51 protein-coding genes, 1 riboswitch and 1 other annotated feature (1 of these 53 running past the window's edge) are annotated in these 57,671 nt (G+C 61.8%); of the genes, 23 read left to right on the top strand and 28 right to left on the bottom strand.

Going from position 1 to position 57,671, the window contains the following annotated elements:
* The 7 genes from I6E42_RS07415 to ribD form a co-directional block, all read right to left on the bottom strand.
* Positions 1-41: the beginning of an ABC transporter permease gene (locus tag I6E42_RS07415; protein WP_235371282.1), read on the bottom strand. The gene continues 916 nt to the left of window position 1, outside the view; only the first 41 of its 957 coding nucleotides appear in the window; its start codon is at positions 39-41; its stop codon lies beyond the left edge, outside the window.
* Between the two features lie 76 nt (positions 42-117).
* A complete protein-coding gene (locus tag I6E42_RS07410; protein ID WP_235371281.1) occupies positions 118-1,155 on the bottom strand; it encodes an ABC transporter substrate-binding protein in 1,038 nt (345 codons plus the stop codon).
* Positions 1,156-1,192: 37 nt separating this feature from the next.
* Positions 1,193-2,113: an L-lactate dehydrogenase gene (locus I6E42_RS07405; RefSeq protein WP_235371280.1), complete on the bottom strand. Its 921-nt coding sequence runs from the start codon at positions 2,111-2,113 to the stop codon at positions 1,193-1,195.
* Between the two features lie 342 nt (positions 2,114-2,455).
* On the bottom strand, positions 2,456-2,923 hold the full coding sequence (ribH, locus tag I6E42_RS07400) for a 6,7-dimethyl-8-ribityllumazine synthase (RefSeq protein WP_235371279.1): 468 nt from the start codon (positions 2,921-2,923) through the stop codon (positions 2,456-2,458).
* A gap of 31 nt (positions 2,924-2,954) precedes the next feature.
* Positions 2,955-4,157 (bottom strand): bifunctional 3,4-dihydroxy-2-butanone-4-phosphate synthase/GTP cyclohydrolase II, encoded by a 1,203-nt coding sequence (locus I6E42_RS07395; protein ID WP_235371278.1) that lies wholly within the window; start codon positions 4,155-4,157, stop codon positions 2,955-2,957.
* Between the two features lie 22 nt (positions 4,158-4,179).
* Positions 4,180-4,827 carry a riboflavin synthase gene (ribE, locus tag I6E42_RS07390; RefSeq protein WP_235371277.1) on the bottom strand — a complete coding sequence of 216 codons (648 nt, stop codon included), beginning with the start codon at positions 4,825-4,827 and terminating at the stop codon, positions 4,180-4,182.
* A complete protein-coding gene (ribD, locus tag I6E42_RS07385; RefSeq protein ID WP_235371276.1) occupies positions 4,808-5,914 on the bottom strand; it encodes a bifunctional diaminohydroxyphosphoribosylaminopyrimidine deaminase/5-amino-6-(5-phosphoribosylamino)uracil reductase RibD in 1,107 nt (368 codons plus the stop codon). Before ribD ends, ribE begins: the two co-directional genes overlap by 20 nt.
* A 179-nt stretch (positions 5,915-6,093) precedes the next feature.
* Positions 6,094-6,208: riboswitch (FMN riboswitch) on the bottom strand.
* A gap of 503 nt (positions 6,209-6,711) precedes the next feature.
* On the opposite strand from ribD, the gene I6E42_RS07380 reads away from it, so the two are divergent.
* The 5 genes from I6E42_RS07380 (at position 6,712) to I6E42_RS07360 (ending at position 11,678) form a co-directional block, all read left to right on the top strand.
* Entirely contained in the window at positions 6,712-7,920 is a 1,209-nt protein-coding gene (locus I6E42_RS07380) for an ABC transporter substrate-binding protein (RefSeq protein ID WP_235371275.1), read from the top strand.
* 198 nt (positions 7,921-8,118) lie between these two features.
* Positions 8,119-9,024 (top strand): branched-chain amino acid ABC transporter permease, encoded by a 906-nt coding sequence (locus I6E42_RS07375; RefSeq protein WP_235371274.1) that lies wholly within the window; start codon positions 8,119-8,121, stop codon positions 9,022-9,024.
* A 10-nt stretch (positions 9,025-9,034) separates the two neighbouring features.
* Positions 9,035-10,111, top strand: coding sequence for a branched-chain amino acid ABC transporter permease (locus tag I6E42_RS07370; RefSeq protein WP_235371273.1), 1,077 nt, complete (start codon positions 9,035-9,037; stop codon positions 10,109-10,111).
* A gap of 26 nt (positions 10,112-10,137) precedes the next feature.
* Positions 10,138-10,971 carry an ABC transporter ATP-binding protein gene (locus tag I6E42_RS07365; protein WP_412761293.1) on the top strand — a complete coding sequence of 278 codons (834 nt, stop codon included), beginning with the start codon at positions 10,138-10,140 and terminating at the stop codon, positions 10,969-10,971.
* 5 nt (positions 10,972-10,976) lie between these two features.
* Complete coding sequence (locus I6E42_RS07360) at positions 10,977-11,678, top strand: ABC transporter ATP-binding protein (RefSeq protein ID WP_412761292.1); 702 nt, start codon at positions 10,977-10,979, stop codon at positions 11,676-11,678.
* A gap of 64 nt (positions 11,679-11,742) precedes the next feature.
* On the opposite strand, the gene I6E42_RS07355 is transcribed toward I6E42_RS07360, so the two are convergent.
* Entirely contained in the window at positions 11,743-13,077 is a 1,335-nt protein-coding gene (locus tag I6E42_RS07355) for an acetyl-CoA hydrolase/transferase family protein (protein ID WP_235371270.1), read from the bottom strand.
* Positions 13,078-13,284: 207 nt separating this feature from the next.
* On the opposite strand from I6E42_RS07355, the gene I6E42_RS07350 reads away from it, so the two are divergent.
* Positions 13,285-13,737, top strand: coding sequence for a NanQ anomerase/TabA/YiaL family protein (locus tag I6E42_RS07350; protein ID WP_235371269.1), 453 nt, complete (start codon positions 13,285-13,287; stop codon positions 13,735-13,737).
* A 337-nt stretch (positions 13,738-14,074) separates the two neighbouring features.
* On the opposite strand, the gene I6E42_RS12845 is transcribed toward I6E42_RS07350, so the two are convergent.
* Both I6E42_RS12845 and I6E42_RS07335 read right to left on the bottom strand, forming a co-directional pair.
* Positions 14,075-15,433, bottom strand: a complete 1,359-nt coding sequence (locus tag I6E42_RS12845) for a sensor histidine kinase (RefSeq protein ID WP_328284089.1) — start codon at positions 15,431-15,433, stop codon at positions 14,075-14,077.
* Complete coding sequence (locus tag I6E42_RS07335) at positions 15,423-16,148, bottom strand: response regulator transcription factor (RefSeq protein WP_235371268.1); 726 nt, start codon at positions 16,146-16,148, stop codon at positions 15,423-15,425. The genes I6E42_RS12845 and I6E42_RS07335 overlap by 11 nt, the downstream gene beginning before the upstream one ends.
* Before the next feature lie 217 nt (positions 16,149-16,365).
* On the opposite strand from I6E42_RS07335, the gene I6E42_RS07330 reads away from it, so the two are divergent.
* From I6E42_RS07330 to ilvC, 7 genes are all read left to right on the top strand, one after another.
* Entirely contained in the window at positions 16,366-18,564 is a 2,199-nt protein-coding gene (locus tag I6E42_RS07330) for an efflux RND transporter permease subunit (protein ID WP_235371267.1), read from the top strand.
* A gap of 15 nt (positions 18,565-18,579) precedes the next feature.
* The gene (locus I6E42_RS07325; protein WP_235371266.1) at positions 18,580-20,958 is read left to right on the top strand and encodes a coiled-coil domain-containing protein; all 2,379 of its coding nucleotides are present in this window, start codon (positions 18,580-18,582) and stop codon (positions 20,956-20,958) included.
* A 165-nt stretch (positions 20,959-21,123) separates the two neighbouring features.
* Positions 21,124-21,358 (top strand) — a binding site (T-box leader).
* Between the two features lie 90 nt (positions 21,359-21,448).
* Entirely contained in the window at positions 21,449-23,077 is a 1,629-nt protein-coding gene (ilvB, locus tag I6E42_RS07320; protein ID WP_235371265.1) for a biosynthetic-type acetolactate synthase large subunit, read from the top strand.
* Positions 23,078-23,096: 19 nt separating this feature from the next.
* Positions 23,097-23,582 carry an acetolactate synthase small subunit gene (ilvN, locus tag I6E42_RS07315; RefSeq protein WP_235371264.1) on the top strand — a complete coding sequence of 162 codons (486 nt, stop codon included), beginning with the start codon at positions 23,097-23,099 and terminating at the stop codon, positions 23,580-23,582.
* A gap of 205 nt (positions 23,583-23,787) precedes the next feature.
* Entirely contained in the window at positions 23,788-25,491 is a 1,704-nt protein-coding gene (gene ilvB / locus I6E42_RS07310; protein WP_235371263.1) for a biosynthetic-type acetolactate synthase large subunit, read from the top strand.
* A 13-nt stretch (positions 25,492-25,504) separates the two neighbouring features.
* Positions 25,505-26,071, top strand: coding sequence for an acetolactate synthase small subunit (gene ilvN, locus I6E42_RS07305; protein ID WP_235371262.1), 567 nt, complete (start codon positions 25,505-25,507; stop codon positions 26,069-26,071).
* On the top strand, positions 26,052-27,071 hold the full coding sequence (ilvC, locus tag I6E42_RS07300; protein ID WP_235371261.1) for a ketol-acid reductoisomerase: 1,020 nt from the start codon (positions 26,052-26,054) through the stop codon (positions 27,069-27,071). Before ilvN (I6E42_RS07305) ends, ilvC begins: the two co-directional genes overlap by 20 nt.
* Positions 27,072-27,357: 286 nt before the next feature.
* On the opposite strand, the gene I6E42_RS07295 is transcribed toward ilvC, so the two are convergent.
* Positions 27,358-27,933: a hypothetical protein gene (locus I6E42_RS07295; protein ID WP_235258940.1), complete on the bottom strand. Its 576-nt coding sequence runs from the start codon at positions 27,931-27,933 to the stop codon at positions 27,358-27,360.
* Between the two features lie 82 nt (positions 27,934-28,015).
* Positions 28,016-28,762: a DUF2089 domain-containing protein gene (locus I6E42_RS07290; RefSeq protein ID WP_235371260.1), complete on the bottom strand. Its 747-nt coding sequence runs from the start codon at positions 28,760-28,762 to the stop codon at positions 28,016-28,018.
* A 359-nt stretch (positions 28,763-29,121) separates the two neighbouring features.
* On the opposite strand from I6E42_RS07290, the gene I6E42_RS07285 reads away from it, so the two are divergent.
* Positions 29,122-29,598 carry a hypothetical protein gene (locus I6E42_RS07285; protein WP_235371259.1) on the top strand — a complete coding sequence of 159 codons (477 nt, stop codon included), beginning with the start codon at positions 29,122-29,124 and terminating at the stop codon, positions 29,596-29,598.
* Between the two features lie 85 nt (positions 29,599-29,683).
* On the opposite strand, the gene I6E42_RS07280 is transcribed toward I6E42_RS07285, so the two are convergent.
* On the bottom strand, positions 29,684-30,361 hold the full coding sequence (locus I6E42_RS07280; protein WP_235371258.1) for a FadR/GntR family transcriptional regulator: 678 nt from the start codon (positions 30,359-30,361) through the stop codon (positions 29,684-29,686).
* 180 nt (positions 30,362-30,541) lie between these two features.
* Between I6E42_RS07280 and ilvD the strand changes: the two genes are divergently transcribed.
* Positions 30,542-32,203: a dihydroxy-acid dehydratase gene (gene ilvD, locus I6E42_RS07275; protein ID WP_235371257.1), complete on the top strand. Its 1,662-nt coding sequence runs from the start codon at positions 30,542-30,544 to the stop codon at positions 32,201-32,203.
* A gap of 90 nt (positions 32,204-32,293) precedes the next feature.
* On the opposite strand, the gene I6E42_RS07270 is transcribed toward ilvD, so the two are convergent.
* A complete protein-coding gene (locus I6E42_RS07270) occupies positions 32,294-33,295 on the bottom strand; it encodes an SH3 domain-containing protein (protein WP_235371256.1) in 1,002 nt (333 codons plus the stop codon).
* Positions 33,296-33,557: 262 nt separating this feature from the next.
* Between I6E42_RS07270 and I6E42_RS07265 the strand changes: the two genes are divergently transcribed.
* The 3 genes from I6E42_RS07265 (at position 33,558) to mtaB (ending at position 36,816) form a co-directional block, all read left to right on the top strand.
* Positions 33,558-35,012 carry an AAA family ATPase gene (locus I6E42_RS07265; protein WP_235371255.1) on the top strand — a complete coding sequence of 485 codons (1,455 nt, stop codon included), beginning with the start codon at positions 33,558-33,560 and terminating at the stop codon, positions 35,010-35,012.
* Between the two features lie 18 nt (positions 35,013-35,030).
* Positions 35,031-35,393, top strand: a complete 363-nt coding sequence (locus I6E42_RS07260) for a cupin domain-containing protein (protein ID WP_235371254.1) — start codon at positions 35,031-35,033, stop codon at positions 35,391-35,393.
* 133 nt (positions 35,394-35,526) lie between these two features.
* Positions 35,527-36,816 carry a tRNA (N(6)-L-threonylcarbamoyladenosine(37)-C(2))-methylthiotransferase MtaB gene (gene mtaB / locus I6E42_RS07255; RefSeq protein ID WP_235371253.1) on the top strand — a complete coding sequence of 430 codons (1,290 nt, stop codon included), beginning with the start codon at positions 35,527-35,529 and terminating at the stop codon, positions 36,814-36,816.
* Between the two features lie 151 nt (positions 36,817-36,967).
* Here the strand turns inward: mtaB and I6E42_RS07250 are convergent, their stop codons facing one another.
* The 3 genes from I6E42_RS07250 to I6E42_RS07240 form a co-directional block, all read right to left on the bottom strand.
* The gene (locus I6E42_RS07250; protein WP_235371252.1) at positions 36,968-37,528 is read right to left on the bottom strand and encodes a prolyl-tRNA synthetase associated domain-containing protein; all 561 of its coding nucleotides are present in this window, start codon (positions 37,526-37,528) and stop codon (positions 36,968-36,970) included.
* Between the two features lie 257 nt (positions 37,529-37,785).
* A complete protein-coding gene (locus tag I6E42_RS07245; protein ID WP_235371251.1) occupies positions 37,786-39,705 on the bottom strand; it encodes an NAD(+) synthase in 1,920 nt (639 codons plus the stop codon).
* 130 nt (positions 39,706-39,835) lie between these two features.
* On the bottom strand, positions 39,836-40,822 hold the full coding sequence (locus I6E42_RS07240; RefSeq protein WP_235371250.1) for a helix-turn-helix transcriptional regulator: 987 nt from the start codon (positions 40,820-40,822) through the stop codon (positions 39,836-39,838).
* Positions 40,823-41,046: 224 nt separating this feature from the next.
* Here I6E42_RS07240 and I6E42_RS07235 point away from each other — a divergent pair, with 224 nt between their 5' ends.
* The 3 genes from I6E42_RS07235 to I6E42_RS07225 all read left to right on the top strand — a co-directional run bounded on the left by I6E42_RS07235 (position 41,047) and on the right by I6E42_RS07225 (position 42,918).
* The gene (locus I6E42_RS07235) at positions 41,047-41,505 is read left to right on the top strand and encodes a LytTR family DNA-binding domain-containing protein (RefSeq protein ID WP_235371249.1); all 459 of its coding nucleotides are present in this window, start codon (positions 41,047-41,049) and stop codon (positions 41,503-41,505) included.
* The gene (locus I6E42_RS07230) at positions 41,502-42,365 is read left to right on the top strand and encodes a DUF3021 domain-containing protein (RefSeq protein ID WP_235371248.1); all 864 of its coding nucleotides are present in this window, start codon (positions 41,502-41,504) and stop codon (positions 42,363-42,365) included. Before I6E42_RS07235 ends, I6E42_RS07230 begins: the two co-directional genes overlap by 4 nt.
* Positions 42,366-42,450: 85 nt before the next feature.
* On the top strand, positions 42,451-42,918 hold the full coding sequence (locus tag I6E42_RS07225; protein WP_235371247.1) for a hypothetical protein: 468 nt from the start codon (positions 42,451-42,453) through the stop codon (positions 42,916-42,918).
* A gap of 506 nt (positions 42,919-43,424) precedes the next feature.
* Here I6E42_RS07225 and I6E42_RS07220 read toward each other — a convergent pair.
* From I6E42_RS07220 to yfbR, 6 genes are all read right to left on the bottom strand, one after another.
* Positions 43,425-45,530, bottom strand: coding sequence for an ABC transporter ATP-binding protein (locus I6E42_RS07220; protein WP_235371246.1), 2,106 nt, complete (start codon positions 45,528-45,530; stop codon positions 43,425-43,427).
* A gap of 50 nt (positions 45,531-45,580) precedes the next feature.
* On the bottom strand, positions 45,581-47,320 hold the full coding sequence (locus I6E42_RS07215; protein WP_235371245.1) for an ABC transporter ATP-binding protein: 1,740 nt from the start codon (positions 47,318-47,320) through the stop codon (positions 45,581-45,583).
* Positions 47,321-47,323: 3 nt separating this feature from the next.
* A complete protein-coding gene (locus I6E42_RS07210) occupies positions 47,324-47,800 on the bottom strand; it encodes a MarR family winged helix-turn-helix transcriptional regulator (RefSeq protein ID WP_235371244.1) in 477 nt (158 codons plus the stop codon).
* Between the two features lie 185 nt (positions 47,801-47,985).
* On the bottom strand, positions 47,986-49,344 hold the full coding sequence (locus tag I6E42_RS07205; protein ID WP_235371243.1) for a PFL family protein: 1,359 nt from the start codon (positions 49,342-49,344) through the stop codon (positions 47,986-47,988).
* Positions 49,345-49,360: 16 nt separating this feature from the next.
* Positions 49,361-49,630, bottom strand: coding sequence for an ACT domain-containing protein (locus tag I6E42_RS07200; protein ID WP_235371242.1), 270 nt, complete (start codon positions 49,628-49,630; stop codon positions 49,361-49,363).
* Positions 49,631-49,720: 90 nt separating this feature from the next.
* Positions 49,721-50,296: a 5'-deoxynucleotidase gene (gene yfbR, locus I6E42_RS07195; protein ID WP_235371241.1), complete on the bottom strand. Its 576-nt coding sequence runs from the start codon at positions 50,294-50,296 to the stop codon at positions 49,721-49,723.
* 251 nt (positions 50,297-50,547) lie between these two features.
* On the opposite strand from yfbR, the gene I6E42_RS07190 reads away from it, so the two are divergent.
* Complete coding sequence (locus I6E42_RS07190) at positions 50,548-51,165, top strand: TetR/AcrR family transcriptional regulator (protein WP_235371240.1); 618 nt, start codon at positions 50,548-50,550, stop codon at positions 51,163-51,165.
* 235 nt (positions 51,166-51,400) lie between these two features.
* Entirely contained in the window at positions 51,401-52,930 is a 1,530-nt protein-coding gene (locus I6E42_RS07185) for a sodium/proline symporter (RefSeq protein ID WP_235371239.1), read from the top strand.
* A 130-nt stretch (positions 52,931-53,060) separates the two neighbouring features.
* On the opposite strand, the gene I6E42_RS07180 is transcribed toward I6E42_RS07185, so the two are convergent.
* The 5 genes from I6E42_RS07180 to I6E42_RS07160 form a co-directional block, all read right to left on the bottom strand.
* On the bottom strand, positions 53,061-53,960 hold the full coding sequence (locus tag I6E42_RS07180; RefSeq protein WP_235371238.1) for a dihydrodipicolinate synthase family protein: 900 nt from the start codon (positions 53,958-53,960) through the stop codon (positions 53,061-53,063).
* On the bottom strand, positions 53,954-54,787 hold the full coding sequence (locus I6E42_RS07175) for an SDR family oxidoreductase (protein WP_235371237.1): 834 nt from the start codon (positions 54,785-54,787) through the stop codon (positions 53,954-53,956). The genes I6E42_RS07180 and I6E42_RS07175 overlap by 7 nt, the downstream gene beginning before the upstream one ends.
* Before the next feature lie 37 nt (positions 54,788-54,824).
* Positions 54,825-56,093, bottom strand: a complete 1,269-nt coding sequence (locus I6E42_RS07170; protein ID WP_235371236.1) for a TRAP transporter large permease — start codon at positions 56,091-56,093, stop codon at positions 54,825-54,827.
* A gap of 16 nt (positions 56,094-56,109) precedes the next feature.
* Positions 56,110-56,613 carry a TRAP transporter small permease gene (locus I6E42_RS07165; RefSeq protein ID WP_235371235.1) on the bottom strand — a complete coding sequence of 168 codons (504 nt, stop codon included), beginning with the start codon at positions 56,611-56,613 and terminating at the stop codon, positions 56,110-56,112.
* Between the two features lie 75 nt (positions 56,614-56,688).
* Positions 56,689-57,671 (bottom strand): TRAP transporter substrate-binding protein (locus tag I6E42_RS07160; protein ID WP_235371234.1); only part of this gene is annotated, 983 nt, incomplete at its 5' end.

Genomic DNA, 57,671 nt, shown 5'->3' with positions numbered 1-57,671 from the left:
CCCTGGCTCAGGGCGGAGATGAGCATACTCAAATAGACCATGGGCGCCTCCTTGATAAAAAGCGGTGGGTCCGGCGGGAATTTCCCGCCGGACCTCTATATTTATAATGTATCCTGCTCAGGCGCCGAAGTGGCTGGTGCCGTCTTCCTCCACCAGGACCTCATAGCCCTCGTAGGCGCTGTCGGGGAAGTCGGCGCCGAAGCGGCCGGCGGCCTGGAGGTTGACGAACTTGGCGTAGTCGCTGAGGGTCTCATAGGGCAGGTCGGCGGGGGCAGCGCCGTCCATCACCTTCAGCACCAGGTCGGCCACCTGCTCGCCCAGCTGGACATAGTTGACGCCGATGGTGGCGAAGCCGCCGTCCGCCACCATGGAGTCGGCGCCGCAGTAGACGGGGATGCCGTCGGCGTAGGCCACGTCGGTGTAGGTGGCCATGGCGGAGGCGATGGAGTTGTCGTTGCCGGTATACAGGGCGTCCACGCCCCGGGAAATCAGGGTCTCGGCGGCGGTCTGGAGCTCGGACAGGTTGGCGATGGAGACCTCCTCGTAGGCGATGCCCTCCTGGTCACAGTAGGTCTTGGCGGCGTTGATGGTGGAGACGGAATTGGCCTCGCTGGAGGTGTAGAGGAAGCCGATCTTCTGGCAGTCGGGCTGGAAGTTGAAAATCAGCTTGACGATCTCGGCGGCGGGGATGTTGTTGGACACGCCGGTGATGTACTGGCAGTCATCCCCGGTGAGGCCGGCAGCGGTGGGGTCGGAGACGGCGGCGAAGACGATGGGGGTGCTGTCCCCGTCAAAGACGGTCTTGGCAGACTGGGCGGTGGAGGTGGCGATGGGGACCACCAGGTCCACTCCCTCAGCCTTGCAGTTGCTCAGGATGGTGGACAGGGCGGTGGAGTCGCCGTTGGCGTTCTCGGTGGTGATCTCGATGCTCTTGCCCGAAGCCTCCAGCTTGGAGACGATGGTGTCCCGGATCTGGTCCAGGGAGGTGTGGCTCATGGGTTGGACAATGGCAACCTTGTAGGTCTCCTGAGCGGAGGCGGCGGAACCGGAGGAAGCCGCCCCGGAGGGGGCGGAATTGCTGCTGGAGGAGCCGCAGCCGGCCAGGATGCCGGCGATAACCAGGGCGGAAGCCATAACAGAAATCAATTTTTTCATTTTATATTACTCCTTTTTATCATCAAATCATGGGCGGTCACAGTGCCGCCGCCCGCTCAATGTGGGTTCGGATGACCTGACAGGAGGCGTCCAGCATCCGCTGTTCCTCCCCGCTCAGGTCCAGTTGAATGATCTTCTCAATGCCGCTTTTCCCGATGCGGCAGGGCACGCCGCAGTGGACGCCCCGCTGGCCGTATTCCCCATCCAGCAGAACGGAGACGGGGAGGACCCGCTTCTCGTCCCGGAGGATGCACCCGGCCAGCTCAGCCAGGGCCCGGCCGATGCCGAACTCCGTGGAGCCCTTGCCTTCGATAATGTCCATCCCCGCCCGGCGGGTCTGTTCCAGGACCTTCTCCTTGTCCAGGCCCAGCTTTTCGAAGGGGACGCCTCCCACGGTGATGGCGGAGAAGGGGACCATGGAGGAGTCGCCGTGCTCTCCCATGGAGAAGGCGCACACACTCCGCCGGTCTGCCCCTGTCTCCTGACCGATGACCCGGACCAGGCGGGCGGTGTCCAGGAGAGTCCCGGTCCCGAAGCACCGCCATCGCTCCAGCTCCAGGCTCTTGCGCAGGTAGTCGGCCACGATGTCGGCGGGATTGGTGATGGTCACCACCGGACAGGCGAGCTTCAGGGGCTTCAGCTCCGCGGCCAGGCCCTTCAGCAGCTCCACCGACCGGTCCAGCAGGTCCAGCCGGGTCTGGCCGGGGAGGCGGGGCTCCCCGATGGCCACCACGGTCAGGCCGGCGTCTTTACATTCTCCGTATCCTCCGGACCGGACCGTGACGTTCCGGTCCATGAAGCTGACGCTGTCGGCCACGTCCAGGGCCTGAGCGGAGGCCTTCTCCGCCGCCTTGTCCACCAGCACGATCTCTCCGCACACACCGGAGGCGGCCAGGGCGTAAGCACAGTGGCTGCCCACATGGCCCGCGCCGATGATCACAACTTTTCCCTGCTCCATATCGGTATCCTCCCGTTTGGAAAATAAAAAACGCCCTTGACCGAATTTCACTTCGGTCAAGGGCGAAACTAAGACAATTTCGCGGTGCCACCTTGATTCAGCCCCATGACAGGGCCCTCCAGCGGGATACCAACATATCCCCGACGGGTAACGTCCGTCCCAACGTCGGCCCATTTAGAGCCGCCCTCCGCAGACCATATTCCTCAGAGTCCTGTGGGGAGCTTCCACCGCCCTCCCCTCGCTGCGACGGGACTGACCTGACTTTTTCCTGCGTCATCAGTTTAGATGGCTGAATTATAAAATCAGTTTTTTGCTTTGTCAAGAATTTTTTGCGGAAAATTTTTACGCCTCCAGGGCCCGGATCAGATTCACCATCTCGATGGCCCCCTGGGCGCACTCGGAGCCCTTGTTGCCCGCCTTGGAGCCGGCCCGCTCGATGGCCTGCTCAATGGTGTCGGTGGTCAGTACGCCGAACATGACGGGGATGTCGCTGTTCAAGGACACGTTGGCCACCCCCTTGGACACCTCGCTGCACACATAGTCATAGTGGGAAGTGCTGCCCCGGATGACGGCGCCCAGGGCGATGACGGCGTCGTACTTGCCGCTCTTGGCCATTTTGGACGCGATCAGCGGGATCTCAAACGCGCCGGGGACCCAGGCCAGGTCGATGTCCTCCGGCCGGACGCCGCGGCGCAGCAGGGCGTCCTCGCAGCCCCCCACCAGCTTGGAGACGATGAAGTCGTTGAACCGGGCCGCCACCACGCCCACCTTGATGTTTTCCGCTACCAGTTTGCCTTCCAGTGTTCTCATGATCTGTTTCCTCCGTTCAGTTTGATGGTTTTCAATAGCTCAGAATATGCCCCATGCGCCGCTGCTTGGTCCGCAGGTAGAAGAGGTCGTCCTGATTGGCCTCCACCTGGATGGGCACCCGCTCCACGATCTCCAGGCCGAAGTCGGAGAGCTGGTAGACCTTGTCCGGGTTGTTGGTCAGCAGCCGCATGGTCTTGATCCCCAGGTCCCGGATGATCTGGGCGCCGGTCCAGTACTCCCGCAGGTCGGGGGCGAAGCCCAGCTTCACGTTGGCGTCCACCGTGTCGAAGCCCTGCTCCTGGAGGGCGTAGGCCTTCAGCTTGTTGATGAGGCCGATGCCCCGGCCCTCCTGGCGCATGTAGAGCACCACGCCCCGGCCCTCCCGGTCGATCTGCTGCATGGCGGCGGCCAACTGCTGGCCGCAGTCGCAGCGGCGGGAGCCGAACACATCGCCGGTGAGGCACTCGGAGTGGACCCGGCACAGCACGTCCCGGCCGTCGCCGATGTTGCCCTTCACCAGAGCCACATGGTGCTCACCGGTCAGGTCGTTGGTGTAGCCGTAGATCTGGAACTCCCCAAAACGGGTGGGCAGCTTGGCGCTGGCCTCCCGGACCACGTGCTTGTCATGGCGGCGGCAGTAGTCCTGCAAGGCCTTGATGGTGGTGACCTTCAGGCCCCACTCCTTCGCCTTTTCCAGCAGCTCGGTGGTGCGCATCATGGTGCCGTCCTCCCGCATGATCTCGCAGCACAATCCGCACTGATGGAGGCCCGCCAGGCGGCACAGGTCCACTGTGGCCTCCGTGTGGCCGTTGCGGGTCAGCACGCCGCCCCGCCGGGCCACCAGAGGGAACACATGGCCGGGACGGCGCAGGTCCTCCGGCCGGGTGGCGGGGTCCACGCACTTGCGGCAGGTGTAGCCCCGCTCCTGAGCCGAGATGCCGGTGGTGGTGTCCACATGGTCGATGGACACGGTGAAGGCGGTGCAATGGTTGTCGGTGTTCACCTTCACCATCTGCTCCAGGCCCAGCCGCGCGGCCACCTCCTCGCTCATGGGCGTGCAGATGAGGCCTTTGGCGTGGACGGCCATGAAGTTGACGTTCTCCGTGGTGGCGAACTGGGCGGCGCAGATCATGTCGCCCTCGTTCTCCCGGTCCGGGTCGTCGATGGTGATGATGATGCGGCCTGCCCGCAGCTCCTCCAGGGCCTCCTCCACGGTGCAGTAGGGTTGATCCATAGGTAGTTCCTCCTTTGTGCGCTCAAAATCCGTTTTCCGCCAGAAATTCCAGCGTAATTTTGCTCTGCTGCCTTGTCTCCGACTGGGGCTGCAGCAGCTTTTCCACGTATTTGCCGATGATGTCCGTCTCCAGGTTCACGGTGTCCCCGTTCCGTTTCTCCCCCAGGATGGTGACCGCCACCGTGTGAGGGATGGCAGAAATGGAGAACCAGGTCTCGCCGACGGCCGCCACCGTCAGGCTGACGCCGTCGATGGCGATGGAGCCCTTTTCCACGATATACCGCAGCAGGGAGGGGGCGGCCTCCACCGTGTACCAGATGGCGTTGTCATCTTTTTGGATGGCCGAGATGCGGCCGGCGCCGTCGATATGACCGGAGACAATATGGCCACCGAAGCGGCCGTCCGCCGCCATGGCCCGCTCCAGATTCACATGGCCGCCCGCCGTCAGGGTGCCCAGGGAGGAGCGGTTCAGCGTCTCGTGCATCACATCGGCGGTGAAGCCGCCCTCGTCCCGGCTGGTGGCCGTCAGGCACACGCCGTTCACCGCCACGCTGTCGCCGATCTTCAAATCGGGCAGGATGGTGCTGGCCCCGATGGACAGCACCGAGGAGTGGGCCCCCCGGCGCACGGCGCGAATGGTGCCGATCTCCTCAACGATTCCTGTAAACATCCGTGTCCACATCTCCTTCCAGCAAAAAGTCCTCTCCCACCGGCGTCACGGTGGTGTTTTTCAGACGCACCGCCTGGGCGGGCGTCTCCACGCCGAGGCCCTCCACCGGGGACTTGGCCGTCCCGCCCCCAAAGAGCTTGGGCGCGATGTAAGCCTGGACACGCTGGACGATACCGCTCTCCAGAGCCACCCAGTTCAGAGTGCCGCCGCCCTCCAGCAGAACGCTGTCGATCCCCATTTGGCCCAGCCGCTCCATCAGGGCAGTCAGGTCCACATGGCCGCCCCGCTCCGGCAGCACCAGCCCCCGGCACCCGGCAGCTTCATAGGGCGCCCGCCGGGCGGGATCGGCGCAGCAGGTGGCGATGACCGTGAGGACCTCCTCCGCAGTGCGGACGATCCGACTGTCCAGGGGCGTCCGCAGGCGGGTGTCACAGATGATGCGGACGGGGTCCTTCCCGCCCTCCATCCGGCAGGTCAGCAGCGGGTCGTCCGCCAGCACGGTACCGATGCCCACCATAATGCCCGTGTGGAAGTGCCGGTCCCGGTGGACCTGCCCCCGGGCTTCCTCGCCGGTGATCCACTGGGAGGCCCCGGTGCGGGTGGCGATCTTGCCGTCCAGGGTCATGGCGTATTTCATGGTCACGTAGGGCCGCTTCGTCTGGATGTAGTGGAAAAACACCCGGTTCAGCGCCCGGCACTCCTCCTCCAGGACGCCAGTCTCCACCTCTACGCCGTGACTGCGGAGGATGTCCAGTCCCTTGCCCGCCACCAGCGGGTTGGGGTCCCCGGAGCCCACCACCACCCGGGCAATCCCCGCCTCCAGGATGGCGTCGGTGCAGGGGGGCTGCCGCCCCTGATGGCAGCAGGGCTCCAGCGTCACATACATGGTAGCCCCCTTCGGAGACTCCGTGCAGTTTTTCAGGGCGTGGCGCTCCGCGTGGAGCTCCCCGCACCGGACATGCCAGCCCTGTCCGATAATACGGCCCTCCCGGACCAGGACGGCGCCCACCATGGGGTTGGGGGAGGTCCAGCCCCGGCCCCGCTCCGCCAGCTCCAGCGCCCGGCGCATATAGTACAAATCTGTCATATTCCGCCTCCAAACCAACAAAAAATGCCTTGAACGGATGGTTCAAGGCATCATGATGCGGCAAAGGGGCCCGCGCCCCCGGACCTGTTTCCCCGCTTCCGGCGGAAACAAAAAGCCCTGGAATTATCCAATTCCAGAGCAAATCCATGGGCGCGGAGACTGCAATATCCCCCGCGGCACACGATCTTCTTTCATCCAGACTGTACTGTCGGCCTCGGAATTTCACCGAATCATGCCTTGCGGCTCGTGGGCTTTACCACCGGTGGGGAATTTCACCCCGCCCTGAAGATCCTGGTTCAATTTTCCTGCATTATAATCTCATCCGTCCCACCTGTCAAGTCCCGCACGCCCCGTCTCCGTTGGATCTCATGGTCCTGCTCCCTACGGCCCCAGCGTTTTTTCCTTTTTCTCCGAAAAATTTTCGTTACTTTCAGAAGTCTTCCCGTCATTTTGCACAGGAATCCCTCCATTTTGTTTTTTTCAGGTTTTCCCCTTTTCAATTGTATCATAGTTTATATTCTTTTCCCACCCCTCCTGTTCCCGTTCTCACAAAAAGTCCGTTTTTTCTCTCTTTTCAGCTATTTTAGAACATGTTTTTCGAATTTTAACCTTTTTCTTTCTTTTCTCGTCACTTTTTCTTCTTTCTGTTCCGGCGTCGGCTTGTGTATTTTTACGATTGACATTTGTCTTTTTCCTCCCTATAATGGGCACCAACCCTGAAAAATCCCCGGCGGGTTCTTTCAGGTCCGCGGGCCGCTCCAGACCCGCTTGGCTTTCATTCAAGGAGGTAAATGAATATGAAAAAGTATCTTGCCATGCTCCTGGCCGGCGCCATGTGCGTCAGCCTGCTGGCCGGCTGCGGCGGCAGCAAGTCCGCCAGCTCCGGCACCGCTGCTTCCAACGCCGCCGCTTCCGCCTCTTCCGCCAGCGCTTCCGCCGAGGCCGGCGTCCTGAAGATCGGCGGTATCGGCCCCCTGACCGGCGGCGCCGCCGTGTACGGCATCGCCACCAAGCAGGGCGCTGAGATCGCCGTTCAGGAGATCAACGCCAAGGGCGGCCTCCAGCTGTCCCTGGACTTCCAGGACGACGAAGCCGACGCCGAGAAGGGCGTCAACGCCTACAACAAGCTCAAGGGCGACGGCATCCAGGTGCTCTACGGCTGCACCACCACCGGCTCCTGCGTGGCCGTGGCCGCCGAGTCCTTCAGCGACCGGATCTTCCAGCTGACTCCCTCCGCTTCCTCCGCCGACGTCACTGCCGGCAAGGACAACGTGTTCCAGGTCTGCTTCACCGACCCCAACCAGGGCACCACCGCCGCCAGCTACATCAAGGAGAACGGCCTGGGCACCAAGGTCGCCGTCATCTACAACAACGGTGACGCCTACTCCACCGGCATCTACAACGCCTTCCAGGCTCAGGCCGACGCCATCGGGCTGGACGTGGTGGCTGTGGAGACCTTCCCCGACGACAGCAACACCGACTTCACCGTCCAGCTGAACTCCGCCAAGAACGCCGGCGCCGACCTGGTGTTCATGCCCATCTACTACACCCCCGCTTCTCTGATCCTGAACCAGGCCAAGACCATGAACTACGCTCCCATCTTCTTCGGCTGCGACGGCATGGACGGCATCCTGGATCTGGAGGGCTTTGACAAGTCCCTGGCCGAGGGCCTGATGCTGATGACCCCCTTCAACGCCTGGGGTTCCGACGACCGCACCGTCAACTTCGTCAAGGCCTATCAGGACGCCTACGGCAGCATCCCCAACCAGTTCGCCGCCGACGGCTATGACTGTATGTACGCCATCTATGAGGCCTGCCTCAAGGCCGGCGTCACCACCGACATGAGCGCCGCCGACATCTGCGAAAAGCTGATTGCCACCTTCACCGACAGCAGCTTCAGCGTGGACGGCCTGACCGGCTCCGGCATGAGCTGGTCCACCGCCGGCGAGGTCTCCAAGGCCCCCGTGGTGGTCAAGGTCGAGGGCGGCGTGTACGTGACCCAGTAAGCCCCCCTGAAAAATGTCTGTTCGCGGGGCTGCCGGAGTTTCCCGGCAGCCCCGCGCCATTTCCGTAATCGTTCCGGATGGCGGAAACATCTGCGTGCCCTTCTTGGGGACGCCGGTGTTTCTGCCATTCGGGTTGTCTCTCTCCGCCGGGCGCAGAGGGGCACAACGTTTGATATTTTAGAGAAAGAGGTGAGTGGTTTGAGCCTTTTGAGCAATTTGGTCAACGGCATCAGCCTGGGCAGTGTCTACGCCATCATCGCCCTGGGCTACACCATGGTCTACGGCATCGCGAAAATGCTCAACTTCGCCCACGGCGACGTCATTATGGTGGGCGCCTACATCTGCTTCTTTGCCACCCAGAATTTCGGCCTGCATCCCATTCTGGGCGCCCTGCTGGCCATGGTGGTGTGCACCGTTCTGGGCATCACCATCGAGCGGCTGGCCTATAAGCCCCTGCGCCAGGCCCCCTCTCTGGCCGTCCTCATCACCGCCATCGGCATGAGCTATTTCCTCCAGAACAGCGCCCTGCTGCTGTGGAAGTCCGACCCCAAGGTCTTCCCCACCTTCTTCGCCTTCCAGGACAAGGCCACCGGAGAGATGAAGACGGGCATCACCCTCTTTGACGGCGGACTGACCATCACCTATGTGGCCATGTTCACCGTGCTGATGTGCGTGGTCATCATGGTGGGGCTGACCCTGTTCACCGGCAAGACCAAGATGGGCAAGGCCATGCGGGCCTGCTCCGAGGACAAGGCCGCCGCCCAGCTCATGGGCATCGACGTGAATTTCACCATCTCCATGACCTTCGCCATCGGCTCCGCCCTGGCCGCCATCGCCGGCGTGCTGCTATGCTCCAGCTACCAGACCCTGATGCCCACCACCGGCTCCCTGCCCGGCATCAAGGCCTTCACCGCCGCCGTCTTCGGCGGCATCGGCTCCATCCCCGGGGCCTTCCTAGGCGGCATCCTCCTGGGCGTCATCGAGATCTTCGCCAAGGCCTTCAACACCCAGATCTCCGACGCCGTGGTATTCGCCGTCCTCATCGTAGTGCTGCTGGTCAAGCCCACCGGACTGCTGGGCAAGACCGTCCGTGAGAAAGTGTGAGGTGGCCGGCATGAAACAACTCTCCCCCTCCCGCAAAAAGCTGGTGAACAACGCCGTCACCTACGGCATCGTCATCGCCGCTTACCTGATCATCCAGGTCCTCAACGCCGGGGGCATGGTGTCCCCCTCCATCCAGGGCCAGCTGGTGCCCATCTGCGCCTACATCACCATGGCCATCTCCCTGAACCTGGTGGTGGGCTTCTCCGGCGAGCTGTCCCTGGGCCACGCGGGCTTTATGAGCGTGGGCGCCTTCTCCGGCGTGGTGGTCTCCCTGTCCCTTCAGGAGGCTATCCCCTCCGGTCCCGTCCGTCTGGCCGTGGCCATGGTGGTGGGCGCCGTGCTGGCCGGTTTGGCCGGCTTCATCGTGGGCGTGCCGGTACTCCGCCTCCAGGGCGACTACCTGGCCATCGTCACCCTGGCCTTCGGCGAGATCATCAAAAACATCATCAACATCCTCTACGTGGGCATCGATGAGACCGGCCTGCGCTTCTCCATCACCAACGAGGCGGCGCTGGGTCTGGCCGCGGGCGGCCGCGCCATCCTCAAGGGCCCCATGGGCGTTACCACCAATGTGAAGCTCTCCTCCTTTACCGCCGGCTTCATTCTGGTGCTGATCGCCCTCACCGTGGTGCTGAACCTGGTGAACAGCCGGGCGGGCCGGGCGGTCATGGCCCTCCGGGACAACCGAATCGCCGCCGAGTCCGTAGGCATCCAGGTCACCAAGTACAAGCTGATGGCCTTCGTCACCTCCGCCGTCCTGGCCGGCGCCGCCGGCGCCCTGTACGCCATGAACTACTCCTCTCTGGCCGCCAAGAAGTTCGATTTCAACACCTCCATCCTGGTGCTGGTCTTCGTGGTGCTGGGCGGCCTGGGCAACATCCGGGGCTCCATCGTGGCCGCCGCCTTCCTCACGGTGCTGCCCGAGTTCCTGCGCAAGCTGAATCTGGACCAGTACCGGATGCTGGTGTACGCCATCGTGCTGATCCTGGTCATGCTGGCCACCAACAACGAAACTTCCCGGATCTTCTTCGCCTCTCTGCGGTCGAAGTTCCTGGGCCTGTTTAAGCGGAAAGGAGGCGCCCGCTGATGGCAAAGCAGTTTGAAAAGCCCAAAATGGTACCGGTGCCCAGCCACTCCATCGTCCCCGAGCGGGACCTGGGCAAGCTGCCGGTGCTGGAGTGCCAGCACCTGGGCATCGACTTCGGCGGCCTTACCGCCGTCAACGAGTTCAACATCACCGTGGGCCCCTCCGAGATCGCCGGCCTCATCGGCCCCAACGGCGCGGGCAAGACCACGGTGTTCAACCTGCTGACCAAGGTGTACCAGCCCACCCGGGGCACCATCCTCCTCAACGGCAAGGACACCCACGGCATGTCCACCGCCCAGGTCAACCAGGCGGGCATCGCCCGTACCTTCCAGAACATCCGCCTGTTCAACAACCTGTCTGTGGAGGACAACGTGAAGATCGGCCTCCACAACCAGATCCGCTACCCCATGTGGGACGGCATCCTCCGCCTGCCCAAGTATTGGAAGCAGGAGAAGCTGGCCCATGAGAGCGCCCTGGAACTGCTGTCCATCTTCGGCATGCAGGACCTGGCGGGCCATCAGGCGGGCTCCCTGCCCTACGGCGCCCAGCGCCGGCTGGAGATCGTCCGGGCTCTGGCCACCAATCCCTCCCTGCTGCTCCTGGACGAGCCCGCCGCCGGCATGAATCCCTCTGAGACCGCCGAGCTGATGGAGAACATCGTCAAGATCCGGGACACCTTCCACATCGCTATCATGCTCATCGAGCACGACATGAGCTTGGTCATGGGCATCTGTGAGGGCATCTGCGTTCTGAACTTCGGCCAGATCATCGCCAAGGGCACCGCCGAGGAGATCCAGGCCAATCCCAAGGTCATCGAGGCTTACCTGGGCAGCCAGAAGAAGGGAGGCGCCAAGAAATGAGCACTGTGCTGAAAGTGGAGGACATCAACGTCTACTACGGAGCCATCCACGCCATTAAGAACGTCTCCTTCGAGGTCAACCAGGGCGAGGTAGTCACCCTCATCGGCGCCAACGGCGCCGGCAAGTCCACCATCCTGAAGACGGTGTCCGGACTGCTCTCCTCCCGTACCGGTTCCATCGAGTTTATGGGGGAGAAGCTGGGCAGCATCCCCGCCCACAAAATCGTCACCAAGGGTCTGGCCCTGGTCCCCGAGGGACGCCAGGTCTTTCTGCAGATGACCGTGGAGGAGAACCTGGAGATGGGCGCCTTCACCCGCCCCAAGGCGGAGATCGCGGCCAGCATCGCCGATGTGTACGAGCGCTTCCCCCGGCTGAAGGAGCGCCGCCGCCAGATCGCCGGCACCCTGTCCGGCGGCGAGCAGCAGATGCTGGCCATGGGCCGGGCCCTGATGTCCAAACCCAACCTGCTGATGCTGGATGAGCCCTCCATGGGTCTGGCTCCCATCCTGGTGGAGCAGATCTTCGACATCGTCCAGGAGCTGAACCGCCACGGCACCACCATCCTGCTGGTGGAGCAGAACGCCCAGATGGCCCTCTCCGTGGCCCACCGGGGCTATGTGCTGGAGACGGGCAAGATCGTCACCACCGGCTCCGGCGAGGAGCTGCTGGAGGACGAGGCCGTCAAAAAAGCCTACCTGGGCGGCTGACCCAATTTCTGTCCGACAAAAAAGGTCCCTGCTTGCTGACGCAAGCAGGGACCTTTTTTCTATCTTACCGCTTATTGGACCACCGCCAGATCTTCTGAGCCTCCGCCGCCCGGATCAGCTCATCCCGGAAATCCGGGTGGGCGATGGACACCAGCATCTCCGCCCGCTCCCAGGTGCTGCGCCCCGCCAGGTTCACCGCCCCGTACTCGGTGACGATGAAGTGGGCCTGGCTCCGAGGCGCGGTGACGATGTCGCCCCCGAAGTGGGGCAGGATACGGGACTGCCGCACCCCCTCCTTGTTGACAAAGTAGGAGGTCATGCAGATAAAGGCCTTTCCGCCCCGGGCCATGGCCGCCCCTGTCACATAGTCCAGCTGTCCCCCGGTGCCGCTGATGTGGCGCAGGCCGGCGCTCTCAGCGCAGATCTGGCCGTACAGGTCCACGGCGATACAGTTGTTGATGGACACCATATTGTCCAGCTGGGCGATGGTGGCCGGGGCGTTGACGTACTCCAGGGGGGCGATCATGATGCTGGGATTCTGGTCCACCCAGTCATATAATTTCTGGCTGCCGAAGACGATGCCCGCCATTCCCTTGCCCCGGAAGTGGGCCTTTTTGGCGTTGGTCAGCTTGCCCGCCTGGAACAGCTCATAGTAGGCGTCGGAGCACAGCTCCGTGTGCATTCCCAGGTCCTTCAGGTCCGACTGGGCCAGCCGGGCCCCCACCACGTCGGGCATCCCGCCGATGCCCAGCTGGATGGTGGCCCCGTCCACGATATAGGGCAGGATGTGGTCGGCGATCTGAACGTCCTCGGGGGTGGGCTCGTCAATGGGGAACTGGGGCAGGGGGCCGTGAGGGCCCTCCACCACATAGTCCACCTGGCTGATGTGGATGCACTCGTCGTACATGCCGTAGAGCCGGGGCAGATTCTCATTGACCTCCAGGATCACAATGTCCGCGTCATCCAGGATCCCTTTGGCCACGCCGGTGGCGCAGGACAGGTTGAAGTAGCCGTGCTTGTCCATGGGGGTGACGCACATCATGGCCACATTCACCGACAGGAAATGGCGGTAGTAGGCCACCAAGTTCCGAAAAATCATGGGGATGTAGTTGCACAGTCCCCGGTCGCACAGCTTCCGCTCATAGGCGGAGCAGTGCCAGCTGTTGTAGATAAAGTGCTCCCGCTCCGGGTCGCACTCCACCGCCCGGATGGGACCGAAGAGCAGGTTGCCCCGGATCTTCACATCCCTCAGCTCGTCCTTCCGCTTGGCCAGAGCGGCATCCAGCAGAGTGGGAAACCCCACATTGGTGGTGTAATCCACCCAGTCTCCGCTTTTTACCGCCCGGACCGCCTCCTCCGGCGTGCGCAGCTTGGACCGGTACAGCTTCTGAACGTCCATATTGCCTCCTCTCCCTGTCCCCGCCTTCCGGGCAGACAGAGCATGTGTGTTGTTTTTATTATATCATAGTTTTTTCTCCGCCACCATATTTTGCCCCGGATCTCTTTCTTCTCTTGCGGCAGAGCGCCCGGCGGTAGTATAATAATGCCGACAACATATCTTCCGCGCCATACCCGCGCGTCACACTGCAAAAAGGAGAGATACATCATGATCTATGACAGTCTGAAGCACCTGGAGGCCTACAAGGGCATCCACCCCGGCGTCTACCGCGGCCTGGAGCTGCTGCGGGACACGGATTTTTCCAAGCTGGAGGACGGCCGGCACGAAGTGGCGGGGGACGACCTGTTCTTCCTCCTCCAGAGCTATGACACCAAGGAGGTCAACGACTCCCCCGAGGCCCACAAGAAGTACGCGGACATCCAGTTTTTGATCTCCGGCCAGGAGAAGATCGGCGTGGGTGCGCTGGAGGACATGACCGAATTGGTGGAGGCCCGCCCCGAGGGCGACATCTGGTTCTACCACGGCCCCGTGGATGAGATCACCCTCGCCGGAGACAAGTTCGCCGTCCTGTTCCCAGGAGACGCCCACGCCCCCTGCATCGCCGTGGACGGCGCTCCCGTCCCCTGCCGCAAATGCGTGGTCAAGGTCCGGGTGGGATAATGACACAGTTTACATCAGCTTAACCCAAAAAAGCGGCTGGGATCGTATGATCCCAGCCGCTTCAGGCTGTCGAAAAAGCTTTTTCGACAGCCTGAGCAAATTTGAAAACATTAAAAAATGTTTTCAAATTTGTACTGATTGAAAAGAAAGGGAACCCTGACGGTTCCCTTTCAAACTATCCTTCCCTCCGAATCCTTAAAGGATCAGGGTTTATTGACAAGCTGAAGCGGCCGGGATCGCATGATCCCAGCCGCTTTCTCACTGTCTGTCTGTCCAAATCCATCCGGTGTTTCCAATGTACACCGGCAGAATAGCACTGCCTGCGGACGTTCCGCCCTCAGCTCCGCTCTCCTCCGGCGCAGGGCAGCACCGCCCGGACCAAAAGTCCGCCCTGTGGGCGGTTCTCCGCCGACATGGTGCCCCCGTGGGCCCGGATGATGCTGCGGCAGATGGCCAGACCCAGGCCGGACACCTTCCGTCCCCGGTCCGAGGTATACAGGGGCTCAAAGATCTGCTGGAGCAGCTCCTCCGGGACGCCGGTACCGTTATCTCCGAACTCCAGGACGACTTCCCGCCCCTCCTGGCGGACCAGGACCTCCAGCCGCAGCTTTTCCGCGCCGCTGTGCTGGATGCTGTTACCGATGAGGTTGCCGAAGTACCGCCGCATGTGGGCCCAGTTGCAGATCAGCTCCGCGTTGGGGCAGGTACAGCGCACCGTCAGGGATACCCCGGTATCCTCCAGCTCCTCCCGGTACTCCCGCACCAGGCCGTCGCACAATGCCTGGACCGAGATCAGCTCCATGGGCGCCCCGTCCCGCAGGCCGGCGTCCAGATAGTCGTCAAACTCGTCCACAATGGACTTGATGGCAAGCCCCTTGTCATGGATGTTCTGGAGGTAGCGCTCCTCCTTCTCCGGGGTGAGCTGGGCGGACAGCAGCCGCTCGGAACAGCCCAGCACCGAGGTCAGCGGGGTCTTGATGTCGTGGGAGATGGAGGCGATGAGCCGCCGTTCCGACTGCTCCTTGGCTCGGAGCACTCCCGTCAGGTCGGCAAAGGTGTTCTGCAGTTTGCCCACCTCGTCCATCCGGTCGCTGCGGGGCGGCAGGGTCCCCTTCTCCGAATATTCCCGCATGGTCCGGCGTAATCTCACGATGGGTGAGACGATGAGCAGGTAGAGCAGCACCCCCGCCAGCAGCAACAGGGTCAGATTGAACAGGAGCAGGCCCGCGAAGGCCTTCTTTGCCACCAGCTCGCTCAGGTCCTGACGGCTCAGAGGGGCGCTCTCCACATAGATCGACAACCGCTCCCCCGACCGCAGGGTCAAGTCCGTCCGGCAGGGCACGGTGATCTGGGCGTCTCCCCACTCCCGGGGCATGAAGCGGAACAGGACCTCTCCCGCCTCGTCCCGGACGGCACAGCCCAGCTCCCGCTCCTCCAGATACTCCTCCAGCCCCTCGAAACCGCCCTGGCTCCCCTCCAGAAAGGAGGCCACCTGCCCGGCCTCATCCCGTGTCTCCTCCAGGACCTGGTCATAGCTCTCTCCCACAAAGCGCCCCAGGTAGGACAAAAACCAGGAGATGGACAGCAGCCACCCCAGCACCGCCGCGGCCACCAGAATGAAGATCATCTTCCGGGTCAGCTTGGCGCTGAGCCAGCCCACCCCGGGGAAGCGCAGCTTCCGCCGCTCAGTGTCCACCGGCGCCGCCTCCCGTCCGCTCGCTGAAGCCGCTCTTGGTCACAAAGCGGTAGCCTGAGCCCCATATGGTCTTGATATACTCCCAGTCCGGATCGATCTTGGTCCGCAGTTTTTTGATGTTGATGGCCACGGTGCCTATGTCTCCATAGTCAGTCTCCCACACGCCATGGAAGATCTGTTCTTTGGACAGGGTCTGGCCCGCGTTGTTCATCAGGTAGGCCAGCAGGTCAAACTCCCGGGTGGACAGGTCCACGGGCGCCCCGTCCTTGGTCACAGTCCGCTCCTCCGGGTCCAGACGGATCTGCCCGATCTGGAGGACTGTCTGCCGCTCCTGCTGGGGCCTTTGCCCCCGGGCACGGGCCCGCAGATGGGCCCGGACCCGGGCCACCAGCTCCTCCAGGGCAAAAGGCTTGGTCATATAGTCATCGGCCCCCAGACCCAGTCCCTTGACGATGTCCTTCACGTCGTCCTTGGCGCTGAGAAACAGGATGGGGCAGCTCACCTTGTCCCGGACCCGGCGGCACACCTCCAGCCCGCTGACCCCCCCCAGCATAATATCCAGCAGCACCAGGTCGAACGGTTCCCGCTCCAGCAGCTCCAGGGCCTCCTCCCCCGAGGCGGCCGTCCGGACCTCCATGTCCTGCTCGGCCAGCACGTCGGAGACCAGTTCCAGGATGGAGGCGTCATCGTCCACTGCCAGAATACATTCCTTCATTTCGTTTCCCTCCTTCATCCCAGGAAACTTCTCTTGTTTCGCGGATATTATATCAGAAAAACCGCCGCTGAACCATGAAGAATTATTACAGACGCCAGCCCGGACCAATTATTAAGGATTATTAGGAATGGCCCAAATCCGTTGACTTTGCCCCCGGCTGAACATAAAATGCGGACCGTGAAACAGATTTCTTGACCTTAGGAAGATGGTGGAGCACTTGCTTGAAAAAATCGCGCACAAGCTGACCCGGCGTCCCAAGCTGGTCATTCTGATCGCCGTCCTGATGCTGGTCCCCAGCATCCTGGGCGCCGCCTTTACCCGGATCAACTACGACATTCTGTCCTATCTGCCCCAGGACATGGACTCCGCCAAGGGCGAGGCCCTCTTGGAGGACCCATTCCGGATGGCGGCCACCACTATGCTCATCGTGGAAGACATGCCCCCCGAGTATACCCACCAGCTCCAAAAGCAGGTGGAGCAGGTGCCCGGGGTGAGCAACGTACTCTGGCTGTCCGGCATGGTGGGCATCCAGGTCCCCACCGAAATGATCCCGGAGGACCTTCGGGATATTTTCTTCTCCGGAGACGCCACCATGATGATCGTCCAGTACGACCAGCCCGGCGCCTCGGCGGCCACCATGAAAGCCATCCAGCAGGTGCGTGACCTGTGCAACAAAAACTGCTTTCTGGCCGGATTCTCCGTGTTCATCAAGGACACCAAGGACCTGATCTCCAAGGAGATGCCCCTGTATGTGCTGATGGCCGCCGTCCTGTCCACCGCCGCCATGTGCGTCACCATGTCCTCCTGGCTGCTGCCGGCGGCTCTAATGCTCAGCATCGGTCTGGCCATCCTGTACAACTTCGGCAGCAATATCCTGCTGGGGGAGATCTCCTTTATCACCCAGGCCATTGCGGCGGTGCTCCAGCTGGGCGTCACCATGGACTACTCCATCTTCCTCTATGACCGGTATCTGGAGGAGCTGCCCCGCCATGAGGACCGGCGGGACGCCATGGCCACCGCCATCGTGGCCGCCTTCAAGTCCCTGTCCGGCAGCTCCATGACCACCATCGCCGGCTTTCTCGCCCTGTGCTTCATGCGTCTGACCCTGGGGCGGGACATCGGTCTGGTCATGGCCAAGGGCGTGGTTCTGGGCGTGGCCACCGTCATTCTGGTGCTGCCCTCCATCCTCCTGGTGATGGACGGCCCCATCCTGAAATACCGCCACCCCTGCGTCAGCCCCAACATGAACCGGCTCAACGGCTTTATCATCCGCCACCGCCGCTTTTTCACCGGGCTGTTCCTGGTGCTGTTCGTCCCCGCCGTCTACTCCAACAACCACACCCAGGTCTATTACAAGCTGGATGAGTCCCTGCCTCAGGATATGCCCTCCATCGTGTCCACCGACAAGCTGAAGGACGAGTTCAACATGGCTTCCAGCCATTTTATCGTCATGCGGGACGACCTGAGCCACGCGGACATGAAGGAGCTGGAGGAGGCCATCGACGCCATCCCCGGCATCACCAGCGTGGTGGCCTACGACAAGCTGGTCCCCAGCTCCATCCCCGATTTCTTCATTCCCCAGTCCATCAAAGACCTGTGCAAGCAGGGCGGCTATCAGATGATGATGGTCAATTCCAAATATGTCACCGCCTCGGACGCGGTGGCCGCCCAACTGGACCAGCTGAACGCGCTGGTCAAATCTTACGACCCCAACGCCTATGTCACCGGCGAGGCCGCCATGACCGCCGACCTGATCTCCACCTCCGCCGTGGACTTCCAGGTCACCAACTACCTGTCCATCATCGCCATTTTCATCCTAGTGGCCATCGCCTTCCGCTCCATCTCCATCCCGGTCCTGCTGGTGTCCACCATTGAGCTGGCCATCTTCATCAACCAGGGCATCCCCTATTTCACCGGCACCGAGATCGCCTTTATCACGCCCACGGTCATCGGCTGCATTCAGCTGGGGGCCACCGTGGATTACGCCATTTTGATGACCACCCGGTTCCAGGATGAGCTGCAGAAGGGCAAGGACCGGATGGAGGCGATCCGGACGGCCGCCTCGGCCGCCGACGTGTCCATCCTCACCAGCGCCCTGGTCTTCTTCTGCTCCACCTTAGGGGTGGCCCTGATCTCCACCATGGACCTGATCAGCAGCATCTGCCTGATGCTGTCCCGGGGCGCCGTCATCTCCGCCCTGGTGTGTATGTTCATCCTGCCCTCGGTGCTGGTGGTATTTGAGCCGGTCATCGCCAAAACCACCCTCCACTGGCGGACCCCCAAGGCTCCGAAGCCGCCCAGACAGGGCCGTCCCGGACTGACCCGCAAACAAGAGGAGTCCCTGCCCTCTCCTGAGCCGCTCCCCACCGGGACCACTCCGGCCAACGAAGAGCTTCCCGCCGATCCCGTTCATTAGAAAGGAGTTTTCCATATGGAACGTCTTTTGAAACGCTTTGCCCGGCGGGGCCTGCCCCTGTGCCTGGCCCTGGTCCTGACCGCCGGGCTCACCCTGCCCGCCTTCGCCGAGGGGACCCAGATCCCCACCTCCCACGACGAGACCTTCTACGCCACCCTAGATTATTACGGCGGGGTGCTGGACAGCAGCGTGGTCAAGAGCTACAAGACCTACGGCAACGACACCATCACCGACTACGGCGTCTACGACCAGGTGACCAACCTCACCGACAGCCGGGAGCCCACCCTGGGAAACGGCACCGTCACCTTCCAGCTGGGGGAGGACGCCCCCAACCGCTTCTACTTTGAGGGCAAGACCACCCAGCCCCTGGATGAGTTTCCCTGGTTCCTATCCCTGTCCTACACTCTGAACGGAGTACCCACCCCGGCGGAGGCGCTGGCGGGTCAAAAGGGTCTGGTGGAGATCACCCTGGACGCGGTCCCCAACCCCGCCGCCTCCGAGTACAGCCGGAACAACCTGGTCCTCACCGCCGCTTCCATGTTCAACGGGGACGACATTCTGTCCCTGGAGGCGGAGGGGGCCCAGGTCCAGCTCGTCGGCAACCTGTACTGCGTGCTGTACATGGTAATGCCCGGCGAGGAACAGCATTTCACCATCCGGGTGGGGGCCGAGGACTTCTCCTATGACGGCATGATCTTCCTGGCCGTCCCCGCCACCCTGCAGCAGCTGGACCAGATCGCCGACCTGCGGGACGCCAAGGAGGATGTGGAGGACTCCTACGAGGCCCTCCAGGACAGCATGGATGTGATCCTGGACTCCCTGGAGGGGATGAGCGGTTCCCTCAACGCCACTGCCAACGGCCTGGACCAGCTGAACCGGGCCCGGGGCACCATCTCCAGCGGCAAGGACAAGGTCTATGACAGCCTAGATACCGCCCTGGACGCCGCTGGCCCCCTGACCGAGTCCCTGCAGCCTGTGGCGGGCCACCTGGCCACCGCCCAGCAGGCCATCACCGACACCACCGCCCTGCTCAACCAGATGAACGACAACCTCCAGAGCCTGAGGCCCGAGGTGGAGAACGCCCGGAAGCTCCTGAAGGACCTCAAGTCCGACCTGGACGAGCTTCAGGACCTGATGGACGATCTGGAGGAATACCCCTCCCAGGCCCGCCGCATCGCCGGGAACCTGGAGGACGATTTCTCCAAGCTGGGCAGCAGCCTGAACAATCTGGAAAAGTCCCTGAAATCCATGGGCGGTGAGCTGGCCGGCATGAACAGCCAGCTGTCCGGCGTCCGGGGCGGCAGCGAGGTCACCATCGACCTGGGCGACGGGACGGACCGGACCGTGGGCGAGGTCAAATCCCTGGTGGCCCAGGCCAACGGCGCTTACGCGCAATATGAGGCGGCTCTGGAAGCCAATCCGGAGCTGGAGGGGCTCAGCTTTTATGACTTTCTGGTAGCCGTCGCGGGCCTGTCCGAGGAGGCGGCCCAGCAGACCGTTGCCCTCTGGCAGGCCGCCCAGACGGAGGAGTACCAGAAACAAATCGAGAGCGCCCAGGAGCTGAACAGCCTGCTCTCCCAGCTGGACCTGACGGTGGGACAGCTGAAGACCCTGGTGGGCACCGCCAACAGCAAGGCCGGCCCCATCTTGAAGCAGCTGGAGAGCCTGTGCTCCGCCCTGGGCGGCGCCAACCTCAGCGGCGACCTGGAAAGCCTCTCCCACATGCTGGAGGAGATGCTGGAGGACGTGGATGACCACAGCGGAGCGCTCACCTCCGCCACCCGCACCCTGAAAAGCGCCTGTGAGCTGGCCGAGCGGGTCAGCGTCAACCTGGACGCCGCCCTGGACCAGACCCAGGCCCTCACCGACATCATGAACACCTACGAGCCCGAGGCCCAACAGGCCCTGGAGGACGCCAAGATCTTCTCCGACTCCGCCTCCGCCAGCATCTCCGCCCTGGTGGACACCGCCCGGGAGGCCGAGTCTCTGGCCAGGGAGAGCGGCCAGGACCTGGACGCGGGCACCCAGCAGGCTCTAGCCGGCCTGTCCGCCGCCCTGCGCAAGTCCACCAAGGGGCTGAACCAGACCACTGTCATCCGGAACGCCAAGGACACCATCGACGCCCTGGTCCGGGACCAGTGGGACAGCCACACCGGCGAGGACAACAATCTGCTGCTCATGGATGCCGGAGCCCAGCCCGTCTCCCTCACCGACCAGCGCAACGAGGGCACCTCCAGCGTCCAGTACATCATGCGTAGCCAGGAGATCAAGGTCCAGGAGCCTGAGGAGGAGGAGCTCGCCGCTGTCCAGAAGGACAACGGCACCATCTGGACCCGCATCGCCGACATGTTCCAGGACATCTGGAACACCATCACCGGCTGGTTCCGCCGCTGAAACCGGTCGGTTCCGGGGAGTCCTTGGAGTCCAAGGACTCCCCCTTTTTCACCCGCCGCGCCCTCCCAAAATCGGGGTGCTTTGCCAAAGTAAGCCGGTAAAGAAAAATCCCAAAAAGGGAATTGACAAATTTCTTTGATTGGGATATGATAAATGACAATCATCACAAAAGCGATGAGCGGGCTAGTAGGCATGCCTGGATGCACAGAGAGGGAGCGGTCGGTGCAAGCTCCCGTGAAGGAGCACTTCCGAACATCACCCGCGAGCAGTCCGATTGAACCGGCGCGGCCCAAGTAGGTTGGAACGGTCCCCCCTCCGTTACAGGGGCAACGAGCGCGCGGCGGCGGCAGTCCGCCGTGAATTTAGGTGGTACCACGGAGTATACGGCTTCGTCCTATCTTATTTCAGATAGGACGAGGCCGTTTTTGTTTTCCAGCGGAGGACAGAGAGGTCCGTATCCGCCAACCAACACCAATGGAGGTGAGCTTCCGTGAACGGAGCGCAGGCTTTGATCGAAAGCCTATTACAGGAACAGGTAGACCATATTTTCGGCTACGCCGGGGCCACCATCTGCCCGGCGGTGGACGCATTGATGGAGCACCCGGAGATCGGCTATACCCTGGTGCGGACGGAGCAGAACGCGGGGCACATGGCCTCGGGCTACGCCCGGGTGTCGGGCAAGGTGGGCGTGTGCATGGTCACCTCCGGCCCGGGAGCCACCAACCTGATCACCGGCATCGCCACCGCCTACATGGACTCCATCCCCGTGGTGGCCATCACCGGCCAAGTGCCCAGCAACCTGCTGGGCCGGGATATCTTCCAGGAAGTCGACATCACCGGCGCGGTGGCCCCCTTCTCCAAGCACAGCTACCTGGTGAAGGACGCCAACGAGATCCCCCGGATCGTAAAGGAGGCCTTCCACATCGCCTCCACCGGCCGCCCCGGCCCTGTCCTCATCGACATCCCCATCGACGTCCAGAATCAGGAGGTCAAAAACTTCCGCTACCCCGAGGAGGTCAACATCCGGGGCTACAAGCCCAGCGTCAAGGGCAATGAGCTCCAGATCAAGCGGGTGGCTGAGGCCATCTCCAAGGCCAAGCAGCCCCTGATCTGCGCGGGCGGCGGCGTGTGGCTGGCCAGCGCCCGGGAGGAGCTGCTGGAGTTGGCGGAGCGCTGCGCCATCCCGGTGGTCAAGACCATGATGGGCATCTCTCTCATGCCCACCGACCACCCCCTGAACCTGGGCATGATCGGCGCCCACGGCAACCACTGCGCCAACAAGGCCCTGGCCAAGGCGGACCTGCTCATCATGGTGGGTACCCGGGCCGCCGACCGGGCGGTCATCGACCCCGGTGAGATCCAGCGCCGCATGGCCACCATCCACATCGACGTGGACCCCGCCGAGATCGGTAAAAACATGCAGGCCGCCATCCCCCTGGTGGGGGATGTGAAAGTGATCTTGCAGCAGCTCCTGGACCGGAACATCACGCCTCCCGACTCCGCCGCCTGGCTGGAGCGGCTGCGGGACTACCGGAAGGCGGAGCTGGGCCGGGTCTTCCCCCAGCGGGAGGGCTATGTATTCCCCGGCACCGTCCTGCGGAAGCTGGGGGCCAAGCTGGCCGACGACGCGGCGGTATGCGTGGACGTGGGCCAGAACCAGATCTTCACCTGCAAGTACCTGCCCCAGAAAAACGGCCGCCTGCTCACCAGCGGCGGACTGGGCACCATGGGCTACGCCCTCCCCGCCGCCGTCGGCGTGAAGGTGGCTCAGCCGGACCGCCAGACCGTGGTGGTCTGCGGCGACGGCTCCTTCCAGATGTCCATGAACGAGCTGGCCGCCGTCAAGTGCGCGGGGATGGACCTGAAGATCGTACTGTTCCAAAACCAGGTGCTGGGCCTGGTCAACCAGATCCAGCGCACCGCCCCCTACCACGGCCCCTTCGGCGTGGCCCTGGACGGCTCCCCCGACTTCCCCGCCATCGCCGCCGCCTACGGCATCCCCAGCCTGACCGTCAGCGACGAGGATGAGCTGGACGAGGTGCTGGACCGGTTCCTGGGCAGCGAGGGCTGCTGCCTGCTGATCTGCCGGGTCCACCCCGACGTCAGCACCACAGACTGAGTAGGGAGGAGGCCACAACATGAAACAGACCATTTCCGTCCTGGTGGAAAACCAGGCCGGCGTTTTGAACCGGATCACCGGCCTCTTTTCCCGCCGGGCCTTCAACATCGAGTCCCTGGCCGTGGGCGTCACCGACGACCCCACCATCTCCCGCATCACCATCATCGTGGACAGCGGCAACAGCGTGGTGGAGCAGGTGGAAAAGCAGCTGAACAAGCTCATTGAGGTCATCAAGGTCCGGACCCTGGACGAAAACACCTTCATCGGCCGGGAGCTGATGATATTAAAGGTGAACGCCAACAACAAGACCCGTCAGGACATTATGACCATCTGCGAGATCATGGGGGCCAAGGTGGACGACATCTCCCCCACCTCCCTGACCATGGAGCTGTCCGACACCCCCGACCGGCTGGATACCTTCCAGGCCATGATGCGGCCCTTCTCCATTCTGGAGGTGGCCCGCACCGGGGTCATTGCCGTTCAAAAAGGCGGCGGGAAAATTTAAGCTTTCATCAAACAAGTGCCAAAGGCACTTGTTTGAAAAGGATTGCGGCCTGCCGCAGCGCACTCGCTTCGCTCGCACGTTTGCAGGCTGAGATGAGTTTTTCCGACGCGCATGTCGTCGGAAAACAGATTACAATTTCTTTCGCCGCTGCGGCGGCGAAACTCTGCGATGCCTAACCCCCACTGACAGGAGTTGAATCAGTGCCATGAAAATTCGCGCCACCGCAGCCATCATGGAGTGCCTGCTGGAGCAGGAAGTGGACACCGTATTCGGGTATCCCGGCGGCACCATTCTGAACCTCTATGACGAGCTGTATAATTACAAAGACAAGATCCACCACGTATTGACCGCCCACGAGCAGGGCGCCTCCCACGCCGCCGACGGCTACGCCCGCTCTACCGGCAAGGTAGGGGTGTGCTTCGCCACCAGCGGCCCGGGCGCCACCAACCTGACCACCGGCATCGCCACCGCCTACATGGACTCCTCCCCCGTGGTCTTTATCACCTGCAACGTGACCGAGCCCCTGCTGGGCAAGGACTCCTTCCAGGAGGTGGACATCACCGGCATCGCCATGCCCATCACCAAGGCTACCTATCTGGTCCGGGACGCCCAGACCATCCCCGATGTGATGCGCCAAGCCTTCGCCGTAGCCGCCACCGGCCGGCCCGGCCCGGTGCTCATCGACTTTTTGAAGAATGTCACCGCCCCCAGCGTGGAGATCGACTACGAGTTCGTCCCCTGGACCCAGAACCGATCCTGTTCCAGCATCCGGGCCCTGTCCGACAGCCATGAGCTGAAGGCCCCTGAGCCCGATCTAGAGGACATCGACATTCTGGTGGACATGGTGGCCCAGGCGGAACGCCCCCTGCTCATCTGCGGCGGCGGCGTGGTCCGGGCCCGGGCGGACAAGCAGTTTCGGGAATTTGCCGAAAAGCTGGACGCCCCAGTGGCCATCACCGTCATGGGCGGCGGCGGCTTCCCCGGCGGCCACCCCCTGACCACCGGCATGATCGGCATGCACGGCTCCAAGGCCAGCAACGTGGCCTGCAACGAGTGCGACCTGCTCATTGCCGTAGGCTGCCGGTTCTCCGACCGGGTGGCCCTGGACCCGGCCTCCTTCGCCAGCCAGGCCAAGATCGTCCAGATCGACATTGACCGCTCTGAGATCGACAAGAATGTCCTCACCGACCACCACATCATCGGCAACGCCCGCCGGGTGCTGGAGCTGCTGAACCAGCGTCTGCCCCAATACAGCCATCCAGCCTGGAAGGACCACATTCTCCCCCTGCGGGAGCCCTCCGTGGCGGAGGACAGCGAAACGCTGACCCCCAAGCAGGTGCTGGAGACCATCCGCCGCCTGGCCCCCCAGGACACCATTGTGGCCACCGATGTGGGCCAGCACCAGATGTGGTCCATCCAGCACTTCCACTTTGACTATCCCGGCCAGCTGCTCACCTCCGGCGGCTTCGGCACCATGGGCTTCGGCCTGGGGGCCGCCATCGGCGCCAAGGTGGGCAACCCGGACAAGGTGGTGGTCCACACCACGGGCGACGGCTGCTTCCGCATGAACTGCCATGAGCTGGCCACCGTCCAGCACTACGGCCTGCCCATCATCACCGTCATCTTCAACAACGGCTGTCTGGGCATGGTCCGCCAGTGGCAGAACCTGATCTACCACCAGCGCTACTCCGAGACCACCCTGGACCGGGGCCCCGACTTCGTCAAGCTGGCCGAGGCTTACGGCCTGAAGGGTTTCCGGGTCACCAACCAGGGGGAGATGGAAGCGGCCTTCCGGGCCGCCCTGGAGGCGGGCTGCGGCTGCGTCATCGACTGCCGCCTGGACATGGACGAGATGGTCCGGCCCATGGTGGCCGGCGGCGCCCACATCACCGACTTTTTGCTGAGATAAGGGGGCGGACCGCGTGAAAAAGGAATTTGACACCGAAAAGAAGCTGTACACCCTGGCCATCCTGGTCCAGGACATCCCCGGGGTACTGAGCCAGGTGGCCCGCCTGTTCTCCCGGAAGGGCTACAACATTGAGTCCATCGTCTCCGGTGAGACGGACAAGCCGGGCATCACCCGCATCACCATCGTGCTGCTGGCCGACGAACTGATGATCTCCCAGATCGCCGCCCAGTGCCGGAAGCTCATCCCCGTAAAGGCGGTGAAGCTGCTGGACGAGTCCGCCTCCATCCATCGGGAGTTCGCCCTCATCAAGGTGAAGGCGGAGGACCGGGCCTCCCGGGACGAGGTCATCCAGATGGCCAACCTGTTCCGGGCCAGCATCATCGACGTGGGCAAGGAGTCCCTGACGGTGGCTATCTTCGGGGACAAGAGCAAGACCTCCGCCCTCATCGGGCTGTTGGAGGACTTCGGCATTTTGGAGATCGCGAAAACGGGTACACTCGCCATCGAAAGAGGGCGCGGCACTATATATGATGACAACAAACTCAAGGAGGAATACAACTATGGCAAAAATGTATTATGAGAAAGACTGCGACATCAATTACCTCAACGGCAAGAAGATCGCCATCATCGGCTACGGCTCCCAGGGTCACGCCCACGCGCTGAACCTGAAGGACTCCGGCTGTGACGTGTGCGTGGGCCTGCGCGCCGGCTCCAAGAACTGGGCCAACGTGGAGAAGGCCGGCCTGAAGGTCATGACCGTGGAGGAGGCCGCCCAGTGGGGCGACATCGTCATGATGCTGATCAACGATGAGGTCCAGGCCGAGGTGTACAAGAAGTCCATCGCCCCCTACATGACCGAGGGCAAGGCCCTGGCTTTCGCCCACGGCTTCAACATCCGCTACCAGCAGATCGTCCCCCCCAAGGGCGTGGACGTGTTCATGGCCGCCCCCAAGGGTCCCGGCCACACCGTCCGCTCCACCTACGTGGCCGGCAAGGGCGTGCCCTGCCTGGTGGCCGTGGAGCAGAACGCCACCGGTGACGCCTACAAGATCGCCCTGGCCTACATCGCCGGCATCGGCGGCGCCCGCGCCGGCGTGATGGAGACCACCTTCCACGACGAGACCGAGACCGACCTGTTCGGCGAGCAGGCCGTTCTGTGCGGCGGCGTGGTGGAGCTGATGAAGTGCGGCTTCGAGACCCTGGTGGAAGCCGGCTACGAGCCCGAGAACGCCTACTTCGAGTGCATCCACGAGATGAAGCTCATCATCGACCTGATCAACAAGGGCGGCGTGGCTGCTATGAACTACTCCATCTCCGACACCGCCGAGTACGGCGAGTATGTCTCCGGTCCCCGGGTCCTGCCCTACGAGGAGACCAAGAAGAACATGAAGGCGGTTCTGAACGACATCCAGGACGGCACCTTCGCCGGCAAGTGGATCGCCGAGAACAAGAACGGCCGCACCTTCTTCAACTCCAAGCGGGCCAACCTGGCTAAGCACCAGATGGAGATCGTGGGCGAGGAACTGCGCAAGAACATGATCTGGGGCGGCGACAAGGATCTGGATACTGCCTCCAACTAAAGAACAAATCCAAATCACATCATAAAACGGCCTGCCCCTTTGGGCGGTGTTCGTAAAACAGTTAACTATGCAAAATGCGTGACTTCTGTGGTCACGCATTTTGTCTCATGAGGATAGCCACAAAGCGGCGCAAGGGGTGCAGCCTCTTGTACGGAATGAAGTGACGCAAAGCAGCCCGGATGTTTGAGTGTCCGGGCTGCCAGCCCCGCAAAGCGCACTTCTATACAGGGCTTACCCCTGTATAGAAGTGCGCCCTTTGTTTTAAAGGGATATTTGTGATACTTCTTTAATCAGTTTCAGTTTGTATTTTATCAATTCCTAAAACCTCTTTGCAATATGCGATTTCTTCGTCAGTAAATAATGACGCATATTCGACTTTACAGACAGAATCCTCCATGGATAAATCTAATCGCCCACATAAAAAGAGCGTGGAGAATCCCTCTGATGTATTACCCGTTTTTCGTGCATTTGAAATGAGTCGCTTTGCTGTTTCAACGCCGCCGTAAGTTGCCAGCATTTGATTGAAGCGAGTTGGATTGTATTTGCACTCCTTTTTAGCCCGGAGCATTTTCAGTTTCAATTCTTCTTCAAACTTTTTTGCTAATATTTCCATAAAAGTATTACCACCTGAATTTAAGCTTTTTCTCAAGCACTTTCCCGCAATCTTGGCATATAAATTTCGTTTTTCCATACTTTCCGTTAATGCCGCTTGCTGCGCCAATAACTGTTCCAAGGGGGTGAACAGGCTGCCAACTGTACCGTCAATCACAGCTTTTCTAAGTGAGAATTTCGTTTTGGTTGAAACTGGAACAACATCTGTGCTTTTACACAAAATATTAGGACAGCATATTCTTTTTGCCATTTTCACCCTCCACGCTTTTAGTACTTATTCTTAAATAGCAAGTTATACCAAAATACTATAAACACATAAAGTAAGAAACGAATCATATCAATCTCCTATATTCTGAGGTGAGTATCAATTCGCCTCTGCCATTCTCCGCTATTCCAGCCCACTCCAAAATCGCAGCCATGACAAAAACAGGGTCAAATACAGAATCCCCAACTTTGCGTCCTCGGCTTTTTGCGATTGCACCTACAACGGTGTTTTCTTCGCAACCAGCCTCACCGAGTTTATAATTTCTGCCGTTCCCTTTTCGTGCGCGTCCGCCTTGCTTCAGAAGGAGGTCAACGATGACATTAAATACATCGTATTCATAAGGAGGGCTAATCGGCAATTTGTCACTCGTAAATGTTTTTCCGTCCGCTTCAGCATATATTTCGCAAGGAAGTCCTCTTGCGGTATATACGGTAACATGACCACCATGTTCCTTCAGCTTTGCTTTGATGATTTCCGATGCCCGCCTACTGGAATAGTCAACCTCCAAACTACTTATATCAATTTCCGTTCGTTCCTCTCTATGGGATGCGTCACTCAGGTTCAGCGCAGTCAGCAATTCATCCAGTTTCTTTTTAGCGGTGGGGTATGAGATATTCAAATCAGATTGCACCTCCTTTAGATTTCCTCTGTTTTTCAAAAAAGAGATAAGCAGTGCATTTTGTTCAGAATTCAGTTGGTCAAATGGACTCAGATCAAAATTGCTTTTTAATTCCATCCCACAGCAAGAACATTGCAGCGTAGAGATTATCAGAGCGCCCTTGCAACCGGGGCATTTTGAAATCAGTTTTGCCATACAATCACCTCTACCCATAATATAATATTAGATTTCGCGATTGTCAATATAGAGTTTAATATAATTAAGTTCTAATTTGAATCAGGAATCGTACTAATATCCATTAAGCACAGGCAAAAAAAGCAATGCTCAGTCAGTAAACCAAGCATCGCTCATTTTGTTGTTGCCAACCCCGTCTGACAGATTCCATAAAAAGCTAAGCTGTTCCTTAACTGTCTTACGAACACCGCCCCTTCGGGGCGGGCCGTTTTATTGGGAAACAATCCGGATAAAGCTACAAAACAGCTGAAATAAATGGTATAATGATTAAAAACAGGATGTTACTCCCACACCGCTGCAGTGCGAAAGGGGTCTGAACCATGAAGCATTTTACAAAAAAGCAGAAATGGATGATGATTGGCGGCGCTGTTATGGCGGCTATCTTGGTTTTATGTGCATGGATATTTGGCTGGTTCCGCGGCGACATCAACGTGATGGACTTCTCTGCGGATGAGGTAGACCACGTTGAGCTCTCCTGTACCGACGTTCACGTCGATTTGTATCGTGCCGTTGTAACGGACAAAGACGATATTCAAATGCTCATCGACTCCGTGAACAGATTTCAGCACACGGGGAACGAGATAAAAGACATATTTATGTATGGGATATTTACAGGCGGAAGCGTTTTGTATGAGATCGACATTTATCTCTCGGACGGAGAACTGTTCCCATTTCCGCCTTGCTTCAAACAGAAGGCAAGAACTGTCGGACATAGAAGTATGCTATTGGGTCCATGGTGCAGAGGTAGGAAACCTGTTTCCCAGTACCTGCAGAGGCTCGCTGGAGCCGTTTTATGAGCTGTACGAAAAGTATCGTCCAATGGAATGACAGATCAAAAACAGCCGGGAGGGTCACCCCTCCCGGCTGTTCACATATTTATATTCAGCCTTCCAGCCCCATCTCATCCATGGCGTGGCGCATATGGATGGCCATGGCGTGCTCTGCCCCGGCCTCGTCCCGTTTGACGAAGAACTCCAGCAGCAGGGCGTGGTCCCGGAGGGTGCTCTGGGCCAGGGCCTCCTGGCCCTCCCCGGAGACGATGGCCGTCTCCACCGCCTGGCTGATGAGGGGCAGCAGCCGCATCATGAACTCGTTGTGGGTGCACCGGACGATGGCGGCGTGGAACTCCCGGTCGGCGGCAGTGCGGTCCCGGCCCTCCCGGATGCAGCGCTCCACCGCCGCCCCCTTCTCCAGAATGTCGGCGATCTCCCCGTCGCTGCCCCGTCGGCAGGCCAGCCGGGCGGCCTGGGGTTCAAAGATGGACCGCAGCTCAAACAGGTCCCGGAGCTGCCCCCGCACCCGGTCCAGAGCGGAGAAGCCGAAGTCCTCCACCTGGCCCGCCCGCGCCGAAACAAAGGTGCCCCGTCCCCGGCGCACCTCCAGCACCCCCTGGACCGTCAAGTCCCGGAGGGCTTCCCGCAGGGTGGTGCGGCTCACCCCCAGCTCCCGGGACAGGTCTACCTCATTGGGCAGCTTGTCCCCCGGGGCCAGGCGCTTTTCCACCACGATCTGCTCATACAGCTTTTCCGCCGTCTGACGGGATAAGCTCTTCTTTTCCATGGGTGTTCTCCTTTATGGTTTGCTTCTTGTTGGGGAAACGCGGTCCTACCTGCCGGGGGATCGCAGCCCATATTTTCCCGGAATTTCTCTTGACTTTCTTTCCTCTATCCTATACTATGTAGTCAGACAAATCAAGAGTTGTCTAACAACTCATGCAAAAATTTTCAGGAGGAAAGAACTATGCGTTCCGACGTTGTGAAAAAAGGCATCCCCGCCGCCCCCAACCGCTCCCTGCTGTATGCCCTGGGCTACACCAAGGAGGAGCTGGAGCGCCCCCTCATCGGTGTGGTCTGCTCCTACAATGAGATCGTCCCCGGCCACATGAACCTGGACAAGATCGCCGAGGCCGTCAAGGCGGGCATCCGCGCCGCCGGCGGCACCCCCGTGGAGTTTCCCGCCATCGCCGTCTGCGACGGCATCGCCATGGGGCACGTGGGCATGAAGTACTCCCTGGTCACCCGGGACCTGATCGCCGACTCCACCGAGGCCATGGCCATGGCCCACCAGTTTGACGGCCTGGTGATGATTCCCAACTGCGACAAAAACGTCCCCGGCCTGCTGATGGCCGCCGCCCGGGTCAACATCCCCACCATCTTCGTCTCCGGCGGCCCCATGCTGGCAGGCACTCTGAACAATGGCCGCCGCACCTGCCTGAGCCACATGTTTGAGGCGGTGGGCGCCTACTACGCCGACAAGCTGGACCAGGCCGGTGTGGAGGAGTACGAGAACAACGCCTGCCCCACCTGCGGCTCCTGCTCCGGCATGTACACCGCCAACTCCATGAACTGCCTCACCGAGGCCATCGGCATGGCCCTGGCGGGCAACGGCACCATCCCCGCCGTCTACTCCGCCCGGCTCCGTCTGGCCAAGCACGCGGGCATGAAGGTCATGGAGCTGGTGGAGAAGAACATCCGCCCCCGGGACATCATGACCGCCGCCGCTTTCCACAACGCCGAGACCATCGACATGGCCCTGGGCTGCTCCACCAACACCATGCTCCACCTGCCCGCCATCGCCCACGAGTGCGGCATTGAACTCAGCTTCGACATGGCCAACGAGATCAGCGACAAGACCCCCAACCTGTGTCACCTGGCCCCCGCCGGGGACACCTACATGGAGGACCTGGACCGGGCGGGCGGCGTCTACGCCGTCATGGCCGAGCTGGCCAAGGCCGATCTGCTGGACACCAGCCTGATGACCTGCACCGGCAAGACGGTGGCGGAGAATCTGGCGGGCGTGGTCAACCGCAACCCCGAGATCATCCGGCCCATCGACAACCCCTACACCAAGACCGGCGGCATCGCGGTCCTGAAGGGCAACCTGGCCCCCGACGGCTGCGTAGTCAAGCAGTCCGCCGTAGCCCCCGAGATGATGGTCCATGAGGGTCCCGCCCGGGTGTTCAACTCGGAGGAGGAGGCCATTGAGGCCATCTACGCCGGCAAGATCGTGGCCGGCGACGTGGTGGTCATCCGGTACGAGGGCCCCAAGGGCGGCCCCGGCATGCGCGAGATGCTCAACCCCACCTCCGCCATCGCAGGCATGGGACTGGACAAGGACGTGGCCCTGATCACCGACGGCCGCTTCTCCGGCGCCACCCGGGGCGCCTCCATCGGACATGTCTCCCCCGAGGCCGCCAGCGGCGGCACCATCGGACTGGTGGAGGAGGGCGACCTCATCGCCATCGACATCCCCGCCCACACCATCACCCTGAAGGTGGATGAGGCTACCCTGGCCGCCCGGAAGGCCGCCTGGGTCTGCCCCGAGCCCAAGATCAAGACCGGCTATCTGGCCCGCTACGCCAAGCTGGTCTCCTCCGCCGACAAGGGCGCTGTCCTTTCTTGAAAGAACGGACCAAAGAACTTTCGGAAATGCTGACCCATTTCCCTTGCGAAAAGGGCGTCCCCGATGGGGACGCCCTTTCTTGTCTTGTTTTTAGTTGCCCACGGAGACGTAATCGCTGGACACATAACCGATCTTCCCATTGCCGTAGTCGATCTTGTACCAGCCGCTGCCCGCATCCTCCAGAATGACGATCTTGGAGCCGTTGGCGGCGCTGGCGATCTTCTCATAGCTGGAGCCCGGACCGGAACGGATATTCAGGCCGCTGCCCGCGTTGACAATGGTGCCCGGGGTGTTGGGCGCCACGGCGCCGCCGCTGGGCGCGGTGGTGGTCCCGCCGCCGGAGGGTGCGGTACTGGCGCCTCCGGCGCTGTTGCAGTAGACGGTGCACTGGGCGGTCTTGTCCCCGGCGGTGGCGGTGACGGTGACCTTCACCTTGCTGCCGGTGGTGTTCACATTGGTAGCGGTGCCGTCCTGGTCCACCTTCAGGATGGACTCGTCGCTGCTGCTCCAGGTGACCGTGGCTTCAGCCGGACTGACGGTGGCCAGGAAGGAGAATACTTCGTTGGCCGTCAGGGTAATATCCGACTTGTTCAGGGTCAGAGCGGTCACAATCACCTGGGTCGCCGGCTCGGAGATGTCGCCGCCGGAACTGACGTCGCTCCCCGGCTGGCTGGAGGAGGACCCGGCCGCGGACTGACTGCCGCTCTGGCTGGTGCTCACCGAGGAGGAGGCTGGGGACTTGTCCCCAAAGATCAGGGGACCCACATACTTGAAGACGATGAACAGCGCCGCGATGATGACCACCATGGACACCACCAGGCCGATCACCTGGACGGGGTGGACCGTTCCCCGGCCCGTCCGTCCATCGCTCATCCGGCGGCCGCCGATGCCGGTGCGGCCGGGGCGCTCGTCACAGAAGGGACAGCGCTTGTAGGTAATGGAATAATCCTCGCCGCAGTTCTCACAGCGGATCACATCGTTGCGGCGGGAGGGACTTTGTTTTTCAGGGGCGGCGCGCCGGGAGGCCGGCTGCTTGCTGGCCGCGGCCCGTTTTTCCGGGGCGCGCCGGGAGGGACTTTGCCGTTCTGCCATGTTCATTCCTCCGCTTAACCTTTTTCCCGCCCAAAGCGGGTTTAAATCTATTGTACAAGGAAAAACCCGCCCCGTCAACGGTGAAACGTCGAAATAACAAAATGTTCACATTATTATGTCTACTTCTGTTCTTTATCCCCGCATTTTGTCCGCCGGACCCTGCGGCCCTGCGTTCCACGGGAGGAATTCCTTCCGCCCTTGACCAAGTTCCCCCTTTCCTCTATAATATAAAGTTAGAATTTATCTCGGGAGGGTGACCGCCATGCGAGGCACCATGTCCGCCACAGAGGTCCACAAACAGTACAACGAGGCCGTGACAGCCTTCCGCAAGCTGATCCCGGACCCCGGTCTGCGCATGAGCTTCAGCCGCCAGGTGGACGGCTACATGCGCCAGTATGTCCTGGGGGTATGGCAGGCGGACAATGCCAGTTCCATCACCCCCCGCCACGTGGAATTCTACAATGCCATTTACTCCGCGGGCAACCCGGTGCCCTCCGCTCTGTACTGGGAGGTGGCCACGGGGGTGGCGGGCTTCGACCTGTTCCAGCCCCCCGCCTTTTTCGAGGGCCTGCGGCAGTACGACCGCCGGAAGGGCACCACCCTGGCCCGGCGATTCGCTGACCAGCTGACCCTGATCCTGCTGCTCTTTGCCGCCGTGGACGACGTGGTCAGCGAGAGCGAGGCCGGCTTTGTCAACGCCTGCAACGACACCCTCCTGGCCCTCTGTGACCGGGACGGATTAAAAGCCGACCGCCCTGCCTTGAAGGCGGACGAGTTTATCTCCCGGCGGCCCGACACCCCCCAGGCCCCCGCCCGGCAGAAGGAGCAGGCCGCGGCCAAAGAGGAGAAAAAAGAGGCGGAGGCAGCCCCCGAACCTCCCAAGCTGGAGGAGGTACTGGCGGAACTGGACAGCCTGTGCGGCCTGGACCAGGTAAAAAAGGACGTCAAGAGCCTCATCAACCTGGTGAAGGTCCGGAAGCTGCGCCAGGAGGCAAAGCTCCCCGTCCCGCCCATGTCTCTCCATCTGGTGTTCCTGGGCAATCCGGGCACCGGCAAAACCACCGTGGCCCGGCTGCTGGCAAAAATTTACCACGCCATCGGCGTGCTGTCCAAGGGCCAGCTGGTGGAGGTGGACCGCTCCGGCCTGGTGGCCGGCTTCGTGGGACAGACCGCCATCAAGACCCAGGAGGTGGTCCAAAGGGCCATCGGCGGCGTGCTGTTCATAGACGAGGCCTACGCCCTGGTGAACCAGGAAAACGGCAACGACTTCGGCCACGAGGCCATTGAGGTACTGCTGAAAAACATGGAGGACCACCGGGATGACCTGATCGTCATTGTGGCCGGGTACACCAACCTGATGGAGAAGTTCATCCACTCCAATCCCGGCCTGGAGTCCCGGTTCAACAAGTATTTCTACTTTGAAGACTACAACGCCGGACAGCTGCTGGAGATTTTCCGCTCCATGTGCAAAAAGAACGGCTACACCCTCTCCCAGGAGGCGGAGGAGTGGGCCGGACAGGATTTTCGGGAGCTGTACGAAACCCGGGACGAGAACTTCGGCAACGCCCGGGACGTGCGCAACCTGTTTGAAAAGGCGGTGGCCCGCCAGTCCAACCGGGTGGCCCAGCTGGAGGCTCCCACCAAGGAGCAGCTTATGGAGCTGCTGCCCCAGGATCTGAAAGAACCGGAGGCGGAGGAGTCCGCCCCGGAGAAATGATAACAGGAGGAAATTGTGATGAAAATTTTCTTTGACCAGATGGAAGAAAAGGTCTTTCAGAGCTTCAAGGGCGGCGAGGGTGAATTCCACGTCAAGATGTACACCGACCCCCGCGCCAAGATCATGCGGGGCCGTCTGCTCCCCGGCTCCTCCATCGGCCTGCATACCCACGAGGGCAACAGCGAGATGATCTACATTCTCTCCGGCACGGGCAAGGTGCTCTGCGACGGGGAGTATGAGCCTCTGGCCGCCGGGGACTGCCACTACTGTCCCATGGGCCACGCCCACAGCCTCATCAACGACGGCCAGGGAGACCTGTGCTTCTTCGCCGTGGTGCCGGAGCACGGCGTCACAAACTCCACATCGTTCGTTTCCCCGTAAACGGGAAAACTCACCCGTTCCGTTGCTCCGCCTTTCCAAGCCAAAACCGCTTCGCTGGGCTTTGGCTTGGCGGGCCGCCTCCGGCGGCCTTTTAGACGCGGCGCCGCAATTTCCAATAGAAAAGGAAGCCATTATGAATATCGCCTTTTACACCCTGGGCTGCAAGGTCAACCAGTACGAGACCCAGGCCCTGGAACAGCTTCTCACCCAGCGGGGCCACACCCTGGTCTCCTTTGAGGGGGAGGCCGATGTCTACGTCATCAACACCTGCTCCGTCACAGCGGTGAGCGACAAGAAGTCCCGGCAGGTCATCCGCCGCACCCGGAAGACGGCCCCCGACGCCATCATCGCCGTGTGCGGCTGCTACACCCAGACCCACCCCCAGGACATGGAGGGACTGTCCGTAGACCTGGTGTCCGGCACCGGAGACCGGACAGGCTTTGTGGACCTGCTGGAACGGACCTGGGCCGAGCGCCAACCCGTCACCGCCCTGGACGACGCCATGAAGCGGCGGACCTTTGAGGTGCTGCCCGCCGGGGGGCTGGAGGGCCGGACCCGGGCCATGCTGAAGGTGGAGGACGGCTGCGTCAACTTCTGCACCTACTGTATCATCCCCTACGCCCGGGGTCCCATCCGCTCCCTCCCCCTGGAGGAGGCCAAGGCCCAAGCCGCCCACTTGGCCGCTGAGGGCTATCAGGAGCTGGTGCTCACCGGCATCGAAATCTCCTCCTGGGGCCATGAGCTCCGGGACGGGACCGCCCTCATCGACCTGGTGGAGGGGATCTGCGCCGCCGCCCCGGATTGCCGCGTCCGGCTGGGCTCCCTGGAGCCCAGAACCGTCACCGAAGACTTCTGCCGCCGGGCAGCGCAACTCCCCAACCTGTGCCCCCACTTCCACCTGTCCATGCAGAGCGGCTGCGACACCGTTTTGAAGCGGATGAACCGGAAGTACGACACCGCCCGGTACTATGAGAGCGTGGCCCTGCTGCGGGAATGGTTCGACCGCCCCGGCATCACCACCGACCTGATCGTGGGTTTCCCGGGGGAGACAGAGGAGGAGTTCGGAGAGACCCTGGTCTTTCTCCGGAAGTGCGCCTTCTCCGCCATGCACATCTTCCCCTACTCCAAGCGTCCCGGCACCCCGGCGGCCAAGATGCCCGGCCAGGTGCTGAAATCCGTCAAGGAGGAGCGGGCCCACCGGGCCGCCAACCTGGCCGCCCAAATGGAGCGCGCCTACCTGGAACAGTGGGTGGGAGAGACGGTCCCCGTTCTCTTTGAGGAGGAACGGGAGGGCCTCTGGCGGGGCTACACCACCCGGTACACCGAGGTCACGGCCCCCAGCGACGAAAACCTCCACAACTGCCTGCGCTCTGTCCGGATCAAAAGCGTGGAGGGCGGCAGCCTCCGGGGCGTTCTGGTCTGATCTCCTCCCGCCGGGGGCGCCATCCCTCCCTACGACCACTATGCGGTCCTCCCCGTCGACCCCATGGGCATCCTGCGCAAGGCCCTGATTTCTCCCGCTAGCAGCAAATGCCCCCGGTTTTCCGACGGAAAACCGGGGGCGTTTTTCTGTGTTATCCTTCCTCCGTCCGGGGATCGGGCAGGTCCACGTACACCGGCTCGTGGCCTGTGTCGGACACGAACCGCAGCATGTCTTCCCGCTTCAGCCGCAGGGTGGAGGTGGAGATGCCCGGGTGGCCGCTGATAAACTCGTCGGCCAGCAGGTCCCGGTCGATGACCAGCTGGACTCGGTGTTCCGTGTCGAACAGCAACTCCAGGGCGGACACAGAGCCAGGGATGGTACGCAGGTACTGCTCCATATGGCCCGCGTCGGCAAAGGACAGCCGGGCGCAACCCAGCTGGGCGGACAAAAACTTGGTCTTGAAGGGCTTGCCTCCCGGCATCATCAGCAGGTAGAACTGGGTACCCTGGCGGTTGCAGAGAAACAGGTTCTTGCAGATCTTGCCGCCCAGGACCTGTTCCACTTGTTCGCAGATCTCAATGGTGTCGGCGTGGTCGTGGTCCACCCGGATGTAGGGGATGTCCAGCTCCTCCAGCTTGTCGTAGATGGCAAATTCCTGGGGCAGCCGGTCGTCGGTGGGCCGGGTGGTATAGCGCTGGGGGTCGATATACATGGGGTCAGTCTCCTTTTCACGCGGTTTTCCGGGGCGGCGTCACTCCAGCCCCGTCAGCTCCTCCATCCACAGAGCCGCCACGGCGTCGGAGGGCATACGCCAGTCTTTCCCATAGGACGCAAGCGTCCTATGGGGGGCCCTCTGGATTTAAATGCTCGGCGAAAGTGAATTTCGCCTGCGCAATTCTCCGCTGCGCTCCGAATTTACGCGCCACTCGGCGCGGCGCGCTTTCGCGCGCGAGGCGACTAGGGGGGACCTTACTCCAGCCCCTTCAGTTCCTCCATCCACAGTGACGCCACGGCATCCGACGGCATCCGCCAGTCGCCTCTCGGTGAAAGAGTGACGGAACCCACCTTGGGGCCGTCGGGCAGGCAGGAGCGCTTGAACTGCTGGGCGAAGAAGCGGCGGTAGAAGTTGTGCAGCCATTTCAAAATGGTCTCCCGGCCGTAGGCCTCCTCCAGGGCGTACAGGGCCAGCCGGTACACCTTCCGGGGCGAAAAGCCCCAGCGGACGGCGTAGTACAGGAAGAAGTCGTGGAGCTCGTAGGGCCCCACCAGGTCCTCCGTCTTCTGGGCGATCTCCCCCTCCTTGGGGGGCAGCAGTTCGGGGGAGACGGGGGTGTCCAGAATGTCCCGCAGAACGGCGGACAGCTGGGGGTCCCGCTCCTGATTCTCGTCGGCCACATAGGCCACCAGATGGCGCACCAGGGTCTTGGGGATGCCGGCGTTGACGGCGTACATGGACATGTGGTCCCCGTTATAGGTGGCCCAGCCCAGGGCCAGCTCGGACAGGTCCCCGGTGCCGATGACCATGCCCCCGGACTGGTTGGCAATGTCCATGAGCACCTGGGTGCGCTCCCGGGCCTGGCCGTTCTCAAAGGTGACGGACAGGTCCTCCATGGACTGGCCGATGTCCCGGAAGTGGACCTTCACCGCCTCGCCGATGTCGATGGTCTTGAAGGTGGTGCCGATGCGCTCAGCCAGCAGCTGGGCGTTGGACTTGGTGCGGGAGGTGGTGCCGAAGCAGGGCATGGTGATGGCCACGATATCGGTCATGGGGCGGCCCAGCATCTCCATGGCCCGGGCGGTGATGAGCAGGGCCAGGGTGGAGTCCAGCCCGCCGGACAGGCCCACCACCGCCGTCTTGGCGTGGGTATGGGCCAGCCGCTTTTTCAGCCCCAGGGCGGCCAGGGTCAGGATCTCCTGGCACCGGACAGCCCGGTCCCCGTGGTCGGCGGGGACGAAGGGGTTCTTGGCCACGGGGCGGGTGAGGGCGGTCTCCTCCAGCTCCAGGTCGAAGGAGAGCTGCATCACCTCCTGGGTGGGGCAGCAGCGGAAGGTGGACATGCGCTGGCGCTCATGGGTCAGCTTGTACACGTCGATCTCCGAGACGGTCAGCCCCGTCTCGAAACGGCGCTGGGCCAGGATGGAGCCGTTCTCCGCCACCAGGCTGTGCCCGGCGTAGATCAGGTCGGTGGAGGACTCCCCCCAGCCCGCGTCGGCGTAGACATAGCCGCAGACCAGACGGCCCGAGGTCATGGCCACCAGATCGCGGCGGTAGCTGTCCTTGCACACTGTCTCGTCGCTGGCGGAGGGGTTCAGGACAAGGGTGGCCCCCGCCTGGGCCAGACGGGTGGAGGGGGTGTCGGCCACCCACAGGTCCTCGCAGATCTCCACGCCCACCGTCAGCTCCGGCAGGGAGCGGCAGGTAAAGACCAGATTGGAACTCAGGCTGGCGGTCTGTCCGGCGAAGGGGAAGGACGGCTCCTTCACCCCGGTCCCCGAAGCGAACCAGCGGGCCTCGTAAAACTCGGTGTAGTTGGGAATGTTCTGCTTGGGCACCAGCCCCAGCAGCTCCCCCCGGCACAGGACGGCGGCGCAGTTGTACAGCTTGCCCCGGTACCGCAGGGGCAGGCCCAGCGCGATGAGCATGTCCACCTCACGGGTGGCCTCCAGCACCGCCCGCAGCGCCTCCTCGCCCCCCCGGAGCAGGGCGTCCTGCAAAAACAGGTCACCGCAGGTGTAACCCGTCAGGCACAGCTCGGGCAGGCACAGCACCTTCACCCCCTGGGCCTGGGCCTCCCGGATCAGCTTGATGCACTGTTCCCCGTTATAGGCGCAGTCCGCCACCCGGACCTCCGGCGTACCGGCGGCAATTTTGACAAATCCGTCCCGCATAAAAGGACCTCCCTCTGAGGTTATATTTTGTATCTTATCATACCGTACTTATCCAGAAATTGCAAGGCTGGCAAACCGGCTTTCCCCTGGCCGGCGAAGCCTGCCCCGCTGGTTTTCCCGAAGCCGCGTTTCATTCTCCCCCTCCCAGGGCCCCTTCCAGCTTTCTCCGGTACTCCTCCACGGCGGCCCGGGGGGCGGTGATGGTCAGGCCCCCGTCCAGGCCGAACAGCCAGCCGAAAAACTGGGGGCTGACCACCACGGGCAGAGTGACGGTAAAATGCTCCTCCCCGTCGGGGACCAGGATCACGTCCTGGCCGAAGCGGTCCCACACCACTCCGGCCATGCTCCGCCGCCCCCGGAGGGTGACGGTCATCTCCTGGCCCCGGTACATGCCGAAGTGCTTCTCCCCGTAGGAGGCCAGCTGAAAATCGGGGTACTGGTCCCTCCCCTCCCGGTCCAGGGAGGTGACCACGATCTCCGTCATCTTGTCCACCCGGTAGTGGCGCATCTCCCGGTTGGCGTGGTCGAAGGCCACCAGATAGTAGTTTTCATTGTTCCAGATCAGGCCGTAGGGGGAGACAGTGTACCGCCGCCCCTCCCGGCGGAAGACCTTCTTCCGCTCCAGGTCGTAGTCAAAATACTTGAAGGTGATGGCCCGCTGTCCCGAGACGGCGGTGTGGAGCTTGTCCACGTTATAGTAGATGCTCTCGTTCATCAGCTTGATTCGCCCGCTGACATAGACCTGGCGCTGGAGCTGCCGGGCCTGGTGGACGCTGGCCAGCCCCTCCAGCTTGCGGATCAGGGCGTCGCTCTTTTTCTGGGTGATGAACCGGGAGGACTGGACGGCGTCCATGAGCAGCTTCAGTTCCGGGAGCTGGAAGTCCCGCTCCCCCACGAACCAGCCGGCAGTCTTCCCCTTCCGGCACTGGACGTCCAGGCCGAACTGGCGCAGGGACTCCAGGTCGTCGTAGATGCTTTTTCGCTCCGCTTTGATGCCGTACTTGCCCAGTTCCTGGATGATCTGGGCCACGGTGATGGGATGGTCCTCGTCCGTCTGGCGCAGCAGGATCTGATAGAGGTGGAGCAGCTTGGTCTTCTGGTTGGAGCTTTTTGCCACAAAATCACTCCCTTTCCTGAAAATACCATGAGTGTATCAGGAACGCTGTCCTATAAACCGGACTTTTCTTCAGCATACCACGGCAGGGCGAAAAATACAAGGTCAGGCCGGAGCAAGTTTTTGACCGCCTGTCTCCTCAAAATGACCGTCCGTCCCAAAAGGCTGGACGGGAGCGGAAAGACCGGATATACTGGGAGCAGAACACCGGAGAGGGGGCGCGGCGTGTGAAGGTGGAGTTGAAGATCGAACCGGGACGGCGGGAGCCGGAGATCGTGATCCTGGCCGGAGCGGAGTCGGAGGAACTGGACCGTCTGGTCCGGGAGCTGTCCGGGCTGGCTCTGGACCCGGTCCCTGTGTGGCGGGAAGACCGGGCTCTTCTCCTCCCGCAGGGCGAATTTCTCCGCTTCTTCGCCGAGGGCAAGGGGGTATCCGCCCAGACGGCGGAGGGGGTCTATTCCGTCCGCCTGCGGCTATATGAGTTGGAAGGGCGGCTGGACCCCCGGCGGTTCGTCCGCATCTCCAACTCGGAGATCGTCAATCTGGACAAGGTCACCGCCCTGGACCTGTCCCTCGCCGGGACCATCCGAATGACGTTGAACCACTCGGTGACCGCCTATGTGTCCCGGCGGTATGTGAAAAAGATCAAGGAGACCTTACATTTGGGAAGGAGGGACCGGACATGACCCAGCGGATGAGCGGAAAAAGACGCACCCTGGCAGGCTTTCTCCTGGGCGCGGCACTGGCACCCCTGGCGGTGTGCCTGTTCAGCACCATGATGCTCCCCGCGGAAGCCCAGGCCGTGGGCTCCGCTTGGACCTCCGGCCTCCATCTGGTGACCCCGGCCATGGCGGAGGCCTTCGGCTCCGTGGGGCTGGCGGCCCTGGTCCAGTCTCTGCTGGGGGGACTGTTGGGCGCGGTGGCGGCGGTGTCCACCCTGCCCTTCGCCGACGACGGAAAGACGCTAGCGGCCCGCTCCCTGGCCCATTTTGCCGCCACCGCCGCGCTGTTCTCCGCCCTGCTCTGGGTGTGCCGCTGGGTGAACAGCCCCCGGTACATCCCCCTGTGGGTGGCGCTGCTGGCCATCCTGTACGCTGTCATTTGGCTGGCCCGGTGGACCGGCTGGTACGTGGAGGTGATGCAGCTGCGGGAGCTGCTGGGGCTGGACCCGGGGCCCACGCCCCTGAAATGGCGGGAGACCATGCCCTATCTGCCCTTCGTTCTGCTGGTGTGCGACCTGCTGCCCTTGGCGCTGGGGTGGGTGGACCGGACCTTTGTGGTGGACGTCCCGGTGCTCTCCGGGCTCATCCTCCCCTACTTCCTGCTGCCTGTGGCGGGCTTCTGCTCCGGGGTGTCCCTGGGCAAACGGCAGGGGGTGTGTCCCCTGTATCCCCCGGCCTGCTTTGTATGCTACCTGCCCATGGTGTGGCTGCTGTTTAACCGCTCCGCCCTGTTTCACTGCTTCATGGTGGCTGTCCCTGCCCTAATGGGCAATCTCCTGGGCTGGCTATACCGCCGGGCGGTGCCGAAAAAGGAGACAACATAACCGGCCTGATGTGGGCATCAGGCCCTACCTCCCCATAGTTTTTGTAGGGCCCCGTGCCCTCACGGGCCGGAGGAAGGAGGCGCCAATGAATCAGATCTTCAAAAGCGATCTTCGATTTCTGGGCTGGCTGGCCCTGCTCCAACTGGCAGGCGAATTGATCGGTTTGGGGGTGCTCCTGTTTTTCTGCGATTGGTTCGGCGGCGGCGGGGAACTGCGTGCATATGGCCTTGCCATGCTCCCTCTCTGGGTAGTCTGGGGCTGGCTCACCCCAAGGGCTGCCCGTCCTGGAACAAAAAGAGCTGTGGGCATACTGGTACTGTGGACTGTACTGATGGGAATGCTGACCGTGCTCTTGACCGATTACAAGATGCTGTTCTCCATGCCACAGCAGATGGCCGGTGTGGGGCTGGCCCGGTTGGTCCCCGTCCACTACGGCTCCGCCCTCTACTTCCACACGGTGGAACCCGCCGCCACCGCCGCGGCCCATATGCTGTTGCCCGCCCTCTTCGCCCTGGGAATGTATCTTAGCCAAAGGCGGGCTCAGGAGCCGTAACAAGGGCCCCGTGCCCTCACGGGGCCGAGGAAAGGAGTCTTTATGTCCAGCCGTTCATCCAACGTTTTTCTTTGGTCTCTCGACGCCGCCGCAGTCACAGTGTGCTGTTTCTCAGTCAATTTAGGCGGCGCGTGGTATGGCGGCCCCGCCCACCCGGCCAATCTTTTTATGACCGTCCTCTACATGGTATTCTGGGCCGGTTTCTCCTTTGGATGCCGCACTTCCCCCATTGCGACCCGGGCCGTCTTTTGGCTCAGTCTGATCACGTTTTTCTCCTCCATGGCCTCTCTGACCTATTCACTGTTTCGTTGGAATATTCTTTTTCTCCCCGCCGCCGTGCTCGCCGTCTTTTCCGCTGTCCCCATGTACGGCTGCGCTTATTGTTGCAGTGGACTGGGCTGTACGCCGTCTCCGCTCTGTTGTCTTTCTGCTGGCTGGTATTTGCTGGCACGGCGCTGTTCGGGCGGAAATAAAAAAGACGCCTTCCGGCGTCTTTTTTATTTGGGTCAGGACAGCTGGAACTGGCCCGTATACAGGCGGTAGTACCGGCCCTGCTTCTCCAGCAGCTGGTCGTGGCTGCCCTTCTCCTCGATCTCGCCGTGCTCGATGACCACGATGCAGTTGGAGTTGCGCACCGTGGACAGCCGGTGGGCGATGACGAACACCGTCCGGCCCTCCATGAGCATATCCATACCCTTCTGGATCAGGGCCTCGGTGCGGGTATCAATGGAGGAGGTGGCCTCGTCCAGAATCATCACCGGGGGATCGGCCACGGCGGCCCGGGCGATGGCCAGCAGCTGGCGCTGGCCCTGGGACAGGTTGGCCCCGTCCCCGGTGACCATGGTGTCATAGCCCTGGGGCAGGCGGCGGATGAAGGAGTGGGCGTTGGCGCTCTTGGCGGCGGCAATACACTCCTCATCGGTGGCGTCCAGCCGGCCGTAGCGGATGTTGTCCATGATGGTGCCGGTGAACAGATGGGTGTCCTGGAGCACCGCGCCCAGGGACCGGCGCAGGTCGTCCTTCCGGATGGCCTTCACGTCGATACCGTCGTAAGTGATGAGGCCGCCCTCGATCTCATAAAAGCGGTTGATCAGGTTGGTGATGGTTGTCTTGCCCGCGCCGGTGGAGCCCACAAAGGCGATCTTCTGGCCCGGGTTGGCGTAGACGGACACGTCCTTCAAAATGCGCTTGCCGGGGACATAGGAGAAATCCACATGGTTAAAACGCACCGCTCCCCGCAGTTCGGTGAGGTAGTAATCCTCGCCGGGGACGTTGCGGACAGTGCCCCGAATCAGGTGGAGGGTCATGGTCCCGTCAGGCCCCGGGTATTTCCATGCCCAGCCGTGGCCCGCCAGGCGGGACAGGTCCGTCACCTCGGTGAGGGCGCCGTTGGCGGACACCTCCACCCACAAGCCTGCCTCGGAATCCTGGTGGGGGGGCAGCAGCTTGAGGCCCTCCTTCTCCCGGACCGCCTGGCCCAGCTCGGTAAGCTCCTCCTTCTCCCCCACCAGCACGGGGACCAGGGCCATGCCGCAGCCCCGGGGTGTCTTCCACGCCCAGGTTCGGGACCGCTCCGCCCCGGTGTGGATAGAAAGAGAGCCGTTTTCGTCCTTCTCCGCGGCCACCAGGGTGACGGAGCCCCGGTCCACCTCGGGCTGGGTGTCCATCACCTCAAAAATCCGCTCGGCGCCCGCCAGGGCAGAGAGCAGCGTGGTCATCTGCTGGGAGATCTGGTTCATGGGCTGGCCCACCTGCTTGCAGTAGTTGAGGTAGACCACCAGGCCGCCCAGGTCGAAGCCCTGGAGAATGGCCAGCAGGCCGCCGAAGGCGGCGGTAAGGGCGTAGCTGACATTCATCAGGTTGGCGGTCACAGGCATGATCATGGTGGAATAGAAATTAGCCTTCTGGGCGGCATCCCGGTAGGCCTCGTTGAGCTGTTTAAACTCCGCCTTAGCCTCCTCCTCGTGGGTGAAGGCCTTGACCACCTTCAGGCCCTCGATGATCTCCTGGATCTCGCCGTTGACCTTGCCCAGGGCCACCTGCTGGGCCTGGTAATACTTCCGGCTGCGGCTGCCCAGGTTTTTGAACAGGGACATGGTCAGGATCAGGATGAGGGCGGTGACCAGAAACAGCTTCCAGTTGATGACCAGCATCATGACGATGAGCCCCACAAACATCAGGCTGCTGGAGCACAGGGAGACCACGCTCTGCTCCAGGGCGGTCTGGACGTTGTCGGCGTCGTTGGTGAAACGGCTCATCAGTTCCCCGTGGGGGTGCTTGTCAAAGTAGCTCAGGGGCAGCTGCTGGAGCTTGTCAAACAGGTCCTTCCGCAGGCGGTTGGTGCCCTTCTGGGCCAGGCGGACCATGGTGGCGGACTGGCCGTAGGTGGCCAGACAGCCCAGCAGGTAGATGCCCACCAGCTTGAGGATCGCCGTTCCCAGGCCGGCGAAGTCGGTGCAGCCCGACCAGATGAAGTTGTTGATGATGCCCCGCATCATATAGGAGCCACCGATGTTGGTGCCCACCGACAGCAGCAGGCACAGCAGCACAAGGAACAGGGGCAGCTTGCTGCGGGTGAGGTAGCCCACCAGGCGGCGGATGGTCTTACCCATGTTTTTGGGCTTTTGATAGCCTCCGCGGGGAGGACGGTTTGGTCCTGGCATTATTCACCCACCCCCTCTTGCTGAGATTGATAAATTTCCTGGTAGATCGCATTGGAAGCCAGCAGCTCCTCATGGGTGCCCCGGCCGGCGATATGGTCATCGTCCAGGATCAGGATCTCATCGGCGTACTGCACCGAGGAGATGCGCTGGGCGATGATGATGACGGTGGTGTCCTTCAGGTTTTTGGCGAAGGACTGGCGGATCGCCGCCTCGGTGGCTGAGTCCACGGCGGAAGTGGAGTCATCCAGGATCAGAATGGCGGGCTTGCGCAGCATGGCCCGGGCGATACAAAGCCGCTGCTTCTGGCCGCCGGAGACATTGGTGCCTCCCTGGTCCAGCAGGGTGTCGAAGCCCTCGGGGAAGGACATGATGAAATCATAGGCCTGTGCGTCCTTGGCCGCCTGGATGATCTCCTCCTCGGTGGCGTCCGGCTTGCCCCAGAGCAAATTCTCCCGGATGGTACCGGTGAACAGCACATTGGTCTGGAGCACCATGCCGATGCGGCCCCGCAACTCCTCCAGGGGGTAGTGCCGCACGTCCAAGCCGTCCACCAGGACAGAGCCGCCTGTGACGTCATAGAACCGGGGAATCAGGTTGACCAGAGAGGACTTGCCGGTGCCGGTACCGCCCACAATGGCCACGAACTGTCCCGGTTTCACCGTGAAGCTGATGTGGGACAGCACGTCGTCGCCGGTGCCGGTTGCCACATATTTAAAGGACACATCCCGGAACTCCACCTCGCCCCGGGGCGCGGGCAGCGCCGCCCCGGCAGCCTCCCTCTTGTCCTCCACGGAGGGCTGGGTGGACAGCACCTCGTTGATGCGGCGGGCACAGGCCTGGGCCCGGGACAGCTGGAGCAGGGACATGGCCACCATCATCACGCTCATGAGGATCTGGGCGATATAGGAGAGGAAGGCCTGGAGGCTACCCAGGTCGAACTCCGCTCCCATGACCATCTTGCCGCCCAGATACAGCACCGTCACAATGGCGCCGTTCATGGCCAGCATCATGATGGGCATGATGGCCACGATCCGCATGCCCACGTTCAGGCCGGCCTCCATCAGCTCATCGTTGGCCTTTTTGAATTTACTCCGCTCGTGGTCCTCCCGGACGAAGGCCTTGACCACCCGGATGGCCACCAGATTCTCCTGAAGGGTGTTGTTCAGGCCGTCGATCTTTCTCTGCATGATCTCAAACAGCTTGGTACAGATCTTCATCAGAAGACCGATGGCGGCCACCATCAGCGGAATGATGACCACCAGCACCAGGGCCAGCCGGGCATTGAGCCGGAAGCAGATGACCAGGGCGGTCACCAGCATCACCGGGGCCCGGACCAGCATCCGCAGACCCATGGCCAGCATCATGGTCATGGCGTTGACGTCGTTGGTCATGCGGGTGATGAGGGAGGCGGAGGAAAAGCGGTCGATGTCCGCAAAGGAGAACTCCTGCACCTTGTCGAAAAGGCACTGGCGCAGGTTTCCTCCGAAGCCCTGGCTGGCGAAGGCGGCGTATTTGGCGGACATGACGCCGCAGAACATGGCCGCTACGGCCAGGGCCAGCATCAGCGCCCCCAGTTGGAAAATGTACCTGACATCTCCCGCCGGGATGGCCGTATCCACGATCTCCGCCATGACCAGGGGGAGCAGCAGCTCGCAGATGACCTCCAGGATAATGAGGATGGGCGCCTTGACGGCGTCCTTCTTATAGCCCTGGAGGTGGGTCAGAAATAGTGAAAGCAACGTTCAGCCCTCCTGTTTACAAGAAGAATGGTCTTTTTTGATCAAATTGTCCAGCATCCGCTGGCGGAAGATCAGGAGCTGGTCCTGTTCCTCCTCTGAGAAGCCCTCCAGCATCCGGGTGCTCACCCGCTCAAAGATGCGGTCGCACTCCTTCACCGCCGCAGCGCCCTTCTCCGTCAGGGTCACCAGGTTGCGCCGGGCGTCTCCCGTGCTGGGCTTCCGGCGGATATAGCCCCCTTTTTCCAGGGATTTCAAGGAGTTTGCCACCGCCGCCGGCGAGATATGCAGCAGTTCCGCCAGTTCCCGCTGGGCGCCGCACTGTCCCTCGCCCGCCGCGCCCCGGGAGCTCTGCAGAATGGTCAGCAGCATGGGATGCCCCACTTCCCGCAGGCCCGCGGCGTCCAATTCGGACTGGACGGCCGTCCGGTGGGCCTGGTTGAGCCGCCGGGCCAGCAGCTCCATCTCCTTTGGAGATACCATTCGGATCACACCTCCCCTGTAAAATAATTAACCTATTAATCATTAACGCGCTGACTATTGTAGCACCGGGGACTGGAATGTCAATAGCTTCCCCACGGGATTCAAAATTTGTTTACATTCGGTCCGCCATACAAAAAAGCGCCCCCGGAACCCGTTCCGGAGGCGCTGGAAACGATGAACGTTTTTCAGTTTTTCAGGCTCTGCATGGGCGCGGGGATACGTCCGCCCCGGGCCACAAAGTCGGCGCTGGAGTAGGGGTGGACCGGCTGAACCGGGGCGGAGCCCAGCAGGCCGCCGAACTCCACCATGTCCCCCACCTTGCAGCCGGGAGCGGGGATCAGGCGGACGGCGGTGGTCTTGGAGTTGACCATGCCGATGGCGGCCTCGTCGGCGATGATGGCGGAGATGGTCTCCGCGCTGGTGTCCCCGGGGACGGCGATCATGTCCAGACCCACGGAGCACACGCAGGTCATGGCCTCCAGCTTATCCAGGGTCAGGGCCCCGGCGGAGGCGGCGGCGATCATGCCCTCGTCCTCACTGACGGGGATAAAGGCGCCGGACAGGCCGCCCACAGAGGAGGAGGCCATGACGCCGCCCTTCTTCACCGCGTCGTTGAGCAGAGCCAGAGCGGCGGTGGTGCCGTGGGTGCCGCAGACCTCCAGGCCCATCTCCTCCAGAATCCGGGCCACGCTGTCGCCCACCGCCGGGGTGGGGGCCAGGGACAGGTCCACGATGCCGAAGGGGGTGTCCAGGCGGCGGGAGGCCTCCTGGGCCACCAGCTGGCCCATGCGGGTGATGCGGAAGGCGGTCTTCTTCACCGTCTCAGCCACCACGTCAAAGGGCTGGCCCTTCACGGCCTGGAGGGCGTGGTACACCACGCCGGGGCCGGAGACACCCACGTTGATGACCTTCTCCGGCTCGCCCACGCCATGGAAGGCCCCCGCCATGAAGGGGTTGTCCTCCACGGCGTTGCAGAACACCACCAGCTTGGCGCAGCCGAAGCCGCCCTTGTCGGCGGTGCGGCCGGCCAGATCCTTGATGGTCCGGCCCATGAGAGCCACCGCGTCCATGTCGATACCCGCCTTGGTGGAGCCCACGTTGACGCTGGCGCAGACGATGTCGGTGGTGGACAGAGCCTCGGGGATGGAGTTGATGAGGATACGGTCGGCCTTGGTCATCCCCTTCTGGACCAGGGCGGAGAAGCCGCCGATGAAGTTGACCCCACAGGTCTTGGCGGCACGGTCCAGCGTCTGGGCAAAGGGGGTGTAGTTGTCCGTCTCCGCCGCGGCGGCCACCAGGGCGATGGGGGTGACGGAGATGCGCTTATTGACAATGGGGATGCCGAATTCCTTCTCAATGGCCTCGCCGGTGGCCACCAGGTGCTCGGCGTAGCGGGTGATCTTATCGTATACCTTGTCGCAGGCCACCTTCACGTCACTGTGGGCACAGGACAGCAGGGAGATGCCCATGGTGATGGTGCGCACGTCCAGATGCTGCTGGTCGATCATCTGGATGGTCTGCATGATCTCGTGTTGGTTGAGCATAGTCGGTCACCTCGCCTTAGATTCGATGCATGGCGTTGAAGATGTCCTCCCGCTGGATGCGGATGGACAGGCCCTGCTCCTTGCCGGCCTGGTCCAGGATATCGGACATGTCCCCGATGGACTGGGCGCAGGCGGAGGTATCCACCAGCATGACCATGGTGAAATACTCCTGCAGGACGGTCTGGGTAATGTCCAGGATGTTGATGTTGTGCTGGGCCAGCAGGGAGCAGACGGCGGCGGTGATGCCCACCCGGTCCTTGCCGATGACGGTGACGATAGCCTTCATATGAACAATTCCTTTCTGTTTCCGGCGGGCGGCCACAGGCCGCCCCTACGGCGATATGATCTTACAGGGGCGGCTCACGCCTCCCAAATTCTAATTCAGTTCGTCCAGGGTCAGCTCAAAGCCCTCCAGGAAGTGGTCCATGAAATACTTCAGGGCGGGGATGGGGTTCTGACACAGGGCGGCGTAGGTCTGTTCCTTTGCCTTTTTGAATTCGGCGTTGCCCGCCTTCAGCTCCTCTACACACTTGAGGTAGGCGGACAGCTTGTCCGCCGCCTTCACCAGGGCGTGGACCTCCGGATCGGGGATGGTGATGATCTCGTCGTAATCTGCCCTCAGGTCCTCGGGGAGCATGGACAGCAACTTCTGCTCGGCCACGCTTTCCACCGCCTTATAGGCGTTTTGGATGTCCGGGTTGTCGTATTTGATGGGGGTGGGCATGTCCCCGGTGAGGATCTCGCTGGCGTCGTGGTACAGCGCCGCCACCGCCACCGCCCCCGGGTCCACCTGTCCGCCGTAGTAGCGGTTCTGGATGACGGCCAGGGCGTGGGCCAGGACGGCCACCATATGGGAGTGCTCCTGGATGTTCTCCGCCTGGGTGTTGCGCATGAGTCCCCAGCGGTTGATGTACTTCATCCGGGCGATCATGGGGAAAAAATTGTAGGCCAAGGAGCCTGACCTCCTTCCGGCAAAATCAAGACTGGGATATTTTATCACAGCAAAGGGGAGATGTAAACTGGCAGAAGGGCGGGAAAACAGTTGACGGAGGCAAAAAAATTGCGGATAATGGACCCAGGGCAAAAAAGAAGACGGCCTCAGCCGTCTTGTTTGGGTTCGCGCAGCGTCCGCTATCGACGTACCGCCGCCTGCCAGGTCATCACACAGCACACAGCTCCATGATACACAAAGGAGGCCTCACCATGGCCAAGAAAAACACCCGGAACACCAAGGGAAAGATCATCGAGGCGGCCTGGCGGCTGTTCTACCGCCAGGGCTACGACGACACCACGGTGGAGGAGATCATCGCCGAGTCGGGCACCTCCCGGGGGTCCTTTTACCACTACTTTGAAGGGAAGGACGCCCTGCTGTCCTCCGTCTCCTACCTCTTTGACCAGAAGTACGAGGAGCTGATGGAGACCATGGACCCGGACATGGACCGGTTCGACCAGCTGATGTACTTGAACCGGGAGCTGTTCGCTATGATCGAAAACTCCATCTCCCTGGACCTGCTGGCCCGGCTGTACTCCTCCCAGCTCATCACCCGGGGGGACAAGCACCTGCTGGACCACAACCGGACCTACTACAGGCTACTGCGGCAGATCGTCCTCCAGGGCCAGGAGCGGGGAGAGCTGCGGAGCGACGTGACGGCCAACGAGATGGTCCGGGTCTACGCCCTGTGCGAGCGGGCCCTCATCTACGACTGGTGTCTGTCCGAGGGAGACTACTCCCTGCTCCAATACGGCAAAACCATGATGCCCATGTTTTTCCGGGAATTCCGCGCGGACAAGGACAATTTTGTAAAAAATGTACAATCATGATATTTATAAACCGTACAGTTGAAATCCATTGATTTACAATACTTTTATAATTTTTAAGAGAATAATGTATAGAATTTATTCTATACATTATTCTCTGTTTTATTCCGGTTTTCTTTGTGGTATGATGTTCCTAACCGCCGCGGCCCGGCCGCCGGCGGTCCAGGCCCGGTCCCGCTCCGGCGGACAGGGCCGTGTGTGTCAAAGGCGGCCTGAGCCGTCAAAAGGAGAGAAATTTATGACAACCGCGCAGATCTGCATCACCGCTGTAATCATCCTCTACCTCTGTTTCGTCATCTTTACCGGCATCATGATCGGACGCCGCAGCAAAAAGAGCGCCGAGGGCTTCTACCTGGGCGGCCGGGGCATGGGTCCTCTGGTCACCGCCATGAGCGCTGAAGCCAGCGACATGTCCTCCTGGCTGCTCATGGGCCTGCCCGGCGTGGCCTACCTCAGCGGCGTGGCTGACGCGGGCTGGACCGCCATCGGCCTGGCTCTGGGCACCTACCTGAACTTCCTGCTGGTGGCCAAGCGCATCCGCCGGTACAGCGTGCGGCTGGACGCCATCACCATCCCCGCTTTCATCTCCAAGCGCTACCAGGAGAAGAAGCCCGTCATCATGTGCATCGCCTCCCTCATCATCCTGATCTTCTTCGTCCCCTACGTGGCCTCCGGCCTGGCCGCCATCGGCAAACTGTTCAACAGCCTGTTCGGCTGGAACTACATGGTGTCCGTTCTCATCGGCGCCGCCGTCATCATCAGCTACACCTCCGTGGGCGGCTTCAGCGCCGTGGCCACCATGGACCTGATCCAGTCCATCATCATGACCTGCGCCCTGGTGGTCATCACCTGCTTCGGCATCTACCAGGCCGGCGGTCTGGATGTGGTGGTGGAAAACGCCAAGGCCCTGCCCGGCTACCTGAGCTTTACCCAGACCTACGACGTGGCCTCTCACGCCGCCAAGCCCTACCCCTTCCTGAACATGGCCTCCATGCTGGCCTGGGGCCTGGGTTATTTCGGTATGCCCCACATCCTGGTCCGGTTCATGGCCATCCGGGACGAAAATGAGCTGAAGCTGTCCCGCCGCATCGCTTCTGTCTGGGTGGTCATTTCCATGACCGTGGCTGTTTGTATCGGTATGATCGGTTACAGCGTGTCCAAGGCCGGCCGCATTCCCCTGCTGGAAGGCAGCAACTCTGAGACGGTGATCGTCCAGATCTCCAACCTACTGTCCTCCTATGGCGTACTTCCCGCCATCGTAGCCGGCCTGATCCTGGCCGGTATTCTGGCGGCCACCATGTCCACCGCCGACTCCCAGCTGTTGGCCGCCGCCTCCGCCTTCTCTGAGAACCTGCTTCAGGACGTGTTCGGCATCAAGCTGACCCAGAAGCAGACCATGGTGGTGGCCCGGCTCACCGTCATCTGCATTGCCGTCGTCGCCGTCTTCCTGGCGGCCGATCCCACCAGCAGCGTGTTCCGGATCGTCTCCTTCGCCTGGGCCGGCTTCGGCGCCACCTTCGGCCCCGCGGTCCTGTTCGCCCTGTTCTGGAAGCGCAGCAACCGCCAGGGCATCCTGGCCGGTCTGGTGGTGGGCGGCGTGATGGTCTTCGTCTGGAAGTTCGTCATCGCCAAGCTGGGCGGCATGTTCGCCATCTACGAGTTGCTCCCCGCCTTCCTGTGCGCCAGCATCGCCATTGTGGTGGTCTCTCTGGCCACCCCCGCCCCCGGCAAAGAAGTCCTCGACCTTTACGACAGCTGCAACCAGTAAGTCTTCCTATAACAAAAGGAGAGAAGCCATCAGGCTTCTCTCCTTTTTTGTCTGTTGTCTTGGCATAAAAAAGCGTCCCCGCCGCACCCCCAGAGGCAGAGGGCGGCAGGGACAGGAGGATGGGGAACGCTCAGATCGGTTCCAGAGGCATAGCCATCACGTCGGCCATAGCCTTCCGGGCTTCGGGCCCCAGGGGCTTGAAGGGGGCGCGGCAGAAGCCGCAGTCCACCCCCCGCAGGGTCCAGCCATATTTCATGGCGTTGAAAATACCCACTTTGACGGTGGCCTCCACCCGCTCGTTGATGGCGTGCTGCCAGCGGATAGCCTGCGCCATATCGCCCTTGTCAAAGGCGTCACGCACCTTGCGGTACAGGGGGGCAAACAGGTTGACGGTGGTGCCGATGGTGGCGATGGACCCCATGGCCAATGCGCCCAGGAACTGCTCGTCAAAGCCGTTGATCAGGACCTTACCGGGGAAGGCCTGACCCATGCGCTCTAAGGAATAGAGGTTGGTGGAGGTGTGCTTGATGCCCACGATGTTCTCATTGGACAGCAGCCGACCGGCGTTGTCCTTGTTGAACTCCACGCCGGTGAACTGGGGAATATTGTAGACGATAGCGGGGACGTTGGGCAGGGCCTTGATGACATCCTCATAGTAGCCCATGATCTCGTCCATGGAGAATTTATAGTAGTAGGGGGGGATCATGGACACCGCCAGCGCGCCGGCGGACATGGCGTGATCCGCCAGGTCGATGACGTCGTGGGTTCGGATGGTGCCCACGTGGGAAACCACGGGCACCCGGCCGTCCACAGCCTTCAGCACGTGCTCCAGCACCTGCTTGCGCTCCTCCAGCGTGAGGAGCAGGCCCTCGCCGGAGGAACCGCAGCAGTAGAAGCCCTCCACGCCGTCCTGGAGCTGGAGTTCCACCACCTGCTCCAGGGCCTCATAGTTTACGCTCTCATCCTCCCTGGTGGGGGTAATGAGGGCAGACCAGATCCTACGGAACTGTTCCGGCTGCACGCTTACCATGCGGTCCACCCTCCGTCGATCACCAGATTGGAACCCGTCATAAAGGAGGAGGCCTGGGAGGCCAGGAAGATCAGGGCGCCATTGTACTCGTCCTCACGGGACATACGGCCCATGGGCATCCGGGCGCAGAAGTTGCCCTGGAAAATCTCGTCCTGGGTATCACGCCACACGCCGGCGGGGGTCAGGGTGTTGACCCGGATACCCTTCTTGCCCCAGTAGGTGGCCAGGTAGCGGGTCAGGTTGTAGATGCCGGACTTGGCGGCGGAGTAGGCCACCGGCTTGATGAAGGGCACGCCGGTCATCTCTTTCTTGTAGGCGTAGATGTCCTGGATAGGAGAAAGCATGCCGTAGATGGAGCCCACGTTGATGATGGAGCCGCCCTTGTTGGCGTTGACCATCCGGGCGCCCACGGCCTGACAGGCCAGGAAGGTGCCCACCAGGTTCACATCCACCACCTCGCGGAAGATCTCCTCGGGGAAGTTCTCAAAGGGGCCGGAGACCTCCGGGGGAGCGGAGGGCTGGGTATCGATGCCGGCGTTGTTCACCAGCACGTCGGGGGCGTCGCCCCAGGCGGCCTCCATATCGTCCAACACCTCGTTCATCCGGACCTTGTTGGTGATGTCCACGGAGTAGAACCGCAGGTTGGGATCGGTGAGGGCCTTCTCGCCCAGGGTGTTGGCGATACGCTCGTCATTGACGGTGCGGCCCCAGACGGCCACCTTGGCGCCACGCTCCCAGAGCTCCCGGACAAAGTTCTTGCCGATCTGGCCCAGGCCGCCGGTGACGATGCAGATCTTGTTTTCCACGCTGAAAAGTTTGTCGTTCATGATAATCATACTCCTCTCAGGAATCGGATTGATATGGTTATGCCAGCAGGGTATAGGGCAGCCAGGTCACGATGCCGGGGATATAGGTGACCAGCAGCAGCGTCAAAACCAGAGGGACCAGGAAGGGCAGGACGGCCTTGTACATCCGCTCCAGCTTCAGCTTATTTACGTCAGAGATGACGAACAGGCACACGCCGAAGGGCGGGGTGACCTGGCCGATCATCAGATTCAGCACCACCATCACGCCGAAGTGGACCAGGTCCAGGCCCAGGCCGTTGGCGATGGGCAGCAGCACGGGCAGCATCAGGGTCAGGATGGCGCCGGGCTCCATGACCATGCCCAGGACCAGCAGCAGGATGTTGATGACCAGCAGGATCACGGCCGGGTTGCTGCTGATACCCAGGATCACGTCGGCCATCTGGCGGGAGATGCCCTCCATGGCCATGACGTAAGTAAACAGGGTGGAGGTGCCGATGATGAACAGGGTATTGGCGGAGGAGATGGCGGAATCCTTCAGGCACTTGCAGAAGGTCTTCCAGTCCAGAGTCCGGTACAGGAACAGGGCGATGAGCAGGGAGTAGATCACCGCGATGGAGGATGCCTCGGTGGGAGTGAACCAGCCGCCCACAAAGCCGCACAGGATGATGACAGGGGTGATCAGGGCGGGGATGGAGCCCAGGAACTGCTTGATCAGGGCCTTGAAGTGGAAGGAATGCCGCTCATACTTGCGCACGATGGCAAAACCTAGGATCATCACCATCAGCAGCAGGCCCATGAGCACGCCGGGGACCACGCCGCCCATAAACAGCTTGTCCACGCTGACGCTGGCCACGCTGCCGTAGATGATCAGGGGGATGGAGGGCGGGAAGATGGGACCGATGACGGAGGAGGCGGCGGTGACAGCGCCGGCGAAGTCCTCGTCATAGCCGTTGGTCTTCATGGCCTCCATCTCGATGGCACCCAGGCCGCCGGCATCTGCCACGGCGGAGCCGGACATGCCCGCGAAGATGATGCTGGCCACCACGTTGGCATGGCCCAGACCACCGGGGATCCAGCCCACCAGTTCCTTGGCGGTGTCAAAGATCTTTTCGGTGATCTTGCCGGCGTTCATCAGATTGCCGGCCAGGATGAACAGGGGAACGGCGATGAGCAGAAAGGAGTCCACGCCGCTGACCATTTTCTGTCCGATGACCACCAGGGGGTAGCCCAGGGACAGGCAGCCCAGCACGGCGGAAGCGCCGATGGAGATGCTGATGGGGACGCCGATGACCAGAAGGACCACAAAGGCCACCAGGAAAATAACCATATACTGTGTTCCTCCTTTAGGTTTCGTCCGGCCGCTTGCCGGCCAGCTTGAGGAGTTCCTCCACGACCTGCTCCACTGACTTCAGGGTCATATAGGCTCCGGCCAGGGCCATGGGAATATACTGGACCGTGTAGGGGACAGGGATGGAGAAGGTGGAATAGGTACGGGTGCTGACATAGGGATACTGGGCTACAAAGGCCACCACCATGACCACGCCCAGCATCAGGCTGAACGCCTTGTTGACGAAATAGAGCAGCTCATATACGCCGCCCTTGGTGTGGGCCACCAAGAAGTCCAGCCGCATCAGGCCGCTGTTGTGGTACAGGGGGATCAGACCGATGAAGGCCATCCACAGGAACGCGATGCCGCAGACCTCAATGGTGCCCCGGTAGGACTGGTTAAAGAAGTTTCGCCGCAGCAACTCTGTGACGATGACCACCACCAGCAGGGCGATCATGAGCATACAGACCACTTCCGCGATCTTGGCGATCCCTCCGGTGATCTTTTTACATAGTTTCATACCATTGTTCCCTCATATAGAGACAGCTGCATAGGCCGGGCCTATGCAGCTGTCGAAAGTCGGTTTTCGGCGAGATCAGCGGACGACGGCCAGGATGGCGTTCAGCAGGTCCTGATCGAACCAGCTCTCATTGGCGTAACGGTCATAGTAAGCGTCGCCGCCCAGCTTATCCTTGAAGGACTGGACATCGGGCTCGAAGTCAAACTCCACGCCGGCGTCCTGCAGGGTCTTGGTGGCGGTCTCGTTGTCGGTGGCGATGGTGTCGAAGCTGTACTTGGCGGCAGCCTTGGCCTGCTCCTTCAGAATGTCCTGGACCTCGGGAGCCAGCTTGCTCCAGGTCACGCTGTTGACAGCCATGGTGCAGCCCATCCACATGTAGTTGATGTTGGAGAAGTACTTGATGTCATCATAGGTGGCGTTGGCAACCAGGTGGTAGGTGGCGTTGTCCTGGCCCTCGGCGGTGCCGTTGGACAGGGCCAGAGCCAGCTCAGGCAGAGCCAGAGCCACGGGGGTGGCGCCCAGAGCCTCCCACACGTCCAGATACAGCTGGCTGGTCGGGACGCGGATCTTCAGGCCGGCCACGTCATCAGCGGTGTGGATGGGACGGTTGGTGGTGGAGATGTGGCGCATGCCGTTGTCGCCCTCAGCCAGGTAGATCAGGCCGTACTGGGGGAAGTCGGAGAAGATCTTCTCGCCCACTTCGCCGTTGGTGACCTCATAGGCCTGCTCAGCGCTGTCGAACAGGAAGGGCAGGTCCAGGACCTTGGCCTTCTCATAGAAGGAGGTGAAGCCGGAGGTGCCGGCGAAGATGATGTCGATGGTGCCCATACGGGTGGACTCAATGGCCTCGGCATCGTTGCCCAGCTCGTTGGAGTGGTGGACGTCCAGGGTGATGGCGCCGTCAGAGGCCTCATTCACCAGACGGGCATACTCGATGATGGTCTTGGTGGGGACGGAGTTCTCGTTGCCGGGGGAGTAGATGGTCAGCTTGACGGGCTCGATGGCGGGCTCGGCGGTGCTGGCGCTGGCGGAGCCGCTGGAAGCGGGCTGGCTGGCGG

This window comes from Pseudoflavonifractor phocaeensis (assembly GCF_021531815.1).
Classification (GTDB): domain Bacteria; phylum Bacillota; class Clostridia; order Oscillospirales; family Oscillospiraceae; genus Lawsonibacter; species Lawsonibacter phocaeensis_A.
The sequence above is the reverse complement of the archived record's forward strand: the minus strand, read 5'-3'. Positions and strand labels throughout refer to the sequence as shown.

Excerpts from the sequence above, each read along its gene's own strand:
- I6E42_RS07260 (WP_235371254.1), top strand. The coding sequence starts at position 35,031 with ATGAAAATTTTCTTTGACCAGATGGAAGAAAAGGTCTTTCAGAGCTTC.
- I6E42_RS07395 (WP_235371278.1), bottom strand. The coding sequence starts at position 4,157 with ATGGATCAACCCTACTGCACCGTGGAGGAGGCCCTGGAGGAGCTGCGG.
- I6E42_RS07265 (WP_235371255.1), top strand. The coding sequence starts at position 33,558 with ATGCGAGGCACCATGTCCGCCACAGAGGTCCACAAACAGTACAACGAG.
- I6E42_RS07245 (WP_235371251.1), bottom strand. The coding sequence starts at position 39,705 with ATGCGGGACGGATTTGTCAAAATTGCCGCCGGTACGCCGGAGGTCCGG.
- I6E42_RS07285 (WP_235371259.1), top strand. The coding sequence starts at position 29,122 with ATGAAGCATTTTACAAAAAAGCAGAAATGGATGATGATTGGCGGCGCT.
- I6E42_RS07225 (WP_235371247.1), top strand. The coding sequence starts at position 42,451 with ATGAATCAGATCTTCAAAAGCGATCTTCGATTTCTGGGCTGGCTGGCC.
- I6E42_RS07290 (WP_235371260.1), bottom strand. The coding sequence starts at position 28,762 with ATGGCAAAACTGATTTCAAAATGCCCCGGTTGCAAGGGCGCTCTGATA.
- I6E42_RS07205 (WP_235371243.1), bottom strand. The coding sequence starts at position 49,344 with ATGCTCAACCAACACGAGATCATGCAGACCATCCAGATGATCGACCAG.
- I6E42_RS07185 (WP_235371239.1), top strand. The coding sequence starts at position 51,401 with ATGACAACCGCGCAGATCTGCATCACCGCTGTAATCATCCTCTACCTC.
- I6E42_RS07180 (WP_235371238.1), bottom strand. The coding sequence starts at position 53,960 with ATGGTAAGCGTGCAGCCGGAACAGTTCCGTAGGATCTGGTCTGCCCTC.
- I6E42_RS07200 (WP_235371242.1), bottom strand. The coding sequence starts at position 49,630 with ATGAAGGCTATCGTCACCGTCATCGGCAAGGACCGGGTGGGCATCACC.
- I6E42_RS07190 (WP_235371240.1), top strand. The coding sequence starts at position 50,548 with ATGGCCAAGAAAAACACCCGGAACACCAAGGGAAAGATCATCGAGGCG.
- I6E42_RS07370 (WP_235371273.1), top strand. The coding sequence starts at position 9,035 with ATGAAACAACTCTCCCCCTCCCGCAAAAAGCTGGTGAACAACGCCGTC.
- I6E42_RS07230 (WP_235371248.1), top strand. The coding sequence starts at position 41,502 with ATGACCCAGCGGATGAGCGGAAAAAGACGCACCCTGGCAGGCTTTCTC.
- I6E42_RS07270 (WP_235371256.1), bottom strand. The coding sequence starts at position 33,295 with ATGGCAGAACGGCAAAGTCCCTCCCGGCGCGCCCCGGAAAAACGGGCC.
- I6E42_RS07405 (WP_235371280.1), bottom strand. The coding sequence starts at position 2,113 with ATGGAGCAGGGAAAAGTTGTGATCATCGGCGCGGGCCATGTGGGCAGC.
- I6E42_RS07410 (WP_235371281.1), bottom strand. The coding sequence starts at position 1,155 with ATGAAAAAATTGATTTCTGTTATGGCTTCCGCCCTGGTTATCGCCGGC.
- I6E42_RS07335 (WP_235371268.1), bottom strand. The coding sequence starts at position 16,148 with ATGAAGGAATGTATTCTGGCAGTGGACGATGACGCCTCCATCCTGGAA.
- I6E42_RS07355 (WP_235371270.1), bottom strand. The coding sequence starts at position 13,077 with ATGGACGTTCAGAAGCTGTACCGGTCCAAGCTGCGCACGCCGGAGGAG.
- ilvB (WP_235371263.1), top strand. The coding sequence starts at position 23,788 with ATGAAAATTCGCGCCACCGCAGCCATCATGGAGTGCCTGCTGGAGCAG.
- I6E42_RS07250 (WP_235371252.1), bottom strand. The coding sequence starts at position 37,528 with ATGTATATCGACCCCCAGCGCTATACCACCCGGCCCACCGACGACCGG.
- I6E42_RS07295 (WP_235258940.1), bottom strand. The coding sequence starts at position 27,933 with ATGGCAAAAAGAATATGCTGTCCTAATATTTTGTGTAAAAGCACAGAT.
- I6E42_RS07220 (WP_235371246.1), bottom strand. The coding sequence starts at position 45,530 with ATGGGTAAGACCATCCGCCGCCTGGTGGGCTACCTCACCCGCAGCAAG.
- I6E42_RS07165 (WP_235371235.1), bottom strand. The coding sequence starts at position 56,613 with ATGAAACTATGTAAAAAGATCACCGGAGGGATCGCCAAGATCGCGGAA.
- ilvD (WP_235371257.1), top strand. The coding sequence starts at position 30,542 with ATGCGTTCCGACGTTGTGAAAAAAGGCATCCCCGCCGCCCCCAACCGC.
- I6E42_RS07365 (WP_412761293.1), top strand. The coding sequence starts at position 10,138 with ATGGTACCGGTGCCCAGCCACTCCATCGTCCCCGAGCGGGACCTGGGC.
- ribH (WP_235371279.1), bottom strand. The coding sequence starts at position 2,923 with ATGAGAACACTGGAAGGCAAACTGGTAGCGGAAAACATCAAGGTGGGC.
- I6E42_RS07350 (WP_235371269.1), top strand. The coding sequence starts at position 13,285 with ATGATCTATGACAGTCTGAAGCACCTGGAGGCCTACAAGGGCATCCAC.
- I6E42_RS07325 (WP_235371266.1), top strand. The coding sequence starts at position 18,580 with ATGGAACGTCTTTTGAAACGCTTTGCCCGGCGGGGCCTGCCCCTGTGC.
- ribD (WP_235371276.1), bottom strand. The coding sequence starts at position 5,914 with ATGACAGATTTGTACTATATGCGCCGGGCGCTGGAGCTGGCGGAGCGG.
- I6E42_RS07380 (WP_235371275.1), top strand. The coding sequence starts at position 6,712 with ATGAAAAAGTATCTTGCCATGCTCCTGGCCGGCGCCATGTGCGTCAGC.
- ilvC (WP_235371261.1), top strand. The coding sequence starts at position 26,052 with ATGGCAAAAATGTATTATGAGAAAGACTGCGACATCAATTACCTCAAC.
- I6E42_RS07210 (WP_235371244.1), bottom strand. The coding sequence starts at position 47,800 with ATGGTATCTCCAAAGGAGATGGAGCTGCTGGCCCGGCGGCTCAACCAG.
- I6E42_RS07170 (WP_235371236.1), bottom strand. The coding sequence starts at position 56,093 with ATGGTTATTTTCCTGGTGGCCTTTGTGGTCCTTCTGGTCATCGGCGTC.
- I6E42_RS07175 (WP_235371237.1), bottom strand. The coding sequence starts at position 54,787 with ATGAACGACAAACTTTTCAGCGTGGAAAACAAGATCTGCATCGTCACC.
- I6E42_RS07280 (WP_235371258.1), bottom strand. The coding sequence starts at position 30,361 with ATGGAAAAGAAGAGCTTATCCCGTCAGACGGCGGAAAAGCTGTATGAG.
- mtaB (WP_235371253.1), top strand. The coding sequence starts at position 35,527 with ATGAATATCGCCTTTTACACCCTGGGCTGCAAGGTCAACCAGTACGAG.
- ilvN (WP_235371264.1), top strand. The coding sequence starts at position 23,097 with ATGAAACAGACCATTTCCGTCCTGGTGGAAAACCAGGCCGGCGTTTTG.
- ribE (WP_235371277.1), bottom strand. The coding sequence starts at position 4,827 with ATGTTTACAGGAATCGTTGAGGAGATCGGCACCATTCGCGCCGTGCGC.